Origin of the sequence: Kitasatospora sp. NPDC091335 (assembly GCF_044757205.1) — a bacterium.
Lineage (GTDB): Bacteria > Actinomycetota > Actinomycetes > Streptomycetales > Streptomycetaceae > Kitasatospora.
In genome coordinates, this window is the sequence record NZ_JBIVUM010000022.1 from 57,672 (window position 1) to 115,342 (window position 57,671).

The following is a 57,671-nucleotide window of genomic DNA, read 5'->3' on the forward strand; positions in this document are numbered from 1 at the left end:
GGTGAGCCGGTCGATCGGCACCGTGCTGGGGGTGGCCGTGACCGCGGGGCTGCTCCTGGCCACCACCGACGAGTGGGCGCTGACGGCGATGGCCGCGGTCTGCGTGGCCCTGCTCCCGTACGCCACGGCGGCGCACTACGGGCTGAACACCGTGGTGATGACGCCGATGGCGCTGATCCTGCTCCAGCTCGGCGGGCAGAGCAGCGCCGCCGAGTTCTGGCCCCGGGTCCTGGACACCGTGCTGGCCAGCGTGATCGTCCTGCTCTTCGGATACCTGCTGTGGCCGGAACGCCCGCGCCACCGCATCGAGCCCAGGCTGGTCGACGCGACGACGGCCCTGCGGGCCTACCTCGACGCCGTCGTCGAGGACGCCACCACCGGGGCCGGCAGCGCCGGGACCGCCATCACCGCCGAGGACGCAATTGCCGAGGACGCCGCCACCGGGGCCCCCGCTACCGAAAGGAGCACGGCCGCCCGGACCGGCAGCGCCCAGGTGTGGCTGCGCCGCACGGCCTACCGGTCGCTGGCGGACGCCCGCCAGGAGGTGCAGCAGGGGCTGGCCGAACCGCCCCCGACCGGCCGGCTCGCCGAGCGGTGGCTGCCGGCGACAGCGGCGCTGGAGCGGTTGGGCGGCGCGGTGGCGGCCTTCGCGGCGCAGATCCGGTACGGCGGCCGGGTGCCGGACCCGGCCGAGGTCGACCGGGTGCGGCACGCTCTGGACGAGCTGACCGCCGCCGCCCACGCGCACCGCCCGCCGACGAACCAGGCGGCCCGTCCGACGGCCCCGCACGACCCGACCCGCAGCGCGCTGGGCCCCGCGGCGGAGGAACTCGAAACACTCCTCCGCCACGACTGAACGACTGAGCGACTGAGCGACTGAGCGACTGAGCGACCAACGACCGAACGACTGGACCGCCGAACGACTGAACGACCGAACTGCCGAACGCCCGGTCTCAGACCTGCTCGGCCAGCTCCAGCCAGCTCATCTCCAGCTCCTCCTTCTCGTCCCGGACGGCACGCAGCTGCCCGTCCAGCTCCGCGACCTTGGAGAAGTCGGCGGCGTGCTCGGCGAGTTGGGTGTGCAGCTTGGACTCCTTCTCGTCCAGCTTGGCGATCTGCCGCTCCAGCTTCTGCATCTCCTTCTTCGCCGCCCGCAGGTCCCCGCCGGACAGCGCGGGAGCAGCGCCCCCGTCGTCGGAGGCGCCCGCGGCCGTCGAGGAGGCGGAGGCCGCGGAGGCGGCCGAAGCCGCCGAAGCAGCGGCGGCGGCCATCCGGGCGCGGCGCTCCAGGTACTCGTCCACGCCGTTCGGCAGCATCCGCATCTTCCGGTCGCCGAGCAGCGCGTGGACGGTGTCCGTGGTGCGCTCGATGAAGAAGCGGTCGTGGCTGATGACGATCATCGAGCCGGGCCAGCCGTCGAGCAGGTCCTCCAGCTGGTTGAGCGTCTCGATGTCCAGGTCGTTGGTGGGCTCGTCCAGGAACAGCACGTTGGGCTCGTCCATCAGCAGCCGCAGCAGCTGGAGCCGGCGCCGCTCGCCACCGGACAGGTCACCGACCGGCGTCCACTGCTTGTCCTTGCCGAAGCCGAACTGCTCGCACAGCTGGCCGGCGCTCATCTCCCGGCCCTTGCCGAGGTCGACCCGCGAGCGGACCTGCTCGACGGCCTGGAGCACCCGGATGGCCGGGTCCAGCTCGACGACCTCCTGCGACAGGTAGGCCAGTCGCACGGTCTTGCCGACCTTGATGACGCCCGAGGCCGGCTGGACGTCGCCCTCCGAGGCGTACGCGTCCCGCAGGGCGCGCAGCAGCGAGGTCTTGCCGGCGCCGTTGACGCCGAGCAGGCCGATCCGCTCGCCGGGGCCGAACTGCCAGGTGAGGTTGTCCAGCAGCAGCTTCGGGCCGGCCTTGACGGTCACGCCCTCCAGCTCGAAGACCGTCCTGCCGAGCCGCGCGTTGGCGAACTTCATCAGCTCGGACTTGTCGCGCGGCTCCGGCACGTCCGCGATCAGGGCGTTGGCCGCCTCGATCCGGTAGCGCGGCTTCGAGGTACGGGCGGGGGCGCCGCGGCGCAGCCAGGCCAGCTCCTTGCGGGCCATGTTCTGGCGCTTCTGCTCCTCGACGGCCTCGATCCTGGAGCGCTCGGCCCGGGCGAAGACGTAGTCGGAGTAGCCGCCCTCGTACTCGTGCACCTCGCCGTTCTGGACGTCCCACATCCGGGTGCAGACCTGGTCGAGGAACCAGCGGTCGTGGGTGACGCAGACCAGCGCGGAGCGGCGCTTCCTGAGGTGGTCGGCGAGCCAGTTGATGCCCTCGACGTCGAGGTGGTTGGTGGGCTCGTCGAGGACGACCAGGTCGGGCGAGCCGAGCAGCAGCTTGGCGAGGGCGATCCGGCGGCGCTCGCCGCCGGAGAGCGGGCCGATCACGGTGTCCAGGCCGTCGGCGAAGCCGGGCAGGTCGAGGCCGCCGAAGAGGCCCTCGATGATGTCGCGGATCCGGGCGTCGCCGAGCCACTCGTGGTCGGCCCGGTCGGCGATCACCTCGTGCCGGATGGTGGCCTCGGGGTCGAGCGAGTCGTGCTGGGTGAGGACGGCCATCTGGAGCCCGCCCGAGTGGGTGATCCGGCCGCCGTCGGGCTCCTCCAGCTTGGCGAGCATCCGGATCAGGGTGGTCTTGCCGTCGCCGTTGCGGCCGACGACGCCGATCCGGTCGCCCTCGCTGACGCCCAGGCTGACCGCGTCCAGCAGAGCGCGGGTCCCGTAGACCTTCGTGACGGACTCGATGGTGGCGAGGTTGACGGCCACGTGTGCAGCGCTCCTGGGTTCGGCGGTCGCGGGGCGGCCCGCCGCTCGACGGCCGGGCGCCCCTCTCGGGACACCCCGATCTCCCCAGCCTAATGGGCCTGCCGGAACACCATCACCGCGTCAGCCCGCCACGGACGCCCCCGGCACCGGCCCGTGCGTGGCGTGCGCGGTCCGGCAGGTGCCGGAGGCCCGCAGCGCCTCGGCCACCGCGGCGGCCGCCTCGGCGTCCTTGACCAGGAAGGCGCAGGTCGGCCCGGATCCGGAGACCAGCGCCCCGAGCGCGCCCGCCTCGGTGCCGGCCCGCAGGGTGGCCCTGAGCGAGGGGCGCAGCGACAGTGCGGCGGGCTGGAGGTCGTTGGTGAGCGCGGTGGCCAGGGCGACGGCGTCGCCCTCGGCGAGCGCGGCGAGCAGCGCCGGGTCGGCGTCCGGGGTGGGGACGTCGGTGTCGCCGGAGCCGGTGCCGGCCTCCTCGCGCAACCGGTCGCACTCGCGGAACACGGCGGGGGTGGACAGGCCGCCCTCGGCGACCGCGAAGACCCAGTGGAAGGTGCCCTCGACGGCCAGCGGCTCCAGGATCTCGCCCCGGCCGCGGCCCAGCGCGACACCGCCGACCAGGGCGAACGGCACGTCGGAGCCGAGTTCGGCGGCCAGCTCCAGCAGCGTCTCGACGGGGGTGTCCAGCTGCCAGAGCGCGTCGCAGGCGAGCAGGGCCGCCGCGCCGTCGGCGCTGCCGCCGGCCATGCCGCCGGCCACCGGGATGGCCTTGGCGATGTGCAGGTGCACGCCCGGGTCGGCGATGCCGTGGCGGGCGGCGAGCAGCCGGGCGGCGCGGGCGGCGAGGTTGCTGTCGTCGAGCGGGACGACGGCGGCGTCGGGACCGGTGCAGCTCAGCGTCACGCCCTCCCCCGGGGAGGCGGTGACCTCGTCACCGAGGGCGACGGCGAAGAAGACGTTGGCCAGGTCGTGGAAGCCGTCGGCGCGCAGCCCGCCGACCCCCAGCTGGACGTTGACCTTGGCCGGTACCCGTACGGTGATCACGCGTCCCCGGCCTTCGGCTTGTGCTCGGCGATCGCGGCGAACTGCTCCACCGTCAGCATCTCGCCGCGCAGCTTGTGGTCGATGCCGGCGGCCGCGAGCGCCTGCTCGGCCCCGGCGGCGGAGCCCGCCCAGCCGGCCAGCGCGGCGCGCAGGGTCTTGCGCCGCTGGGCGAACGCGGCGTCCACGACGGCGAACACCTCCGCGCGGCTTGCGGTGGTCTGCGGCGGCTCGCGGCGGATCAGCGAGACCAGCCCGGAGTCGACGTTGGGGGCGGGCCAGAACACGTTCCGCCCGATGGCGCCGGCCCGCTTCACCTCGGCGTACCAGTTGGCCTTGACCGACGGGATGCCGTACACCTTGCTGCCCGGCTTGGCGGCGAGCCGGTCGGCGACCTCGCTCTGCACCATCACCAGGGTCCGCTCGATGCTGGGGAAGGTCGCCAGCATGTGCAGCAGGACGGGCACGGCGACGTTGTACGGGAGGTTGGCGACCAGCGCGGTGGGCGCCGGGCCGGGCAGCTCGGTGACCTCCATGGCGTCGCTGAACACCAGGTCGAAGGAGTCCGCCTTGCCGGGCATCCGGGCCGCGACGGTGTCCGGCAGGTGCTGCGCCAGGACCGGGTCGATCTCGACCGCCGTCACGTGCCGCGCCACTTCCAGCAGCGCGAGCGTCAGTGAGCCGAGCCCGGGCCCGACCTCCACCACCGCGTCCTGCTCCGTCACGTCGGCGGCCCGGACGATCCGCCGCACGGTGTTGCCGTCGATGACGAAGTTCTGCCCGCGCTGCTTGGTCGGCTTCACGCCGAACGCTGCCGCCAGCTCCCGGATGTCGGCGCTGCCCAGCAAGGGGGTCCCCCCGGCCGGAGGCTGGGGGCTGCTGTCAGGGGTGGGGTCGGTGGTGCTCACGCGCCAAGGATACGGGCGCACGGGGTGCCGCCCGGACCCGCCGATCCGGAACGGCCCCCTCGGAGCGGTGCTCAGTACCCGAAGGCCCGCGCCGTGTTCGCCGCGATGGCCGCGGACAGCTCGTCCTCGGCCAGCCCCAGGGTGGCGGCCATCGCGCGCACCGTGACCGGGATCAGGTACGGGGCGTTGGGGCGCCCGCGGTAGGGGTGCGGGGTGAGGAACGGGGCGTCGGTCTCGACCAGGATCCGGTCCTGCGGGGTGGCGAGCAGGGCGTCGCGCAGCGGCTGGTTGGCCTTGAAGGTGACCGGGCCGGCGAAGGAGAGGTACCAGCCGTGCTCGGCGCAGGTCCTGGCCATCTGCGCGTCGCCGGAGTAGCAGTGGAAGACCGTCCGCTCCGGGGCGCCCTCCTCCAGGAGGACGGCGATGACGTCCTCGTGGGCGTCCCGGTCGTGGATGACCAGGGCCTTGCCGTGCCGCTTGGCCATCTCGATGTGCCGGCGGAACGACTCCTTCTGGATCTCCACGCCCTCGGGGCCGGTGCGGAAGTAGTCCAGGCCGGTCTCGCCGACCGCCACCACCTGGGGCAGCGCGGCGAGCCGGTCGATCTCGGCGAGCGCCTCGTCCAGCGCGGCGGCGCCGCCGGCCTTCCGCCGCTGCCCGGACCAGTCGTCCGGGTCGCCGAGGAAGATCCGCGGCGCCTCGTTGGGGTGCAGCGCGACGGCCGCGTGCACCTGTTCGTACTGCGCCGCCAGGTCGGCGGCCCAGCGCGAGCCGGGCACGTCGCAGCCCACCTGGACCACCGTGGTGACCCCGACCGAGGCGGCCTTCGCCAGGCCCTCGGCCGGGGTGCCGGACTGCATGTCCAGGTGGGTGTGGGAGTCGGCCACCGCCACCGCCAGGGGTTCCGGCAGCGGCGGCGGGGTCGACCGGTCGTCCTTGGCCGCCATGTCAGGCGGTCGGCTTCTCTTCGAGGCGCGGGAAGAGGATCTCGCCCTTGGTGACGGTGGCACCGACGGGCAGCCGGCCCCAGTCCGCCACGGTGGCGACGGTCTGCGCGGAGAGCGCGCCCAGCCCGGCGGCCTCGGCGCCCAGCGAGTCCCACAGCTTCTCGGCGGTGGTCGGCATCACCGGGTTGAGCAGCACGGCGGTGGCGCGCAGCGCCTCGGCGGCGGTGTAGAGGATGGTCGCGAGGCGCGCCCGGCCCTCCGCCGAGTCGTCCTTGGCGACCTTCCAGGGCTCCTGCTCGGTGAGGTAGCCGTTGACCTGCTTGACGAACTCGAAGATCGCCGCGAGGCCGCCGGCGAAGTCCAGCTCCTCGCCGATCTTCCGGTCGGCCGTCCCGACGGCCCTGGTCAGCCCGTCGGCCACGGCCTGCTCGGCGTCACCGGCGGCGGTGGCGGCGGGCAGCACCCCGTCGAAGTACTTGCCGACCATCGCGGCGACCCGGGAGGCCAGGTTGCCGAAGTCGTTGGCCAGCTCGGAGGTGTACCGGGCGGTGAAGTCCTCCCAGGAGAACGAGCCGTCGGTGCCGAACGGGATGGCGCGCAGGAAGTAGTAGCGGTACGCGTCCACGCCGAAGTGCGAGGTCAGGTCGGTGGGCGCGATGCCGGTCAGGTTGGACTTGGACATCTTCTCGCCGCCGACCATCAGCCAGCCGTTGGCCACGACCCGCTTGGGCAGCGGCAGCCCCGCGGCCATCAGCATGGCGGGCCAGATCACCGCGTGGAACCGCAGGATGTCCTTGCCTACCAGGTGGACCGAGGCCGGCCACAGCTCGGCGAAGCGCTCCGGGTCGCTGCCGTAGCCGGCCGCGGTGATGTAGTTCTGGAGGGCGTCCACCCACACGTACAGGACGTGCTTCTCGTCCCAGGGCAGCGGCACGCCCCAGTCGAAGGTGGAGCGGGAGATCGACAGGTCCTTGAGGTCCTGCTCGACGAAGCGCAGCACCTCGTTGCGGGCCGAGGCGGGCTGGATGAAGTCCGGGTTGGCCGCGTAGAACTCCAGCAGCCGCGGGCCGTAGGCGGAGAGGCGGAAGAAGTAGTTCTCCTCCTCCAGCCACTCGACCGGCCGCTTGTGCACGGCGCAGAGCTTCTCGTCCGCGGTCGCGCCGTCGAGCAGCTCGGCCGGGAGCTTGAACTCCTCGCAGCCGACGCAGTACGGGCCGGAGTAGCCGCCCTTGTAGATCTCGCCCTTGTCGAACAGGTCCTGGACGAACTCCTGCACCCGGGCGGTGTGCCGCTCCTCGGTGGTGCGGATGAAGTCGTCGTTGGCGATCTCCAGGTGCCGCCAGAGCGGCTTCCAGGCCTCCTCGACCAGCTTGTCGCACCACTCCTGCGGGCTGACGCCGTTGGCCTCGGCGGTCCGCATGATCTTCTGACCGTGCTCGTCGGTGCCGGTCAGGTACCACACCTTCTCGCCGCGCTGGCGGTGCCAGCGGGTGAGGACGTCGCCCGCCACGGTGGTGTACGCGTGGCCCAGGTGCGGGCGATCGTTGACGTAGTAGATCGGGGTGGAAACGTAGTACGCCGGGGCGCTCGCCCCGGTGGTGCTGTGGTCTGCAGTGGCCGCCATGGTCGGAAAGTTTAGTCGGGCGCGCGGACCGCCCTCGACCGAGTTGTTTCCCGGCCGGGGGCGGTCCTCCTCGTCGCCCCGGTGTCAGCCCAGCAGCCGCGACCAGAACCGGGCCCAGCGTCCGCGCGGCCGGACGGGTTCGGGCACCGGGGGCGTCCCGGCCGGCTCGGCGTGCGCCGGGTAGCCGGGGGCGTGCTGCCAGGCCTGGTCGGCGGAGGCCACCCGGCCCTCGCGCATGATCCGCACGGTGTGGCCGCCGCACCCGGGGCAGGTGGGCTTGAGCAGCGGGGACGGCACCCGGACGCCGTTGGCGTGGTACTCGAACACGACGTGCCCGTCCTTGGCCACGTGGTGCTCGATGTCGTACGCCTGCTCCCAGCCGTACCCGCAGCGCAGGCACGCGAAGGAGTAGGCCTCCCGTACGGTCTCGACGGGAGCGTGCGGCCTGCCGGCCAGGCCGGCGGTGCTCAGTGCGCTGCCGCTTCGGGGGCTACCGACAACTTCGCTCATAGCCGTCTCCCAGCGCCCGCCGGACGCTCGTCCGGCTGGGTCTTTCCCTACCAGGAAATGCCCGGACCGCCTCGGCCGATGCCCCACTTGTGAAGACTTGGATGCGGGTTGGGAAGCCCTATACGCAGGGCCTCTCCAGGACCGCCAACCGCGACCGAAACTTCAGCTCGGTGGGTGTTTACCGGGGCCTTCTCTCCACGGTACGACTCCCCGTGAGCAACGCAACCCCCGGAATTCACTCCTTTCCCGGGCCTCCCCCCAGGCCTTCCCTCTTCGCCGCCACGACCGCGTCGAAGACCTCCCGCTTGGGCAGCGAGAGCTCCGCCGCGACGGCCGCGATGGCCTCCTTGCGCCGCTCCCCGGCCTCCTCCCTGACGGCCACCAGCCGGGCCAGCTCGGCCGGGGTCAGCTCCTCGGGCGCGGCCGGCGGGGCGCCCGCGACGACGACGGTGATCTCTCCCCTGACGCCCTCGGCCGCCCAGGCCGCCAGCTCGCCGACGGGCCCGCGCTTGACCTCCTCGTAGGTCTTGGTGAGCTCGCGGCAGACGGCGGCCGGCCGCTCCGGCCCGAACGCCTCGGCCATCGCGGCCAGCGCCTCGGCGATCCGGTGCGGCGCCTCGAAGAAGACCATGGTGCGCGGCTCGGCGGCGACCGAGGCGAGCTGCCTGGCCCGGTCCCCGGTCTTGCGCGGCAGGAAGCCCTCGAAGGTGAAGCGGTCCACCGGCAGTCCGGACAGCGCGAGCGCGGTGAGCACCGCCGAGGGGCCAGGCACCGCGGTGACCTTGACGTCGGCGGCCACGGCGGCGGCGACCAGCCGGTAGCCGGGGTCGGACACCGAGGGCATGCCGGCGTCGGTGACCAGCAGCACCCGGGCGCCGCCGAGCAGCGCCTCGACCAGTTCGGGGGTGCGGCCGACCTCGTTGCCCTCGAAGTACGAGACCACCCGCCCGGTCGGGGTCACGCCGAGTGCCTGGGTGAGCCGGCGCAGCCGCCGGGTGTCCTCGGCCGCGATGACGTCCGCCGTGGACAGTTCGTCGACGAGCCGGGGCGGGGCGTCCGAGACGTCGCCGATGGGGGTGCCTGCGAGAACGAGTACTCCTGTCACGGGCCCCATCCTTGCAGCTCCCCGCCGGCGGGGGCTTTTGGTGACGATTCGGTCAGCTTCCGAGGGAGCGGACACACGTGCGAGGAGCGCCCCTACGATGTGGCGGATGAACGGCGACACGGCGGCGCAGACGCCCACTGGTACAGACCACTCCGCGCACGGCGGCGTCGGCCTGCCGTCCCCGCGCCCGCCACAGGCCGGGCCCGCCGGCTGGCGCGAACGCCTGGCCCGGTACGGCTACGCGGCCCGCCCCGTCGCGACGCTCACCGAACGCCTGGTGCCGCCGATGCCGGACGGCCCCCGGACGACGCCCCCGGACGTGCCGCAGTCGCCGCTGCTGCTACGGCTGGGCGTCTCGCTGCCGCAGGGCCTGTGGTACTTCCTCTGCCGCTGGGCCGGCTGGCTGGGCCCGGTCGCGGTGGCGGTGTTCGCCGGCCTCTTGCGGTTCACCGACCTCGGGCAGCCGCACGCGATCATCTTCGACGAGACGTACTACGCCAAGGACGCCTACGCGCTCTGGCACGGCGGCTACGAGATCAGCTGGCCGGAGGACGCCAACGCCACGATCATGACGCCGGGCGCGGCCGTCCCGTACCGGGCGACGCCCTCGTACGTGGTGCACCCGCCGGTGGGCAAGTGGATCATCGGCGCGGGCGAGCAGCTGTTCGGCATGAACCCCTTCGGCTGGCGGTTCGCGGTGGCCCTGCTCGGCACCCTGTCGGTGCTGATGGTGGCCAGGATCGCCCGCCGGATGTTCCGCTCCACCCTGCTGGGCTGCGTGGCGGGCCTGCTGCTCGCGGTGGACGGCCTGCACCTGGTGCTCAGCCGGGCCGCCCTGCTCGACCTGGTGGTGATGTTCTGGACCCTCGCCGCCTTCGGCTTCCTGCTGCTGGACCGCGACCGCACCCGCGGGGTGCTGGCCGCCCGGCTCGGCGGGATCGCGGACCCGGGGCCGGCCCAGCGGCTGAACCTGGGCTGGCGCCCGTACCGGATCGCGGCCGGCGTCTGCATCGGGCTGACCTGCGCCACCAAGTGGAGCGGCCTGTACGTCATGGCGGCCTTCGGCCTGCTGACCGTGCTCTGGGACGTCGGCGCCCGCCGCCTGGCCGGCGCCCCGCGCCCGTTCCTGGCGGTGCTCGCCCGGGACGTGGTGCCGGCCTTCGTGTCGGTCGTCGTGGTCTCGATCGCGGTCTACGTCGGGTCCTGGTGGGGCTGGTTCGCCAGCAGCACCGCCCCCGGCCAGGGCGGCTGGGGCCGGGACTGGGCGGTCGGCCGCTCCACCGACTTCCCGTGGATACCCGAGGGCCTGCGCGCCCTGTGGCACTACCACTCGACGGTCTACGACTTCCACGTCGGCCTGAGCGACCCGCACACCTACCAGTCCAACCCGTGGTCCTGGCTGGTGCTGGGCCGCCCGGTGTCCTTCTCCTACGAGTCCCCCAAGTTCGGCCAGTCCGGCTGCACGGCCGCCGACTGCGCCCGCGAGGTGCTGGGCATCGGCACCCCGCTGCTGTGGTGGACGGGCATCGCGGCGCTGGCCTACTGCCTGTGGCGCTGGGCGGCCCGGCGGGACTGGCGGGCCGGGGCGCTGCTCTGCGGCCTGGCGGCCGGCTACCTGCCCTGGTTCGCCTACCAGCAGCGGACGATCTTCCTCTTCTACGCGGTGGTCTTCGTCCCGTTCCTGGTGCTCGCGGTGACGATGCTGATCGGCGCCCTGATCGGACCGGCCGGCGCCTCCCGGGACCGCCGGATCATCGGCTCCACGGCGGCCGGTCTGCTGATCCTGCTGATCGTCTGGAACTTCCTGTTCTTCTACCCGCTCTTCACCGGGCAGACCATTCCGCTGGAGGACTGGCGCCGCCGGATGTGGTTCAACACCTGGATCTGATCCGGGGCCGGTGAACACCGGATTCCCGCGAATCGTCCGTATGCGGTGCACGACACGTACCAGATCCGTCACAAGTCCCCGGCGATTCGCCGACGCACCGATCCGCGCTGCCTAGGGTGGGGGGTACCGCGTTTCCGGCACCGGCCGGTTGCGCCCCGCCGCGAGACCCCTGGGGGAGCTGCACCATGCGCAGTGGCGCGAAGATCGGCATCATCACCGGCGTGTCCATCGCCGTCCTCGCGGGCGGCGGCTACGGCGCGTACAGCCTGATGAGCGACTCGGGCGGGTCCGGCGGCAAGAAGCCCCGGACGGTGGTCGCCGATCCCCCGTCGGCCGATCAGGCGACAGCCGGTCTGAAGGACTTCCTGACCGCCTGGGCCGCCGGAGACATCGCCAAGGCCGCCTCGCTGACCGACGACCCGGCCGCGGCCACCGCCGGTCTCACCGCGTTCAGGGACCAGGTCAAGCCGAGCGCGCTGACCCTCACCCCGTTCGGTCCGACCACCCAGCAGGTCTTCTCCGCCGCCACCGGCACCCCGGCCCCGGCCGCCAAGCCGTCCGCCGGGGCCTCCGCGACGCCGGGCGCGAGCGGCACGCCGGGCGCCGGTGACTCGCCGTCCGCCACCGCCACGCCCGGGCCCACCGGCACGCTGATGTCGTACAAGGCGCGCGCCGAGTTCGCGGGCACCAGCCGGGCCTGGGACTACCAGGGCTTCCTGGGCATCGTGAAGATGAGCGACGACACCCCGGCCGTGCACTGGGCCCCGTCGGTGGTCCACCCCCACCTGTCCGGCAACGAGACCATCGCCGTCCAGCCGGTCTTCGCCCCGCCGTCCACCGTGGTCGACCGCAACGGCAAGGCGGTCCAGGGCGCCTCGATCACCCCCGCGCTGATGAGCACCCTCCAGGACAACGCCAACAAGCTGCTGCCGCCGGACCCGAACAAGGACCAGGACGCGGGCAGCGCCGTGGTGATCTCCGACCCGGCCGGCAAGGGCGCCCAGGACAAGCTGTTCACCATCGTCGAGCCGAAGCCCGGCAAGCCGTTCAAGCTGACCATCGACAACACCCTCCAGGCCGCCGCCGAGAAGGCGATGACCGACCTGGGCGGCAAGCCCGGCTCCGTCGTCGCGATCGAGCCGAGCACCGGGCAGGTGCTGGCCTTCGCCAACTCGCCGGCCAACGGCCAGAACCGGGCCTTCACCGGGCTGCTCGCGCCGGGCTCGACGATGAAGATCGTCACCTCGGCGGCACTGCTGGAGGCCGGGGTCAACCCGGACACCGTGGTGGCCTGTCCGGAGAAGAGCAGCAACGCGCACCCGATCCCGAACTCGTTCCCGGGTGCCTTCCCGAACAACACGCTCCAGCAGGACTTCATGATGTCCTGCAACACGGCCTTCATCAACCAGGGTCTGACCAGCCTCAAGCCCGAGTCGCTGTCCGGCATCGCCAAGGACGTGTTCGGCATCGGCCTGGAGTGGAAGACCGGCCTGCCGAACGCCGACGGCAAGGTGCCGGCGACGCCGGGCAGCAAGGACGAGCAGGCGATGAACTACATCGGCCAGGGCAAGGTCCAGATGAACCCGCTGGCCATCGCCTCGGTCACCGCCACCGTGCAGAACGGCGAGTTCAAGCAGCCGATCCTGGTCGCCGACCTGCCGCAGCAGAAGGCCGCCCGCCCGCTCTCCCCGGACGTGGCCGGCAAGCTGAAGGCGATGATGGCGGCCACCGCCACCGGCGGCACCGCCCAGGGCGTGATGGCCGGGATCACCGACAACGCGGGCGCCAAGACCGGCTCCGCCGAGGTCGCCGGGGTCGACGTCACCAACAGCTGGTTCACCGCCTACCGCGGCAACCTCGCGGTGGCCTCCGAGGTGCAGGGCGGTGGCCACGGCGTGGACGCGGCCGGCCCGGCCGTCGCCTCCATCCTGAAGGCCGCCGGCGGCCGCTGAGCCCCGGAGCCACGGCTCCTCCCGGCCCGCCCGGCCCCTCGGCCGGGCGGGCCCCGGCCTTTCCCGCTCGGCCCTCGGACCCTCGGGCCCTCAGGCCCTCGGCACGGCGGGCTGCGGTCTCCCCCGCACCCGGTCCGGCGGGGCGGGGCGCCGACTGCTCCAGCGTCCGGCCGCCAGCCGGGGCCAGATCACCAGCACCACCGGCAGGGCCAGGTACCCGAACCGCCCGGCCGGGGCGAGCATGAAGGCGATCGCGAGTCCGGCGGCCAGCAGGTCGGCCGCGCCGATCGCGGAGACCGGCGGCCGGGCCAGCAGCCAGATCGCCACCCCGACCAGGGCCACGGTCATCAGCGCGAGCGAGATCGCGTGCCCGGTCGGCCCGACGCCGGCCAGCACCTTGCCGGGCAGCGGGCTGCCCGCCGGGGTGCGGATCGCGGTCATCCCGAGCGGGAAGCGCACCACCTGCTCGCGCAGCGCGCCCGCATGGGCCAGCGCGGAGGGCAGGATCACGACGGTGCTCACACCGGCGCCGATCAGCGCGGTCCTGGCGGCGGGCCGGCGGCCGTACAGCCGCCAGAGCAGCAGGACGGCCACCGGCAGCGCGGGCCAGGCCGTCCACTTCAGGGTGCAGGCGAGGGCGAGCACCAGTCCGGCGCCGACCGTACGGTCCCGCTCGGCGAGCGCCATGGCCAGGCAGCAGACCCCGATCAGCGGCAGGTCCACCCCGCCGACCGCCAGGGCCAGCGCGATCAGCGGCGAGGCGGTGAGGACGGCCAGCGGCAGCAGCGGCGCGCGCGGGTCGCCGCTGCCGGGTCGGGCGGGCCGCAGCAGCCGCCAGGCGGCCAGCAGGCAGGCGAAGAAGGTCAGCGCGAACCAGATCCTGGCGTCCCCGGCGACCCGCGCGAAGGCGGTGGAGTCGCCGAGCAGCTGGCGCGGCATCCCGAACAAGGACATCGCCGGCAGGTACGGGTTGTAGTCGGTGACCACCACCGGGTGCGGCAGGTACGGGGTGCCGGTGGTGAGCAGCAGGTGGGCCGAGCGCTCGACCACCATGACCTCGGACTGGTGGCGGCCGGTCAGGGCGAGCAGTCCGAGCGGGGCCAGCACGGCGCCGGCCAGGGCGACCCCGGCGGCGGCACGGGCCGCGAAGCGCCGCGGCAGGGTCACGCAGAGCAGTCCGGCCAGGGCGTAGGCGGGGGCCGCGATCAGGCCCCACTGCCGCTGGTTGGGCAGGTCGGAGACGAGCGGGAAGGCGGCGGCCCAGCCGGCCGCGACCAGGCAGCCGAGCAGGTGGACGGTCCGCATCGAGGCGAGCCGGGCGAGTCCGGCGGCACTCAGCCGGTCGGGCGTGGGCGGAAACGTGCTCTCGCCGCGCTGCCGGGGGAAGGGCTGCACGGAGAAGCCGCGCGGCCGCCGCCCGGGTCCGGAGGACGCCTCGGTCGCGGGGGTCTGGGCCGGTGTTCTGCCCCGGCCGGTGAAGCGGCCGCGCGGGCGGAGGTAGCCGGGCGTGCGGGTGCTCACCATGGTGGAAGGTTATGGGCGGGGGCGGGGCGCTGTCGCCATGGTCTCGGACACCGGTCCGGCGATGGCGCGAAAAGGGCCGCCGGGTGTCGTGGCGGTCGGCGGCCCTTCACGTGGGATTCGTCTGCCGGTCAGTCGGCGGTGCGGTCGGAGCCGTCCGCGGGCACCGCCTGCCGCTCGGTCTGCCCCAGCCGGGAGTGCTTCATGCTGTACCCGAAGTAGACCACCACGGCGACGACGAGGGCGATCGCGCCGGCCCGGAAGGTGTCGGCGTGCAGGCCGGTGATCAGGTAGACGCAGAAGCCGATGCTGAGCAGCGGGACGACCGGGTAGCCGGGCACCCTGAAGCCGCGCGGCAGGTCGGGCTGGGTGCGGCGCAGCACGATCACGCCGACGGAGACCACCGAGAAGGCGATGAGCGTTCCGAGGCTGGTGATGTCGGCCAGGACCCGCAGCGGGATGAACGCGGCCAGCGCGCCCACGCCGAGGCCGACCACGATGGTGTTCCAGACCGGGGTGCCGGTGCGCGGGGAGAGCTCGGCGAAGCGCTTGGGCAGCATGCCGTCGCGGCCCATCGAGTACAGGATGCGGGTCTGGCCGTAGATCACCACGAGGGTGACGCTGAAGATCGAGAGGACCGCGCCGATCGCGAAGAGCATCGCGGGCCAGCTCTGGCCGGTGATGTTCTGGAGGATCTGGGCGAGGCCGGCCTCCTGGCCGTCGAACTTCTGCCAGGGCTGGGCGCCGACCCCGGCGAGCGCGACCAGGATGTAGAGCAGGGTCACCACGACCAGCGAGATGATGATCGCCAGCGGCAGCGTGCGGCGCGGGTTCTTGACCTCCTCGCCGGCGGTGGACACCGCGTCCAGGCCGATGAACGAGAAGAAGATGCTGGACGCGGCGACCTGCACGCCGCCGATGCCGAGCGGCATGAACGGGGTCAGGTTGCCGGACTGGAAGCCGGTGAGCGCGATGCCGATGAACAGCAGCAGGATCACGATCTTGGTCGCGACCATGGCCGCGTTGACCTTCACCGACTCGCTCACGCCGCGGACCAGCAGGACGCAGACCATGAGGACCAGCAGCAGGGCCGGCAGGTTGAACCAGTGGGTGGCGTCCGGCGCGCCGGACAGCTGCTCGGGGATGCTGACCCCGAAGGCCAGGTCGAGGAACTTGTTCAGGTACTCGGCCCAGCTGACCGCGATCGCGGAGGCGGAGACGCCGTACTCCATCAGCAGGCAGATGCCGACGCCGAAGGCGACGCCCTCGCCGAGGGTGGCGTAGGCGTAGGAGTACGAGGAGCCGGAGACCGGGATCGCGGAGGCCATCTCGGCGTAGCAGAGCGCGGTGAGGCCCGCGGTGACCGCGGCGATCACGAAGGACAGGATGACGGCCGGGCCGGCCGAGGGCACCGCGGTGTTCAGCACGAAGAAGATGCCGGTGCCGATGGTGGCGCCGATGCCGATCGAGGAGAGCTGCCACAGGCCGATCGAGCGGCGCAGGTGGATGCCGGAGCGCCCGCCCTCCTCGGGCGCACCGGCCGGGAGGGCGTCCCTGCCTTCGGATTCCGCGATCAGTGTCGAGACGGGCTTGCGTCGCAGCAGACGCGCACCGATGGTGTTGCTGGCCAAAACTGCGGTCCTTCTGGGCGGGGAGGGTGTCCTGGCATTCGGTCACCCGACGTGCCAGGGGGTGTCATCGGGGACCAACCGAACAAACATGGGACAGTACCCCGCGAAAACACCAGTGTCGCAAACGAACAGTCCCAACCGGCGCATTGTCCGAATTGGCGCATATCGATGTACATACCGGACACTTCGTAGACGGCATATTCACCTCCAGGACGTTAAAGCAGCAGCTCAGCCCGCCGGTGGAGGTCATCCGCCGAGCACCGCCCGCATCACCGACCGGGCGATCGGCGCGGCCAGCGCGCCACCCGTGACGTCCGTGGCGTCACTGTCCGCGACCACCACGGCCACCGCGACGGGCGGCACCGCGGCCGAGCCGGCCGGCGCCGCCCAGGAGATGAACCAGGCGTACGGCGTCCCGCTGTTGTCCACCCCGTGCTGGGCCGTCCCGGTCTTGCCGCCGACCACGGCCCCGGCGATCCTGGCGTTGCCGCCGGTGCCGTTCTCCACCACGTCGGTCATCAGCTTCCGCACCTGTCCGGCCACCGCCGGGGTCGTCGCCCGCCGGTACACGGACGGCTTCATCAGCTGCACGGTGGTGCCGTCGCTCCTGGTCAGCCGGTCCACGAGCTGGGGACGCATGACCGTCCCGTCGTTGGCGATCCCGGCCGCGACCATCGCCATCACCAGCGGGGTGGCCGCCGTGTCGAACTGCCCGATCGAGGAGAGCGCCAGCTGCGAGTCGTCCGTCCGGGTGTCGAAGTTCGACCGGGCCGCGCGCACCGGGACGTCCAGCTTCGCGTCGTTGAAGCCGAAGTTCCCGGCCGTCTCCGCCATCCGGTCCGACCCGGTCCGCACCCCCAGGTAGCCCAGCACGCTGTTGCAGCTGGCGGTCATCGCGGCGGCCAGCGACAGGCCCGCCCGGTCGCAGGACGAGGTGTCGTTGACCAGCGGCGTGGTCGTCCCCGGCAGCACGTACGGGAAGGGCGCCCCGGTCGGCGCGTCGAGGTCGGTGACCACCCCGCCGGCCAGCGCCGCCGCGGCGGTGACCACCTTGAAGGTCGAGCCCGGCGGGTAGGTCTGGCGCAGCGCCCGGTTGAGCATCGGCTCGTCGGCGTCGGCCTGGAGGCGGTTCCAGGCCTCCTGGTCGGCGGCGCCGTGCCCGGCGAAGGCGCCCGGGTCGTAGGAGGGCGTACTGGCCAGCGCCAGGATCCGCCCGGTGGCCGGCTCGATCGCGGCGACCGCGCCCTTCTGGCTGCCGAGCCCGCTCATCGCGGCCTCCTGGGCGGCCCGGTCCAGCGTGGTGTACACGTCCCCGCCGGGGTTCTGCCGGCGGGCGACCGCGTCCCAGACCGACCAGCCCGCCAGCCGGCCGTCGGTGCCGGTCAGCAGCTCGTCCTCGGTCCCCTCCAGCTGGGTGGTGCCGTACGCCTGCGAGGCGAAGCCGGTGACCGCCGCGTACGTCGGGCCGTCGGAGTAGCGGCGCTTGTACGCGTACCGGCCGCCGGTCGGCTCGGAGCCGGTGACCGGTTCCGTACCGACCACGATGTCGCCGCGCGGCTGGGCGTACCGCTCGATGGTCAGCCGCTGGTTGGCGCTGTTGCGGCCGAGGTCCCTCGCCTGGAACACCTGCACCCTGGTGGCCTGCGCGCACAGCGCCGCGACCAGCAGCAGGCAGAAGGTGCCCGCCCGGCGCCCGGTGACCGAGATGCCGGGCAGCCCCTGCGGGCCGTTGCCCCCGGGCCTGGTGCGCGCCATCAGGCCTCCCCCGGCACGGGCCTGCGCGCGATGTCGCTCATCCTCACCAGCAGCGCGACGATGATCCAGTTGGTGACCACCGAGGAGCCGCCCTGGGCGATGAACGGCATGGTCATCCCGGTCAGCGGGATCAGCGCGAGCACCCCGCCCGCCACCACGAACACCTGGAGGCCGACGATCGCGGCCAGCCCGATCGCCAGCAGCCGGCCGAACGGGTCACGCAGCGCGATGCCCGTCCTGAAGCCCCGCGAGACCAGCGCCGCGTACAACAGGAACACCGCGATCAGCCCGGCCAGCCCGAGCTCCTCGCCGATGGTGGCCAGGATGAAGTCCGACTTGGCGGCGAAGCCGATCAGCACCGAGTGCCCGTTGCCGAGCCCGGTGCCCAGCTCGCCGCCCCAGGCGAACGCGAACAGCGACTGGGCGATCTGGTTGGCGCCCTTCCCCGCCGCGATCGAGCCCAGCGGGTCCAGCCAGTCCGCGACCCGGCTGTGCACGTGCGGCGAGAGCCACCCCACCGTCACCGCCCCGACCGCGGCCAGGCCCAGCCCGATCGCGATCCAGCCGGTGCGCGCGGTGGCCACGTAGAGCATCACCACGAACAGGCCGAAGAAGAGCAGCGAGGTGCCGAGGTCCGTCTCCAGCACCAGGACGCCGACGAACGCCGCCCAGATCAGCAGCACGGGCCCCAGCACCCGCCCGCGCGGCAACTGCCAGCGCCAGACCCGGCGGCCGGTCAGCGCCAGCGCGTCCCGGTGCACCGCCAGGTAGGCCGCGAAGAAGACGGCCAGCAGGATCTTGGCGAACTCCCCCGGCTGGAAGGAGAACGGCCCGGCCACGATCCAGATCCGGGAGCCGTACACCGGCGGGAAGAAGATCGGCAGCACCAGCAGCACCAGCGCCACCAGCGCCCCGCTGTAGGCGTAGCGCCGCAACCGCCGGTGGTCCCGCACCAGCAGCACCACCGCGATGAACAGCGCGACCCCCAGGGCCGACCAGAGCAGCTGGGTGGAGGCGGCGCCCCGCCCCGGGGTGGCCCGGTCGAGCCGGTAGATCACCACCAGCCCGATCCCGTTCAGCAGCACCGCGATCGGCAGCAGCAGCGGGTCCGCGAACCCGGCCCGCCACCGGACGACGGCGTGCGCCGCCAGGGCGAGCACCCCGAGCGCCGCGCCGTACTCGGCCGCGTCGGCCGGGACGCGGCCGTCCAGGTTGACGCCGACCTCGACGTAGCCGAACACGGCGGTCAGGACGGCGGCGACCACCAGCACCAGCTCGGTGGTGTGCCTGGTCGGCACCGGCCGGCGCGGCCCGGCGGCGGATCTCGGCGCGGTGGAGGGTGTCGCCACGGACCGTCCTGGGGGAGCGAAGGGCCCGGCGCCGCCGGCCGGGGGATGCCGGTCGGGGCGGACCGGGCGACGGGGGCCGGTCCGCCCCGACGGGAGCGGCGGTCAGGCGGAGCGGGTCAGACGGCGGTCTGGGCGCGGGAGGCGTCGACGGTCGCCTTCAGTTCGGCCTCGGCCTCGGCCGAGAGCGAGGTCTGGATGATCCGGCCCCCGTGGCGGGCCAGCGCCGGGACGACCTTGTCGGCGGTCGCCTTGCGCACCAGCAGGAAGACGGCGGCGGTACCCGGCTGGAGGTGCTCGCCCACCTGGCGCATGAAGTCGTCGTCCACCCCGATGTCGGTGGAGGCGCCGATCGCCGCCCCGGTGGCGCCGCCGACCGCCGCGCCCACCAGGGGCATGAAGAAGAGCAGGCCGATGACCCCGCCCCAGAGCGCCCCGCTCGCGGCGCCCGCACCGGTGGTGCTGACCTGCTGGTGCAGCTTGATCCTGCCGTCCGGGCGACGCTCGACGACGACCGCGTCCTCCAGCTCGATCAGCTTCTGCTTCTGCAGCCCGACCGCTTCGTCGCGCACCGCCTGGGCGGTGGCGAGGTCCGGGTAGGCGATCGCGAAGAGGTTGCTCACTGCGGGGTCCTTCCAGGGTGTCGGACAGGCCGGCCGGGTCCGGCCGCCGAGGCGGTGGCACCGGTGGCCTGATTCGTCACCCTAACGAGTGCTATGCATATGTATCGACTCTTCGCTGCGGTGTGTCCGCCATTGCCGGAATCGGCCGCTCCCGCCGACTCCTGCCGGACCGTCACTCCGGCCGCCGCCCGGCCAGCACCGCCACCCCGGCACCGGCCGCGGCCAGCAGGACGACGGCGAGCAGCAGGCTCGTCCACGGCACGGCGATCCGGCCCGTCCTGGCCGCCGACACCAGGCCGCTCACCGCCGCGTTGGCCGGCGAGGCCGGCACCACCACCAGCAGCGTGGCCAGCGCCAGCGTCGCGGGGATGCCGTACTGCGGACGGACCGGCACCGGACGGTTCGCCAGCGCCCCGGCCAGCACCCCCAGCAGCGCGCAGACCACCGAGGCCGTCAGCCCGGCGAGCACCGCCGACCAGGCCTCCGGGTGCCGCGGCGCCCCCGGGTCGGCCACCGCCCCGCTGGTCCACCACACCACCGCCACCTGACCGACCGCCGGCACCAGCGACGCCGTCAGCGCCGCCAGCAGCGCGCCCAGGTGCACCCGGACCGGGCCCGCCGCCGCCACCAGACAGGCCCGCGAGGCCGGCGGCTCCGCACCCAGCACACCGCGCACGTACCAGGCACTCACCGGCAGCAGCGCCCCCGCACCGAGGCCGAGGCTGCCCAGCAGCGGGTCGCCCGCCGCCACCCCGACCACCATCAGCAGCGCGTACGCCAGGAACGGCGGCAGCCAGGCGTGCGAGCGCAGCAGGAGCTCCAGGTGGTACCGGGTCAGCGCGCCGATCCGCGCCGTCACCGCTCCCCCTCCCCGAGCCGGCGCACCGCCAGCACCCGGACGGCCGGGCGGCCCAGCAGCAGCCGGCGCAGCAACGCGTCCGAGTGCGCGGCCGGCACCACCAGCCGCACCGCCGTCCCGGCCAGCGCGGTGACCTCCGGCGCCCCCGGCAGCGGCGCGGACAGCGGGGCACCGTCGGGGACGTCCACCTCGACCGCCATCACCGGTCCGCCGTCCCGCACCGGCTCCGCCGCCCGCGCCTCGACGGCCCGCACCGCGCCGTCCGTGCCGACCAGGTAGGCGGCGCTGGTCAGCCCGGCCAGCCGGGCCGGGTCGTGATCGACGAACAGCACCGTGCCGCCCGCCGCCGCCCGCTCGGCGGCCGCCTCGTCCAGCACCGCCCTGGCCTCCGGGTCCAGCCCGGTCCAGGCCTCGTCCAGCAGCAGCACCCGCGCCTCGGGAAGCAGCGCCTGGGCGACCGCGACCTTCTGGCAGGTGCCCTTCGACAGCCGGCTCAGCGGCGTGCCCGCCCGGTCCGCGATGCCGAACCGGTCCAGCCACTCCCCCGCCCGCTGCCGGGCCCGCTCCGCCGACAGCCCGTGCACCCGGCCCACCCGCAGCAGGTAGGAGGCGGCGTCGAACGGCAGCGCCGGAGGGAAGCGCTCGGGCACGTACGCCGTCGCTCCCGGCCGCACCACCCGGCCCGTGCTCGGCCGCTCGATCCCGGCGGCCAGCCGCAGCAGCGTCGACTTGCCGCTCCCGTTCCGCCCGGCGATCCGCACCAACTCACCCGGCCCGACGGCCAGGTCGACCCCGCGCAGGATCCAGGGCCCGCCCCGCCCGTACCGTTTCCCGACCGCTGTCAGCTCCATCACGCCCCCGCTCCGGCCCGTTGCCCACAGCAGGCTATCCAGCCCGGGTAGGACCGGCGTGAGCATCGACTCCCCCTTCACGCGCCGGAGTTCACGCCCGAGCGGGTCGAGGCACGATCCGGGCTCGTTTCGCCACGGCGAACTGATGATCCCTAGGATCGGCGGGTGACTACCGGACGACGACCACAGACCAGGCTCGGCAGCCTGCTGGCGGCACTGGCGATAACGGGAGCCTCGCTGCTCCTCGGCCTGCCCGCCCACGCCGACGAACCATCAGCCGGCGCCGCCACCGCGCCCAGGGAGGCCCCCCGGGTCGATCTCGTCCTGGACGTCAGCGGCTCCATGCGCGAGGCCGACATCCAGGGCAAGAGCCGCATCTCGGTGGCCCAGCAGTCGCTGAACGAGGTGATCGACGCGCTGCCCGCGGAGACCGAGTTCGGCATCCGCACCCTCGGCGCGACCTACCCCGGCAACGACAAGGCCCAGGGCTGCCTGGACACCAGGCAGCTCTACCCGGTCGGCAAGACCGACAAGGTCGAGGCCAAGACCGCCGTCGCCACCCTGCGGCCCACCGGCTTCACCCCGATCGGCCTGGCCCTGCGCGGCGCCGCCCAGGACCTCGGCAAGGGCGAGACCACCCGCCGGGTGGTGCTGATCACCGACGGCGAGGACACCTGCACCCCGCCCGACCCCTGTGACGTCGCCCGCGAGCTCGCCTCCCAGGGCATCCACCTGGTGGTCGACACCCTGGGCCTGGCCCACGACGACAAGACCCGCCAGCAGCTGCTCTGCATCGCCAACGCGACCGGCGGCACCTACACCGACGTGCGCACCCAGGAGCAGCTCACCGACAAGGTGAAGCAGCTGGTCGACCGCTCCAACGACACCTACACGGTGGCCCCGGTCAAGACCGCCGGCACCGACAAGTGCGAGAACGCCCCCGTGCTCGCCCCCGGCGTCTACACCGACCGCGAGAAGTTCTCCGAGCACCGCGTCTACAAGGTCCCGGTCAAGTCCGGCCAGGAGCTGCGCGCCTCCGTCAGCGTCGCCCTCGACCGGCCGGTGGCCAGGGACTACGGAGTGCTGCTCCAGGCCACCAGCGCGACCGGGCAGGAACTGGTCCGCGGCACCGACGCCGGCAGCGGCCGCACCGACGTGGCCTCCACCGGCCTGCGCTGGTCCACCGACGACTCCAAGGGCTACGTCACCGCGAGCCCCACCGCCTCGAAGGACTCCAAGGAGAAGCCGGAGACCACCGTCTGCCTGGTCGTCAGCAACTCGCTGGCCCCGCAGGCCGGCGTCCAGGCCGACCCCGGCCTGCCGCTGGAGCTGACCGTCGACCTGGCCTCCGCCTCGCCCGCGCCCGAGGGCGCCGCGATGGGCCTGGGCCGCGGCTGGATCCTGCTGCTCACCCTCACCCTGGCCGGTCTGGCCTTCGGCCTGCTCTTCGGCTGGATCGCACGCTGGCGGATCAGCGTCTGGCGGGAGAACTGACCATGCGTACGACGCTTCGCGGCGCCCTCGCCGCCCTCGCCCTGCTGCCCGCGCTCGCCCTGGGCACGCCGGCCGCCTCGGCCGCCTCGCCGTCCCCCACGGCCGGCACGAGCGGCACCCCGGCCCCGGCGACCAAGGCCGGCACCTCCTTCCTGACCGCGGTCAACCTGTCCCCCGGCCAGGACGCCAACGTCTCCGTCTCCACCGGTGACTACCTGTACTGGGCGTTCGGCGCCTCCGAGGGCCAGACCCCGACGGTCGGCCTGACCGTCAACCTGGCCCCGGCCGCCGACCGGCACGGCCCGCAGACCTGGTCCGTCGAGGTCTTCGACGGGCTGCGCCGCCGCCAGTCGTGCACGGCGGGCACCCAGAACGCCACCGCCGACCAGAGCGCCGGCACCCTGGCGCTGAACTGCACCCTGCGCGAGGTCCGCACCTGGGCCGAGCCGTGGTCCGGCGACCCGCTGCCCGGCACCTACTACGTGCGGCTGTCGGTCAACGACGTCCCGCAGCCCGACCTCGGTCTGGCCTCCTCGGTCCGGCTGCACGTCACGGCCAAGGGCGACGCCGACAACGCCCAGCCCGAGGGCGGGGAGCTGAAGGCCCCGCTGGTCCCGCCGGCCGGCGGCGGGGCGAGCACCGCCAAGGCGGCCGCCCCGGTGGCGCCGGAGGAGCACTGGTACACCGGCTGGTTCTCCGGCTGGAACAGCCGCTGGTACTGGACGATCGGCGGCGGCTTCCTGGCCGCGCTGGCCGGCGTCCTCGGCTACAACCTGACCCGCCACCCGCGCGGGCAGCGGCCGGGCCGCTACGGCGCCGTCCCGGCCCAGGGCGCCCACCAGAGCGGCAGCTACACGGGCTCGGACCGCCCCTGAGGCACCCGGGAGGGCCGGCCGGACGTCGTTCCGGCCGGCCCTCCCGCATGTCCGGACCCACCCGGCTCCGGCCCGGCGGCCACCGGCGCCCCGGCCCCGCCGCCGGTGCCGGTGCCGTCCACGGCCTGCCGCCGGGCCCGGTACAGCCGCACGCCCAGGACGGCCAGGACGGCGATCGCGATCGACGGGTAGACCGCGCCGGGCAGCTGCCAGTACCAGGCGACCCCGCGGCCCCACCGCATGGAGAACGGCACCCTCCACATGGCGTGGGAGAGGAACACCAGCACGGTCAGGCCGAACAGCACCTGGCGGACCCTGCTCCCGGCCTCCGACGCCAGCAGGGCGATGAGCGGGACGCACCAGACCCAGTGGTGGGTCCAGCTGATCGGCGAGACCAGCAGCGCGGTGAGCGCGGCGCAGACCGCCCCCCAGGCGTCGGCCCTGCACAGCACCCGCGCCGAACGCCCGGCCGTCACCGCCACCCCGAGCCCGAGCGTCCCGGCCAGCGCCGGGGCGACGAGCCCGACCAGCCCGGGGTCACCGGCGTCGAGCAGCCGGCAGACGGCTCCGCGCAGCGACTGGTTGTCCACCAGGACGGGCGAGCCGACCCGGCCCGGGTCCCAGAGGTAGCCGGTCCAGAACCCGTACGAGGCGTCCGGCAGCACGGCCCAGCCGGTCAGGCCGGCCGCCAGGAAGGCGCCGGCCGAGACCAGGGCGGCCCGGACCCGGCCGGTCAGGAGCAGGTAGACGGCGAACAGGCCGGGGGTGATCTTGACGGCGGCGGCCAGGCCGATGCCCAGGCCCTTGCGGCGGTCGCGGTCCGGGCGGGTCAGGTCCCACAGGACCAGGCAGAGGATGCCGAGGTTGACCTGGCCGTACCGGAAGGTGGTGAAGACCGGCTCCAGCCAGATGCCGAGGCCGGTCGCCAGGACCACCACGGCCGCGCGGTGCCGCCCCGGCCGGCCGGCCAGTTCGAGCGACAGGTGGACGGCCGTCGCGAGCAGCGCGTAGTTCAGGAGCATCACCAGGACGCGCAGGGTGCTCACGTCGAACCAGGTGCTCGGCACGAAGAGCAGCGCGGCGAACGGCGGGTAGGTGGCCGGCAGGTCCCAGCCGGGCAGCCGCATCGCGTACAGGTCCTCGCCGCGGACGACGGCCCCGCCCTCGGCCCGGTAGACCAGCATGTCGACCATGGTGGCCCCGAGGGTGTGCCGGAACCAGGCGAACACCGCCAGTGACACGGCCGCCACGCAGACGGCGGGGAGGATCCGGGAACCCGGCCCGCCGGCTCCCGCGGCGCCGCCGGACCCCTCCGGGCCCGACCGCCGGGCCCACCGCTTCAGACCGAACTCGCGCACCGCGCTGGCACCCCGTCGAGATGGACCGGATCGTCTCCTCGCCAGCCTCCGGGCCCGCCCGCCGCGACCGGCGCCCCTGGAGCCCAAACGGCGTCAGAATCGAACCCGGAAGGGTGGTGTGATCTCCCCCACAGCCGGCCGCGGCCACCCGCGACCACCCCGGAATCGCCCCAGCCGCCCGGCCCGGATCCCAAAACGCGAAATCCCCCCGGGAGTTGCCTCCCGGGGGGATTTCGTCGACCGGCTGAGCCGGCCTGTTGGGTGGAGCTGAGGGGATTCGAACCCCTGACCCCCTCGATGCGAACGAGGTGCGCTACCGGACTGCGCCACAGCCCCAACGAGAAGAAACTCTAGCACCTTTCGAAGGTGGTCCGTGACCACCCCCCGACCGCACTGCTGGTCGGGGGGTGGCCGGCCCTCATTCGTTGGCCGCGCGCGGGCGCGACTCGGGAGCCTGCGGCTCGGCGTACTGGTCGAACAGCGGGGTCTTGCGGGACTCGGCGGGGCGGCCCGCGGTCCAGGTGCCGGGAGCCGACAGGTCGAGGCCGCGGGAGACCCGGGGGGCGACCGGAGCGGTCACGTAGGTCGGCAGCGGGACGGGCACCGGCTCCCAGGAGTCCGGGCCGGCCGCACCGCGTTCACGCATGCCGTCGACCCACTCCTCGTGCTCGGTCGCCTCGGCCACCGCGGACGCCGAGGACACCGAGGACACCGAGGACACCGAGACGGTGACCTGCTCGGGGTCGGCGGCCAGCCGCAGGTGCGGACGGCGCGCGGACCGCTTCCCGGCGGGCGCGGCCCGGACGGGCTCCGCGGCGGCGGCAGGGGCCTCGGCGGGGGCGCCGTCGGGCGCCGGAGCTTCGGCCCGCTGCTGCTCGCGCTTGCGCAGCCGCTCGGCCGCCTGCGCCGCCCGGACCCGGTCGAGCTTCACCTCGTACCGCTGGCGCTCCAGCTTGCGCAGGTGGCCGATGTAGAAGGTGAGGAGGACCGCGGGGACCGCCGGGACCCAGAGGAAGGTCAGCCCGGCCACCGCGGCGACCACCGCGCCGAGCGCGAAGGAGAAGAAGAGGGCGGTGACCATCCGGCGCCGCCGGGCCAGCAGTCTCGCCCGGCGGTCGATGCCGGCCCTCGGGGCGGGGGCCGGCCGCTCGGCCGGGCGCTGTGCCGGGGGTTCGGGCTCCCGCGCGGGGTCGCCTGAGGCGGCCCCGTCCCGTTCGGGAGGACCGTCGTCGTTCTGCTCGTCGTCACGCGGTTCGTCGCCCAGGGCCCGGGCTGCCCGCCGCTCCAGCCCCGAACGCCCGGCCAGCAGGCGGATGGCGGTGCTGAAGCGTTCCGTCGGGCGCGCCTCGTTGAGTTCGTCCTGCCTGCGGAGCCACATCGGCACCAGATAGGCGGCCCAGGCCCCTACGATGACGGCGTAGATAAGGCCGCTACTGCTCACGATTCACACCGTACGGGCGCACGGGAAGGCCTGGCAGCAATTTGGTGCGGCGTGTCGTGTGATCAAGCTGATTCTCCGACTATTTTGCCGCTATTTGTGGGGGTCCGGTGCCCTGCCGATGCCATATCGATATTTCTTTCGAACATATATTCAATTACGTGGCTCGCACCCGGAACTGAGCGCCCGCCAGCGCTCCAGCATCCCCTCCGGGACCTCCTCGTCGGTCAACGCGTAGACGAGGTGGTCGCGCCAGTCGCCGTCGATGTGCAGATAGCGCGGACGGATTCCCTCCGAACGGAAGCCGAGCTTTTCCACCACCCGCCGGCTCGGGCGGTTCTCCGGACGGATGCAGACCTCGATCCGGTGCAGTCCGAGCGTACGGAAGCAGTGGTTCACCGAGAGCGCCACGGCGGTCGGGATGATGCCCCGGCCGGCCACCCCCTCGTCCACCCAGTACCCGATGTTCGCCGAGCACATCGATCCCCAGGTGATCCCGCCGACGGTCAGCTGGCCGACCAGCTGCCCCTTGTGGAGCACGACGAAGGGCAGCATCCGGCCCGCCGAGGCCTCGCCGCGCAGGAAGCGGACCATCTGCCGGTACGTCGGCCTCGGGCCCGCCGCCCGGCCGGCCGGGCCGGGCGGCACGGTGGCCTCCCAGCGGCGCAGCCAGTCCCGGTTGCGGCGGCTCACCTCCTGCCACTCGCGCTGGTCGCGGGCCCTGATGGGGCGCAGCACGACCTCCCCCTCGCGGAGTTCTACCGGCCAGCCGGCGTTCAGTGCGCGCTCCCGGTTGCTGGGTCGTCGGGCCGGGGGTGGTCCCCGCCGCCGAGCTGGTCGACGGCGTGGGCGAGCAGCGGCTCCAGGACGGCCAGGCCGTCCTTGACGCCGCCGGTCGAGCCCGGCAGGTTGACGATCAGGGTACGTCCGGCGAGCCCGGCGAGCCCGCGGGAGAGCGCCGAGGTCGGCACCTTCTCGCGACCGTACGCACGGATGGCCTCGGCGATCCCGGGGACCTCGCGGTCGATCACCCGGGCGGTCATCTCGGGGGTGAGGTCCATCGGCGAGATGCCGGTACCGCCGGTGGTCAGCACCACGTCGTAGCCGGCCGCGACGGCCTCGCGCAGCACGGCCTCCACCGGCTCGCCGTCCGGGACGACCCGGGGGCCGTCGGCGGTGAAGCCCATCGCGGTCAGGCCGGCCACCAGCAGCGGGCCGCCCCTGTCCTGGTAGACCCCGGCCGAGGCCCGGTTGGAGACGGTGACGGCGAGCGCTCTCATGCGCCCACCTCGGGGGCGAACCAGTCGCCGCTCTTGCCGCCGGTCTTGCTCAGCACCCGGACGGACTCGATCGTGGCACCCTTGTCCACCGCCTTGACCATGTCGACCACGGTCAGCGCGGCCACCGCGACGGCGGTCAGCGCCTCCATCTCGACGCCGGTGCGGTCGGCGGTCTTCACGGTGGCGGTGATCTCGACCGCGTCGTCCGCGACCGCGAGGTCGACCTTGACCCCGGAGACGGCGATCGGGTGGCAGAGCGGGATCAGGTCCGGGGTCTTCTTGGCGCCCATGATCCCGGCGATCCGGGCCACCGCGAGGGCGTCGCCCTTGGGCACGCCCTCGCCGCGCAGCAGCTCGACCACCTGCGGGGAGACCCGCACCCGGCCGGCCGCCACGGCGGTGCGCGCGGTGGTGGCCTTCTCGGAGACGTCGACCATGCGGGCCGCGCCCTGGTCGTCGACGTGGGTGAGGCGGTCGCCGGGGGGAGGTGTCGTCACGGGTAACTCCAGAGGCGCGCAGGTCGAATACCGCGCTACCGTACCGTTCCCCGGTCCTGAGACCCGATCAGGAGTCCAGCAACACCACGTCGACCTCGCTGCCCGCGGGCAGCGCGGTGACGTCCTCGGGGACGGTGATCAGGCAGTCCGCCCGGGCCAGCGCGCCGACCAGGTGCGATCCGGCGCCGCCCACGGGCTCGACCGTGCCGTCCGCCGCCGAGTACCGGCCGCGCAGGAACTGCCGGCGCCCCGCCGGGGAGCGCAGTGCCGCCGGGCAGAGCGCGCGGACCACCGGGCGGTGCACCTCGGCGGCGCCGAGCATGGTGCGGATGACCGGGCGGACGAAGAGCTCGAAGGAGATGTAGGCGCTCACCGGGTTGCCGGGCAGGGCGAGCAGCGGCACCCCGGCCGCGCCGCCGATCCGGCCGAAGCCCTGCGGCTTGCCGGGCTGCATCCGCAGCCTGCGGAAGTCCACGCCCCCGTAGGACTCGAAGACCTCCTTGACCACGTCGTACGCGCCGACGCTGACCCCGCCGCTGGTGACGATCAGGTCGGCCCGGCCGAGCTGGTCCTCCAGGACGGCGCGCAGCCGGTCGGCCTCGTCCGGGACGGCGCCGACCCGGTAGGCGATGGCGCCGGCCTCCTGGGCGGCCGCGGTGAGGGTGAAGCTGTTGGAGTCGGTGATCCGTCCCGGGCCGACCGGCTCGCCGGGCTGGACCAGCTCGCTGCCGGTGGAGAGCACCACGACCCGGGGGCGCGGGCGGACCTTCACGGTGGCCCGGCCGATCGCGGCGAGCAGGCCGAGCTGGGCGGGGCCGAGCCGGGTGCCGGCGTCCAGCACCCGGTCGCCGGCCGTGACGTCGCTGCCGCGGCGGCGGATGTGCGCGCCCTCGGCGACCGGGCGCAGGACCCGGACCTCCTCGTCGGGGACCGGTGCGGTCATCGCGGCGGCGGCGACCCCGGTGCCGGTGCCGCCGTCGGTCCACTCGACCGGGGCGACGGCTCTGGCGCCGGGCGGCAGCGGGGCGCCGGTCATGATCCGGGCGGCCTGGCCGGGACCGACCCTGGGCAGCTCCTCGGCGCCGGCGGCGATGTCGCCGACCACCGAGAGCACCGACGGGTAGGTGTCGGTGGCGCCCTCGGTGTCCGCGGTGCGGACCGCGTAGCCGTCCATCGAGCTGTTGTCGAAGGGCGGCAGGTCGCCGTCGGCGACCACGTCCTCGTCGAGCCGGCAGCCCTGGGCGTCGAGCAGTTGGAGCTCGATCGCGGGCAGCGGGCCGACCGAGGCCAGCACGTCGGCGAGGTGCTCGTCCACCGTCCAGAGGCGAGCCGCCGGGGCCGGGTCCGCTCCGGCGTCGCAGCAGGCGCTGGGCGTGGTGCTGTGCTCGGTGGACCCGGTCATCGGCGGCTCGCTCTCTGTCGTGGTCGGTGCTGCGTCAGTCCTGCATCTCGGTACCGACGTACTCCCGCAGCCAGGTGCGGAACTCCGGGCCCAGGTCGTCGCGTTCGGCGGCGAGGCGGACGATGGCGCGCAGGTAGTCGGCGCGGTCGCCGGTGTCGTAGCGGCGGCCCTTGAAGAGCACGCCGTGCACCTGGCCGCCGTCCGCCGGCTCGCGGGTGGCCAGCTCGCGCAGGGCGTCGGTGAGCTGGATCTCGCCGCCGCGGCCGGGCGGGGTCTCCCGCAGCACGTCGAAGACCAGCGGGTCGAGGACGTAGCGGCCGATCACCGCGTAGTTCGACGGGGCCTCGCCGGGCTCGGGCTTCTCGACCAGGTCGGTCACCTGGAAGACGTCCTCGCCGAAGCCGTTCGCCTTGACGGCGGCGCAGCCGTAGAGGTGGATCTGGGCGGGGTCGACCTCCATCAGGGCGACGACCGAGCCGCCGAGCTCCTGCTGCACCTCGATCATCCGGGCGAGCAGCGGGTCACGCGGGTCGATCAGGTCGTCGCCGAGCAGGACGGCGAAGGGCTGGCCGGCGACGTGCTGCTCGGCGACCGAGACGGCGTGGCCCAGGCCCTTCGGGTCGCCCTGGCGGACGTAGTGCATGTTGGCGAGCTCGACGGACTCGCGGACCCTGGCCAGGCGCTGCTCGTCGCCCTTGCGGACCAGCAGCTCCTCCAGCTCGTAGGCGCGGTCGAAGTGGTCCTCCAGGGCGCGCTTGTTGCGGCCGGTGACCATCAGTATGTCGGACAGGCCCGCGGCGGAGGCCTCCTCGACGACGTACTGGATCGCCGGCTTGTCAACGACCGGGAGCATCTCCTTCGGGGTGGCCTTGGTCGCCGGGAGGAAGCGGGTGCCCAGTCCGGCCGCGGGTACCACGGCCTTGGTAACCGGAACTCGGGAGTTCGTCGTCGTCATGCGTACACCTTACTCAGGCACGTTTTCGCCCGGCCGGGCGCAGTCGGACGGACGGACCGCTAGGAGAGCACGTCGCGGGGCCCGGCCACGGTGGCGGGCGATGCGCCCGGACGGTCGGGTTCGGTGTCCGGCCCGTGATCGGGGGTGCGGTCGGCCGGTTCGGGGCGGTCGGCGCGACGCGGCTCGGCGTCCGTGGCGGGTGCCGAGAGCCGCCAGCAGTCGCCGCCGGCGTCCCGGGCGGCGGCCAGCGCCCGGTCGGCGGCGCGCAGCAGGACGGCCGCGTGGGTGCCGTCCTCGGGCAGGACGGCGATGCCCGCGGCGGCGGTCAGGCCGTTGCCGTCGGCGGGGCGGGACTCGCGCGGACCGGAGGACCAGTCCAGCAGCAGGTGCCGGCGGACCGACCAGACCAGCCGTTCGGCGACCTGCGCGGCGCCCTCGGCGCCGGTGTCCGGCAGCACCACCAGGAACTCCTCGCCGCCGTACCGGCCGAGGGTGTCGGCCCGGCGGATCTCCATCGCGAGCCGCTGGGCGAGGTCGCGCAGCACCGCGCCCGACCTGGCCCTGCCGTGCTCGGCGACGACCGCGTCGAAGCCGGTGATGGCCAGCATCAGCACGGCGAGCGGGCGCGGCCCCTCGGCCTGCTCGGTGTGCTCGGCGCGGCGGGCCCGTTCGATCTCCCGGTCGAGGGTGAGCTGGAGGTGGCGGTAGTTCCACACGCCGGTGAGCGGGTCGCAGGAGGCGGTGCGCTCCAGTTCGGCGCAGCGGTCCTCCAGCTCGGCGATCCGGCCGCGCAGCCGCTCCGCCCCGGCGGCGGCCCCGGCCCGCTCCCGCCGGCCGCGCACTCCGAGGACGGCGGCACCGGCCAGTGCGGGGGCGCTCAGCCCGGCCAGGGCCTGGACCAGCAGCGGGGTGGTCAATGGGGGCGCCCTTTCGCGTGTCAGGCTCTGCGCGTCGACGGTGCGGAGACCAGGAGGATCGGATGCACAACGAGAAGAGCGGCCTGAGGACACGGCTGTTGACGCGACGGCGCGAGCTGGCCGCCGGGGAGCGCGCCGCGGCGGCCGACGCGCTGGCCGGGCACGCCGGGGAGCTGGCCGGTCCCGGTGCCACGGTGGCCGCGTACGTCTCGGTGGGCTCCGAGCCGGGGACGCGGCCGCTGCTGGACGCCCTGCGGGAGCGCGGGGTGCGGGTGCTGCTGCCGGTGCTGCTGCCGGACAACGACCTGGACTGGGCCGAGTACGCGGGGCCGGAAGCACTGGCCCCGGCCGGGCGCGGGCTGCTGGAGCCGGTCGGCCCGCGGCTCGGGCCGCAGGCGGTGACGGAGGCCGCGGTGGTGCTGCTGCCCGGCCTGGCGGTGGACCGCGCGGGGCTCCGGCTGGGCCGGGGCGGCGGCAGCTACGACCGGGTGCTGGCCCGGCTGGCGCGGGCGGGCGTGCGGCCGGTGCTGGCGGTGCTGCTGTACGAGCACGAGCTGCTGGAGCGGGTGCCGGCCGAGCCGCACGACCGGCCGGTGGACCTGGTGGTGCTGCCCTCCGGGGTCCGCGCGCTCGGCTGAGGGGTGGGAACGGCGGCGGCCCCGCTCCCTCGGGGGAACGGGGCCGCCGTACGGGCCGGACGGGCGTCAGCCGGTGGTGAGCACCAGCTTGTGCTTGGTGGCCTTCTCGACCGCGTCCGGCGTGTAGGCCCAGGTCAGCAGCTTGCCCTTGAGCCAGAGGTCGGTCTGGTCGTTGTAGTTGTCGTGGAAGGCGTGGCCGGAGGCGCCGCCGACGTTGACCCAGCGCGAGGAGTCGAGGTCGTTCAGGTCGACCACCATGCGCATCGACGGGATCCAGTCCACCTCGTACCCGGCCGCCGCGTTCCAGCCGGCCGCGTCGACCGCCGCCGAGCCGCCGGAGAGCCGGTACGGGCCGCGGTTGAGCAGCTTGTGGACCGCGCCGGAGGCGATCGAGGAGTCGTCGGTGCCGAGGGTCTGCTCGCGCAGCTCCAGCTTGTGCAGGCGGCCCCAGCTCCAGGTGGAGACGTCCTTGCTGAGCAGCGAGGTCAGCTCCTGGCGGGCGTTCTTCATCGCCTCCTGGAGCAGGTTGTCCAGGCCCTTCTGCTCCTTGTGCTGGTCGTCGATGTACGTCCACCACGAGCTGTCGGGCTTCTCCAGCTGCTGGCGCACCACCTCGGTCCAGCGGTCGCCGCCGTCCGGCTGGGCCTTGCCCGGGTCCCGGGTGCCGCACTCGGTGACGATCTTGGTGGCACTGTCCGGCTTGGTCGGGTCGTCCTGCTGGCGGACCAGCAGGCAGTTGTCCTTGGCCCGCAGGTCGGCCGGGAACTTCTGGCCGAAGGCCAGGATCAGCAGCTGGCGCCAGACGCCGTTGTAGTAGGCGGCGGCGGCCGAGTCGGCGTCCTGGTGGAAGTTCCAGTCCTTCAGCAGGTCCTGGGCCTCGCGCACGTACGGGTCGCTGACCGGCTGCTTGAGCAGCAGCGGGACCAGCGTCTTGGCCATCACGCTGGTGTTGTCCAGCTGGAGGGTCTGCATGTCGTCCGGCGAGATCTTGCCGTTGTTCTTGAGCAGGCCCTCGATCTGGTCGGTGATCTCCTTGGCGCGGGTGCCGTACTCCCAGTCCTTGGTCAGGTTGTACTTGTAGCTCGGGTCCACCACGGCCTGGTTGGCCGTGACGATGTAGCCGGCCGAGGGGTTGAGGCTCCAGGGCAGCGCGGAGAAGGGGATCGGGTCCTTCCACTGGTAGGCCGGGTCCCAGCCCAGCGCCGGGTAGGTGCCGTCGCCCTTGCCGCGGACCGGGATGTTGCCCGGGGCCTGGTAGCCGATGTTCTTGGCGTCGGCGTAGATCAGGTTCTGCGCGGGGACGGTGAAGTCCTTGGCCGCGGCGCGGAACTCCTCCCAGTTCTTCGCCTTGTCCAGCTCGAAGACGGCGTCCATGGTCTTGCCCGGGCTGAGCGCCGTCCACTGGAGGGCGACGCCGTAGCCGCTGGTGCCGCGGTCGGGGGCGGAGGTGCCGTTGGGGGCGTACTTGCCGACGTTCTGCTGCTCGCTGCGCTGGTCGGAGATCAGCGGGGCGCCGGTCTGGGTGGTGCGGACGGTGATGGTGCGGTCCTCGCCGCCGGCCACCTTGATGGTCTCCTTGCGGAGGTCGAACTTCACGTCCTTGCCGTCGTACTGGTAGGTCTCCGGTCCGGTGACCTTCTCCAGCACGAGGTCGGTGACGTCCGCGCCGAGGTTGGTGAAGCCCCAGGCGATGTCCTTGTTGTGGCCGATGACCACGCCGGGCATGCCCGCGAAGGTGAAGCCGGAGACGTCGAACTGGCAGGCCGGGGAGCTGGTCCGGCAGTGCAGGCCCATCTGGTACCAGACCGAGGGCAGGCCCGGGCCCAGGTGCGGGTCGTTGGCCAGCAGCGGCTTGCCGGTGGTGGTGTGCGTGCCGGCGACCACCCAGGAGTTGGAACCGATGCCCTGGCCGGGGCGGCCCAGCAGCTGCGGCATCGCGTCGATCCGGTCGGTCAGGCCCTGCAGCAGCGCCTTGGTGGTGGCCGCGCCCTGGGCGGTGGCGGCGACGGCGGCCGCGCCGGACTGCGGGGAGCCGTCGGCGGGGCGGTAGTTGTCGCCGGCCACGGTGCCGGTCTTCACGATGGTGCCGTTGCGGGCGTACGGGTAGTCCGGGTACAGCTCGGCGATCTTGTCCGGGCCGAAGTCCTGGGCCAGCAGCGAGCGGTCGATCTCCTCCTGGAGGTTCCCGGAGAGGTTCCAGGCCATCGCCTTGAGCCAGGCCACCGAGTCGACCGGGGTCCACTGCTCGGGCTGGTAGCCGCCGTTGACGACGCCGAGCAGCGAGTACTCCAGCGAGGCCTTCGAACCGCCGGGGTGCTCGGCGAGCCAGGCGTTCACGCCGTCCGAGTAGGCCTGGAGGTACTTCTTGGTCTCCGGCGACAGCTTGGTGTCGAACTCCTTCTGCGCCACCTGCCGCCAGCCCATGGTGCGGATGAAGGCGTCGGTGTCGACCTGGCCGTCGCCGAACATCTCGGAGAGCCGGCCGGCGGTGACGTGCCGGCGGACGTCCATCTCCCAGAAACGGTCCTGCGCCTGGACGTAGCCCTGGGCGCGGAACAGATCATCGGCGGTGTCGGCGTACAGCTGCGGGATGCCGTTGGCGTCCCGCTTGACGTCGACGGGCGCGCTCAGGCCCGCCACCTTGACGCTGCCGTCGACCTCGGGGAAGGAGGCACGGACCGCGGAGACCCCGCGGTAGCCGCCGTAGCCGGCGCCGGCCACCAGCAGCACGACCAGCACGATCACGATCAGACGGGCGCGCCGGAACTTCTTCGAGCGGGGCATCTGGGTCCTTGCGGTCCTGACTTCGGGGCGGGCGGGGCGTGTCCGGGGCCTGCGGCCGGGACAGGGCACCACATTAGGCCGAGTCGGCCGAGCACCGTGAACGGGGGACCAAGCTAAAGATATGGCAAAATGTTAGACTGCGTAACGATCCGCAAGAGGAGCATTGACGACTTCTTAACGGGTCACCCCCACAGCACCACCAGACACCCCGTCCGCCCTTGCCTGCCCGAGGTGCCCCTGCGTGAACATCTCCCATCTGAACCAGCTCCTGCTTGAGTCCTCCGTGATCCTGCTGTTCGCGGTGGGCGCCGTACGCCTCTCCACCCGATCAGGGCTGCCCAGCCTGCTGATCTATCTGGGGATCGGTGTGGCACTGGGCCAGAACGGGATCGGTGTCACCTTCAACAACGCCGAGCTCACCCAGGTGCTCGGCTACGCGGCGCTCGTCGTGATCCTGGCCGAGGGCGGCCTCAAGACCAGCTGGCGCGAGATCAAGCCGGTGATGCCGTCGGCGACCGTGCTCGCCACCGTCGGCGTCGGCGTCAGCGTGTTCGCCACCGCGGCCGGCGCGCACTGGCTGGTCGGCCTGGACTGGCGGACCTCGCTGCTGCTCGGCGCCATCGTCTCCTCGACCGACGCGGCCGCCGTCTTCTCGGTGCTGCGGATGGTCCCGCTGCCGCACCGGCTCACCGGCCTGCTGGAGGCCGAGTCCGGCTTCAACGACGCGCCCGTGGTCATCCTGGTCGTCGCCTTCGCCACCACCGGGGAGCTGGACTCCTGGTACGTCCTGCTCGGCACCATCGCCGCCGAGCTGGCGATCGGCGCGGTGATAGGCCTGGCCGTCGGCAAGATAGGCGCCTACGGGCTCAAGCACGTCGCGCTGCCCTCCTCGGGCCTCTACCCGATCGCCGTGATGGCGCTCACCGTGCTCGCGTACGCCGGCGGCGCGCTGCTGCACGGCTCCGGCTTCCTCGCCGTCTACATCAGCGCGGTGATTCTCGGGAACTCCAAGCTGCCGCACGGCCCGGCCGTCCGGGGCTTCGCCGACGGGCTGGCGTGGATCGGGCAGATCGGCATGTTCGTGCTGCTCGGACTGCTCGTCACGCCCGAGACCATGGGCGACGCCGTGGTGCCCGCGCTGGTGATCGGCGGGGTGCTGGTGTTCCTGGCCAGGCCGCTGTCGGTGATGGTCTCGCTGACGCCGTTCAAGGTGCCGGCCCGCGAACAGGCGCTGCTGAGCTGGGCCGGGCTGCGCGGGGCGGTGCCCATCGTGCTGGCCACCATCCCGGTGGTGTCGGGCGCGCACCGGGCCGAGGACGTCTTCAACATCGTCTTCATCCTGGTCGTCGTCTTCACCCTGCTCCAGGGGCCGACCCTGCCCTGGGTGGCCAAGCGGCTGCGGATCGACGAGGGCGACATGGGCCAGGACCTGGGCATCGAGTCCGCCCCGCTGGAGAAGCTGCACGGGCACCTGCTGTCGGTCGCGCTCTCCCCCGCCTCGAAGATGTCCGGGGTGGAGGTCAGCGAGCTGCGGCTGCCCAAGGGGGCGGCGGTCACCCTGGTCGTGCGGGAGGGGAACTCCTTCGTGCCGGACAAGGCGACGGTGCTGCGCGGCGGGGACGAGCTGCTGGTGGTCACCACGGACGAGGTCGGCGAGGCGGCGGAGCGGCGGCTGCGGGCCGTGGACAAGGGCGGCAAGCTCGCGGGGTGGCTGAACGGGCGGTGAAACCGGCACGGCCCGGCACAGCCCTGCCGGGCGGTGCCGGGCCAGGTTGCGCCTGGCGCCGTCTACGCGCGTAACTGTATGCTGGTTCGAACACGCCGTATGACTACCGCTAGACCACACCCAGCATCTGCCTGACGCAGAGTTGGCGCGACCGCTCGGCGGCCGCGGTCCGGCCCCCGGCCACCACGCCGGGCCGACCCGGCATCTACCCCGGTCGACGCGCGAGAGGACGACTCTCGGCGCCGTCGGGGCCACACCATGCCCTGCCGCGCTACCAGGCAGCAGGAAGGACCGACCGTGACGGCGCGCCGAACGGTCGACACCGCCGCGGATCCCGCGGCCACCACCGCAGCTCCCGCCCCCGCCCGTGTCGGGTACGGCGAGCTGCTGCGCACCCCCGGGGCCTGGACGTTCCTGTCCCCCGCCCTCGTCGCGCGACTGCCTTACGCGATGCTCAGCATGGGCATCCTGCTGCTCGTCACCCAGACCCACGGTTCGTACGGCACCGCCGGTACGGTCACCGCGGTCGCCGCCGTCGCCCAGGCCCTGGTCGGGCCGCAGACCGGGCGGCTGGCCGACCGGTACGGCCAGGCCTCGGTGCTCGTCCCGACCGTCCTGGTGCACGCGGTCTCGGTCGGCGCGCTGATCGCGCTCGCGCTCGGCCACGCGCCGGCCTGGAGCCTGTTCCTGGCCGCCGTCCCGGCCGGTGCGAGCGTGCCGCAGATCGGCGCGATGGTCCGGGCCCGCTGGGTCGCCGGGTTCGCCGCGGACGGCGCCTCCGACGCCTCGGCGGCCCGGGTGAGCACCGCCTTCGCCTTCGAGTCCGTGACGGACGAGTTCACCTTCGTGATCGGCCCGATCCTGGCCTCCGGCATCGCCGCCGTCGCCAACCCGGCCACCGCCCTGGTCACCGAGGCCTCGCTGACCCTGGTGGGCGGCCTGGCCTTCGCCGCCCAGCGGCGCACCGCCCCGGCCCGGATCGTGCCGCGGCCCGGCGTCAGGCGCGCCTCGGCGCTCGCCTCCCCCGGCGTCCGGCTGCTGGCCGGGGCCTTCCTCGGCGTCGGCGCGGTGTTCGGCGGCATGCAGGTCTCGGTGAACGCCTTCGCCGACTCGGTCGGCCGGCACGACGCTGGCGGCACGGTGTACGGGATCTTCGCCGGCGGCTCGATGCTGGCCGGCGTGCTGTACGGCGTGATCGCCTGGCGGCGGCCGGTGCAGCAACGGATGCTGATCAGCTACGCGCTGCTGGTGCTGGGCTGCTCGGCGCTGTGGGCGATGCCCGACCTGGTCTCGCTGACCGTCGCCGGGCTGGTCTGCGGGCTGGCCATCGCACCGACCCTGATCAGCGGCTACACCCTGGTCGAGACGCTGGTCGCGGACGGGGCCAAGACCGAGGCCTTCACCTGGCTGACCGGCGCCATCGGGCTGGGGCTCGCGGTCGGCTCGATGGCTGCGGGGCAGCTGATCGACGGGCACGGGCCCTCGACCGGGTTCCTGGTGCCGGTGACCGGGGCCGGGCTGGGGCTGATCGCGCTGGCCTCGCTACGGCACCTGCTGGTGGCGCCGGGGACCGGGGCCTCCGGGACCGGGGCCTCCGGGACCGGGGCCTCCGGGACCGGAGCCTCCGGGACCGGCACCGCTGCCGGTACTGCCGTCGGCGCCGCTGCCGACCGGGTCGCCGCCACGGCGGAGCACGGCGGTGCCGCACGGCTGGTGGGCGCGGCCGAGCGCTGAGCCGGCGGCGGTCCCGTGGCCGGTCCCGGCCCATCTCACACCGGAGTCGCTGGACTGATCCCGCGGAATGCCGCATCATTGACCATCGTTAGCACTCATCAGGCGAGAGTGCCAGGAGGAAGACAAGTGCCCACGTACCAGTACCAGTGCACCGAGTGCGGCAACGGCCTGGAGGCGGTGCAGAAGTTCACCGACGAGGCACTGACCACGTGCCCCGACTGCCAGGGACGGCTCCGCAAGGTCTTCTCGGCCGTGGGCGTCGTGTTCAAGGGTTCGGGTTTCTACCGGACCGACAGCCGCTCCTCCTCCAGCAGCACGGTGGGTGCCGGGTCGTCGTCGACCCCCTCGGCGTCGTCCACCCCGTCCACTCCCTCGTCGTCGTCGTCGGGCTCCGGCTCCTCGGCCTCGTCCAGCCCGGCTCCGGCCGCGGGCTGACACCGGCACCGGGCCTCCTCGGCCCGGACGCCCCGCAGCACCCCGGAAGGCCCGTCGACCCCGCTCCCACGCGGGGACGGCGGGCCTTTCCGCATGCCCGTGGGTGGCTCGTCAACTCGGACAGGCCCGACCCACTCGTGCGGGTGTACGAAGTTATCCACAGGGGCGGGGTTTTCCACAGGCCTGGGGAAAGAGCTCACGGAGTTCGCCGGGAACGCCCATCGTGTGGATCGTCCGGTCCGCGAGGGGCCGGTTCGCCGACACTCCGGAGGTGCGTCGATGACGACCGTGAGCTTCTCCCTCCCCCTGCCCGCGCCGACGGTGCCACCCCGGCAGGAGCTGCCGAGCTTCCCGCCGATCCGGCGCGGGTGCGGCGGGTGGCACCGCTGGCGCAGCGCGGCGCGCCGACGGGCCGGGGTGCCCGTGCTGGTGCTGCTCGCGGTGGCGGCGGCGCTGGCGCTGGGGCCGGCGCGGGCCGGGCTGCCGCCGCCGGGCGGCGCGCTGGGCCGGACGGGTTGTCAGTCCGGCCCTGCGGAAGATCACCCGTGACCAGGAATCGACTTCGTCGTTCGAGGCGGCATGAAGGGCTTCAAGGAATTCCTGCTGCGTGGAAACGTCGTCGAACTCGCCGTGGCCGTGGTCATCGGCGCGGCCTTCACCACCATCGTCAACGCCTTCGTCAAGGGCGTGATCAATCCGATCGTCGGCGTGTTCGGGTCCAAGGACCTCGCGTCCTACAGTTCCTGCCTCAAGGGGCCCTGCGAGGTGAGCACGACCGGTGAGGTCACGTCCGGAATCCTCATCCTGTGGGGCTCGGTGCTCAGCGCCGCGCTCCAGTTCCTGATCGTCGCGGCCGTCGTCTACTTCGTCCTGATCGTGCCCATGAACAGGCTGGCGGCCCACCGCAAGTCCGATGCCGAGAAGGCGTTGGAGGCCGAGGCCAAGGAGGTCCAACTGCTGACCGAGATCCGCGACGCGCTGGCGTCACCGCTGCGCTGACCGGCAGGCTCCGCTCGCCCCCGTCACCGGTTCCCCCGGCACCGATCCCCCTGTCCCCGATCCCTCACCCGCCGTGGTGCGGCGGGCGCTGGCTCAGGTACCAGTCCAGCCCCCGCCCACCGCTCTCCCCGGCCCCGGGGCGGTCGCCCCAGCCGGCGTCGGTGTCGTCCGCGGACTGCTGGTCCAACGGGTCCCGGAAGACCAGCCGGGCCTTGGCGGCGGCGGTCTCCCGCGGCTCCCGGCCGTGCTCCCGCACCTGGTCCTCGTCCCGGTCCTGGCCCTGGCCCTGGCCCCGGTGCTCTTCCTGCCCCTGCTCGCTCACGCTGTCCACTCCGTTTGTCCGTCCCTCCCCTCCAGCCTAAGAGCCCCGCGGCACGCCTCGGGCCCCGGTGCGGAACTCCGCGCCAGGGCCCGGTGAGGGCTCGGCCGTCAGGCCGGCAGGTCTGTCGGGCGGCCGACAGGTCCGTCAGGCGGCTTCGAAGCCCGCGTGGTCGGCGATCTTCTTCAGCTCGGCCAGGGCGTGCTTCTCGATCTGGCGGATCCGCTCACGGGTGAGGCCGTGCTGCTTGCCCACCTCGGTGAGGGTGCGCTCGCGGCCGTCCTCCATCCCGTAGCGGGAGCGGATGATCGAGGCCGTGCGGTCGTCCAGCCGGCCGATCAGGTCGTCCAGTTCCTCGCGGCGGAGCATGACCATCACGGCGTCCTCGGGGGACGTGGCCCCGGTGTCCTCGACGAGGTCGCCGAACTGGGTCTCGCCCTCGTCGTCCACCGACATGTTGAGGCTGACCGGGTCGCGCGCCCAGTCCAGCACGTCCTTGATCCGGGCCTCGGTGGTGTCCAGCTCGGCCGCGATCTCGGCCGGCTCGGCCTCGCGGCCCAGCTCCTTGGACTTCTCCCGCTGCACCCGCCGGATCCGCCCCAGCTCCTCCACCAGGTGAACGGGCAGCCGGATGGTGCGGGACTGGTCGGCGATGGACCGGGTGATCGCCTGCCGGATCCACCACGTCGCGTACGTGGAGAACTTGAAGCCCTTGGCGTAGTCGAACTTCTCGACCGCGCGCACCAGGCCCGCGTTGCCCTCCTGGATGAGGTCCAGCAGGGGGAGGCCGCTGCGCGGGTAGCGCCGGGCGACGGCGACCACGAGCCGGAGGTTGGAACGGATGAAGACGTCCTTGGCGCGCTCCGCGTCGGCGGCTATCGCCTCCAGCTCCTCGCGCCTGATCCCGGCGGGGAGTTCGTCCTCCTCCAGCAGGTGCTGGGCGTACACCCCGGCCTCGATCCGCAGCGAGAGCTCGACCTCCTCGGCGGCATCGAGCAGGGGCGTCCTGGCGATCTCGTCGAGGTACATGCCGACCAGGTCGCGGTCGGCCTCAAGGTTGGTCGGGCGGGCCGCGCGACTCCGGTCGGCCCTGTCGCGAACGACGGCACGGGTGGCCATGCTTGCTCCCTTTGCTGGTATTGCCGAGGTCTGCCTGCCTGCCTCGTGAGGGCAAGATGTGCGGGCCCCTGGGGCCTCACACGTAACGATCCAACGAACAGATTCCGGACAACATTCCCAAGTCGCTCAGATTCTTCCCGGCGATGCAGTATGCTGCCGATTTTCTCCCCGCCTTTGGACACTGGGTGACCGATCGGACACGCTCGGTATCGCCGGGGGCCGTTCCGGGAGTGATTTCTCCACTCGACCCACACGCGCCCGCCGCCCATCCGTTGAACCCGCGAACGGTCGCACACGTTCCCCGGGCGCGCCCCCTTCCGTTCACGCTCACGCCCCGCCTCCGTCCACGCCCACACCCCGACGCACGCAGGTCCTCCGCACAAACGATGCCGAATCGCTATCACTCCGGCTCTTGCTCGGCACGGGACACTGGGAAGGTGTCAGCCATGCACCTGACCAACAGCACGACCTCCGTCACTGCGCGTCATCGCAGTCTCCTTCGGGACGCCGCGCTCGCGCTGGGCTGTGCCGCGCTGTTCGGCCTCCTGGCGGCTCTGGTCACGGGCCAGTGGCGCCCGCTGGAGCGCTTCGACCAGGAGTGGATCGGCGAACTGCACATCTACGCCCGGGACCACCGGATCTGGACCGCCTCGGTGCAGACGCTCTCGGACATCGGCGGAACCGTCACGATGCGTGCGCTCCTCGGGATCGCGGCCGGGTGGCTCTGGCTGATCGGCGCACGGGTGCTGGCCGGCTGGGTGGCCGCCCAGACCCTGGTCGGCTGGGGCGCCCTGTGGGCCCTGAAGCTGTCCTTCGACCGCGGCCGCCCCTCCTTCTCCGATCCGGTCTCGCACGCCGGCGGCCCGGCCTTCCCCTCCGGGCACGCCATGGCCTCCGCGATCACCTGCGCCGTCCTGGTCGGCCTGCTCTGGTACCGGGTCCACCGGCGCGGCCGGACCGCCGCCTGCGTGGTGGCGGCGGCCACGGTGCTGACCATCGGCTGGACCCGGGTCGCGCTCGGGGTGCACTGGCCCAGCGACGTGCTGGCCGGCTGGCTGGCCGCCGGGATCGTGCTGGGTGCCGTGACCGCCGTGATCCAGCTGTGGCGCCCCGGCGCCCTGGCCCGGGACGTACGGCGGGTCAACTGGCGCACCAGGCCCCGGGTACAGCGGGTCCTCGTGTCGGGCGGCCGGTCCGCGCGCACCGCCGCACCGCTCGCGGAGGACGCACCGGGCGGCGCCGGGGCCGAGGACCTGCTGGGCGGTCCCGCCGACCGGCCGGACGAGCCCGTCCGCTGACGCCGAGTCACCACGCCGACCCCGGCAGGCCCCCGCGCCGGCGTGACCGCCATGCCCGAGACCTCCACCTCCTCCACCGTGCCCACCGGCTACCCCGAGCGTCCGCTGCGACCTGCGCATCTCCGCCCTGGTCCTGGGCCCGGACGGCGGCTTCGTCACCCGCTACGACAAGCAGCACCTGTTCAGGTCCGAGCGCGACCGCTTCGGCCCCGGGTCGGCCGGCTGCACCCTGGAGCCGGACGGCTGGCGGCTCGGTCTCGGCGTCTGCTACGACTCCGGCTTTCCCGAGCACGCCAGGGCCGCCGCACTCGACGGCTGCCACGCCTACCTGGTCGGTGCCCTGTTCAGCGTGGGGCACGGCCACCACGAGTCCCGCACCTGGTTCCCGGCCCGCGCTCTCGACAGCACCCTCCCCACGGTGCTCGCCAACCACATCGGCCGCACCGGCGGTCGGCACACCTGCGGCGGCAGCGCGGTCTGGGGCCCGGACGGCCGGCTGATCGCCGAGACGGGCGAGGACCGGCGCGAGCTCGTCGTCGTCGGCCTCGACCCGGTCTTCCTGCGCGGCACCCGCGAGCGCGAGACCCTCCTCGCCGACCTCGCCCTCGTGGGCGGCCGGCCGCGCCCCGGGCGCGGTTCACCGTGGCCTGAGCGCCCGGCACCCGGCACCCCGCCGCCGGCTCCCGACTCCCGGATGCCCGCCGGTGGGCATCCGGGTCAGGAGGCCCGCATCGCGGCCACCGCGGTCATCCTCCCGACCCGGCGGGCCGGGAGGACCGCGGCGGCGAGGCCGACCAGGACGGTCAGGACCAGGGCACCCAGCACCGGCAGCACCGGCGGGCCGCCGACCGTCCCCACCACCGAGGTGACCGAACGGGCGGCCGCCCAGCCGTAGCCGATGCCCAGTCCGGTGCCGACCAGGCCACCGGCCAGCGAGAGCAGCAGCGCCTCCAGGGTGAGCATCCGGCGCAGCTGCTCGCGCGACATCCCGATCGCCCGCAGCATGCCGATCTCGCGGGAGCGCTCGCTGATGCTGAGCATCAGGGTGGCCGCGACGCCGAGGCCGGCGATGGCGACGGAGAAGGACAGCAGGGCCATGCTGACGGTCTTCAGCCGGTCCAGCAGGGACCCCAGGGTGTCCGCCTGGGCGGCCGTGTCGGTGACGGTCACCTGCGGGTGGTCGGCGAGGGCGCGGTCCAGGGCGCGGCGGGCGGTCGGCCGGTCCCCGCCCGCGGCCGGGCTGATCCAGGCCGTGGTGACGGGCGCGCCGGGGGCGAGCCGGTCCAGGGTCGCGGGCGTGACCAGCAGGGTGGCCCCGCCCTGGAGGGTGAACGGCAGGCTGCTGCGGCCGGGTTGGAGTCGCAACTCGACACCGCCGGCCCGGCGCGTCCCGGTCTCGCCGAGCCCGCTGAGTGCGGCGCCGTCGGCCAGCGAGCGGGCCCGGTCCACGTCGTCCACCGAGGAGTTGAGCAGGGCGGGGTCGGCGGCGGCGACCACGGTGGACCGGCCGTCGAGGTCGACGGTGGCCGAGCGGACCGGGGTGACGGTCAGCCCGTGCTCGGCGGCGAGCGCGCCGAAAGCCCCGGCGGGCAGGGCGGTGCCGCCGGTGGTGGTTGCCGAGAAGACCCCGGGCTGGCGCCCGGACATCGCGGGGACCAGCGACTGCGAGGTGACGTCCAGCGCGGTGACGGCGCCGACCATCACGGTCACGCCGAGCAGCAGCGCCGAGCCGGTGGCCCCGGTGCGACCGGGGTTGAGCCGCAGCTGCTGGGTGGCGAGCCGTCCTGCCGTGCCGCCGAGCCGCCGGGCGGGCCGGCCGAGCACGGCGACGACCGCGGGCAGCACCCGGTGGGAGAGCCGCAGCACCCCGAAGAAGCTCGCGATGGCACCGACGGTGACGCCGAGCAGCGACAGCGGCGGCGGGGCCAGCGCCCCGGCCACCAGCAGTGCCGTCCCCCCGACCAGCAGCACGGAGGTCCACACGGCGGCCCGTACCCTGGCCGCCCCGTCGGCCGGTGCGGGCGCACCGCCGAGCGCGGCGACCGGCGGCACGGCCGCGGCGGCCTTCGCCGGGCCGCGGACGGCCAGCAGGGTGAGCAGCACGCCGAACAGCCCGGACAGCAGACAGGTCAGCGGGGCGGGCAGCAGCGACAGGTGCACGGGACCGAGGTCGAGCGCGCCGACCACGGCGGTGCCGAGCGCGCAGAGCGCGACCCCGAGCAGCACACCGGCCGTGGAGGCGCCCAGGCCGAGCAGCAGGCCCTGGCGGCGGATCAGCCGGCGCAGCTGCTGCCGGTCGGCGCCGACGCAGCGCAGCAGGGCGAGCTGACGGGTCCGCTGGGCCAGCACCACCGTGAAGGTGTTGCCGACCACCATCCGCGCCACCGCGAGCGCGATCAGCACGAAGGAGAGGGCGGCGATCAGCACCACGCCGTACATGGTGCCGCTCTGCCGGGTCGCCTCGCGGACGGAGGCCTCGCGGGTGTGCACCTCGACGCCGGTGCCGAGGGCGTCCCGCAGGGCGTCGACGGTCCGTGCTCCGGAGGCGCCCGGGGCGGCCCTGACGTCGAGCCGGTCGACGGTCACACCGGTCGCGTACCCGGCGACCGCGTTCGCCGGGACGCCGACGATCGGGACTCCGGCGAGGCTCGGGGCGCCCCGTTCGTCCAGGGTGCCGACCAGCCGGGCGGTGGCGGCGGTGCCGTCGGCCCTGGTCAGGTGCACCTCGGCGCCCACGGCGGCGTCGAGCCGCTGCGCGGTTCCGGTGTCGAGCAGCACCTCGCCGGGGCCGGCGGGCCAGCGGCCGTCCTTGAGCAGCTGCCAGCGCAGCGCCGGGTCCTCGGCGACGGCGCTGACCGCGGCGGTCCGGTCGAGCGGCCGCCCGTCGGCGGTCAGCACGCCGCCCTTGCCGGTCAGCCTGGGGGCCACCGCGGCCACCCCGGCGGTCCGCCGCACCCGCTCCGCGGTGGCCGCGTCCAGCCCGCCCGCCCCGGCGGACCCGGTCACCTGGATGTCGCCGGGGCCGACCTCGGCGGCCGCGGTCTGGCTGTAGGAGTCCACCAGCGCCCCGCTGCCGCTGACGGAGGCGATCAGGAAGGCCACTCCCAGCGCGATCGCGGCGCCGCTCAGGAGCAGCTGGCGCAGCTGGCCGCGCAGCTCGGCCACGGTGTATCGGTACGTCGTCATGGTTCCCCGGCTCGTCCACCCTGACCAGGCACGATGCTCCGGCGGGGTCTCGTCGAGCCTAGAAGCCGGGGTGGCCACGGGACATCAGCTCACGGTCTGCTTCATGATCATTCCGCAGGCGGAGGGCCGCTCACCGCCGTCTCCTCCCGGAGAGGTAGGCCGGCCCCGACGCCGGTCGCGGGGGAGGCGGCGGACGTGCCCGGGAACGGCGCCGGCCGCCCGCCCCCGGAGGGACGGACGGCCGGCGCGCGGTGCCGACGCGGCGTCAGTACCTGTCGTACACGCCGACCAGGTCGACGATCAGGTCGGTCGGCTCCCAGCCCCGGTTCCAGATGTCGACGGCCTCCACGTTCTTGATGTCGGCCTGGACCAGGTTGGAGACGGTGGCGCCCTTCGTCCAGTTCAGGACGGAGGAGTCAGGCGGGGTCGGCTTGGCGCCGCTCAGGTTGACCGGCTCCGGAGCGACCGCGAGGTGGCCGCTGCCCTGCGGGTTGGTCACCGTCGTGTTCAGGACGAGGGCTTCGAGCGCCCGGCCGGACGTCCACACCGTCGCGCGGTGGTAGTTCTGGCCGGAGAGCGGCGACCAGGGCCGGGAGTCGTACATCCGCCGGGGCTCCTCCGGCAGGTAGGCGGCCTTGCCGTCGGCGCCGTAGTAGCCGGTGACGTCCACGATCACGTCGGTTCCGGCCCAGGCGCCGTTGCGGAGGGTGATCCGGCCGTCGGGGCCGACCGGCACGATCACCGCGTTGGCGACCGTCTGCCCCGTGGCGAAGTTCAGGTTGGACGTGGCCGACGGCAGCTCGCCGCTCGGGAACACGGTCAGGTGGCCGGGGCCCTTCGGGTCGGTGACCGTGACGTTGAGCGCCACGGCCGTGACGCCCTGGGCCGGCAGCCCGCCCCGGCCGGCGACCTGCACGCCGAAGGTGGTCTGGCCGGCGGCCTGCCCCTTCGGCGCGCCCAGGCCGTCACGGGTGTCGGCGATCCGGGACGGCTTCACCGAGGTGTACCCGCTCGCCGCGGACTTGGTGAAGTAGCCCGTCACGTCGGCGATCAGGTCCACCGGGCCGCCGCTGCGGTTGGCCAGCTCGACGTACCCGTCCTCGCCGACCGGCACGATCGCCAGGGTCGGCACGGTCTGCCCGGCCACGAAGTTCACGTTCGAGGTGGTCGGCTGCTTCGTGCCGGAGGCGAACGCGATGACGTGCCCGTCCACCGTGGTGTTGGTGGCGGTGATGTTCAGGGCCACCGCCGTCACCCCCGCCGGGATGTCGCCGTTGCCCGCGATCCTCACCCGGGTCGTGGCGTACGGGGCGACGGCCCCGGCGGCCGCGGCCCCGGTGCCGTCCCGGGTGTCCAGCAGCCGGGTGGGCGAGTGCGGGGTGAACTCGGAGCCGTCCACGACCACGTCGCGGACGGTGTTGGCGGTCAGCTTGTTGAGCAGCTCCGTCGCGGTGACCGTGATCTTGTGGGAGCCGACCTCGGCGTACGTGTGGTCGAAGAACACGACCTCCTTGAGGAGGCCGATCTCCGTGGAGGTGGTGCCGTCGCCCCAGTCGACGTCGTAGCTGATGACGCCCTGGGTCACGTCGGTGCTGACGCCGGCCGCCATCCCGACGCCGTGCGCGTTCGAGTTGGACATGCCGGTCGAGACCTCGAAGTACGGCTGCGCGGCCGCCGGTGCGCCGGACCCGGCCGTCGCACCCGGCGCCGCCGCCGCGGCCTTCGCTCCGACCCTGGCCCTGGCGGCCTCGGCGTTCTTCGCGTCCTTGGCCGCGATGTCCTTCGCCGCGGCGTCCTTCGCGGCCTTCTCGGCAGCGGCCTTCGCAGCGGCGTCCTGCTCGGCGGCGGCCTTCCCTGCGGCGGCTCCGGCAGCCCCGGCGGCCGGCGCGGTGGCGCTCGCGGCCCGGCCGGGACCGGCCGACGGGCCCGCCGCCTGCGCCGTGGCGGGTACGAAGCCGACGACTGCCGCGACGACGGCGGCGGAGATCATGACACGGTGACGGTACACCGGCCCCCCAATTCCTGAACTCGTTCAAAAACCCTTGCCCGGAGCCTACCCCCCGGACGGTTCGCACCCCACGGAATATCCGGCCACCTCCCGGCATCGGCCCGCGAACGCCGGAGAGAACACCCGGGGCCGGCCGGACGGGCGGGGCCGGGAAGCGCCTCAGGCCTCCCGCCGGTATCGGCAGGAGGCCTGTGACCTGTGTCTTCGTTGTGCCCCAGGCAGGATTCGAACCTGCGACACCGGCTTTAGGAGAGCCGTGCTCTATCCCCTGAGCTACTGAGGCGCGGCCCGGGGTGCACCAGGCCGCTCACAGCGTACCGGATCGGGGGTGGGGCTCGGGGGACGGATGGGAAGCGGGTGGCCGACGAGGTGTCAGGGCGGGTCAAGTAGCCTGCCGGGCAGGGTGGGATCCGCCCCCGGCACACCGCGTTCAAGGAGACGAAGGACCCGATGAGACCTGCTGTGCGCCCGGTGGGCCGGCTGTTGGGGCAGGTGTGGGTGTGGCCCGCGGTCGTCATGACGGTGGTGGGCGGGTACCGGCTGGGGACGCCGGACCTGTGGCGGGACGAGATCGCGACCTGGACGGTGGCCACCCGCTCGCTGGGTGACCTGCTGCGGCTGCTCCAGCACATCGACGCCAGCAACGGCGTGTACTACCTGCTGATGCACGCCTGGACGACGGTGTTCGGCGACTCGACGGTCGCCCTGCGAATACCCTCCGTGCTGGCGATGGCGGGGGCCGCGGCGTTCGTGGCGCTCACCGCCCAGCGGCTGTTCGGCAGCCGGGTGGCGGCGGTCGGGGCCGGGCTGCTGCTCGCGGTGCCCCCGGAGATCTCCAGGTACGCCCAGGAGGCGCGCTCCTACGCGCTGGTGACGTGCGCGATCGCGGCGGCCTCGTACTTCCTGCTGCGGGCGCTGGAGCGGCCGACCTGGCGGCGCTGGGCGCCGTACTGCGTGGCGATGGCACTGGCCGGGGCGGGGCACCTGGTCTCCTTCAGCACGGTCGCCGGGCAGGCGGCGCTGCTGGGACTGCACCTGTGGCGCACCCGTCCCGAGGCCGACCGGCGGCTGCTGTGGCGGTTCCCGGTGGCGGTCGCGGTGTCGGCGCTGCCGGTGCTGCCCGTGGTGCTGCTGGGCAGCCGGCAGTCGGACCGGCAGCTGGGCTGGATACCGACCCCCTCCCTGCGCGGCCTCGGCTACTTCGGCGAGCGCCTGTTCGGCTCGGGTCCGGTCTTCTACGCGTTCGCCCTGCTGGCGCTGCTGGCGCTGGCGCTGCCCGGCCGGCGGCTCCAGGCCTGGCAGCTGCTGCTGCTCGCGGAGCTGCCGGTGGTGGGCGTCTGGCTGGTGTCGCGGCTGGGCGACACCTCGTACTTCCTCGGACGGTACCTGCTGTTCACGGTGCCCGCCTGGGCGGTGCTGGCGGGCGGCGGGGCCGGGGCGCTGTACGGCGCGGTGAAGGCCCTGGCCCGACCGGACCGGGCACCCCGGCGGAGCGTCGCGGTGGCCGGGCTGCTGACCGTCGCCCTGCTCGCCCTGCCGGCCGTGGAGGCCCTGCCGAAGCAGCCCGCGGTGCGGTACACGGGCTCGCACAACGGCTCGGAGGAGCCGTTCAGGGCGGCGGCCCTGGAGATCTCCGCCGACTACCGCTCCGGGGACGGGATGGCGGCCCCGCTGGGCGACCAGTCCTGGGCGATGGCCTGGCCGGGCGTCAGCTACTACCTGCCGCCGGACGTCCGGCCGTACCCGGTCTTCGTCGCGCGGAGCGCCGACGACGCCGAGGACCTCTCGCCGGAGCCCTGCCCGCAGCCGGCGGACTGCCTGGGCGAGGTGTCCCGGATCTGGCTGCTGGTCCTCGGCGACACCACGGACCCGCTGGGCGAGATGCCGACGGACCAGGCGCAGGTGCTCCGCACCCGGTACGGCGCCCCGGACCGGGTGACGCCGCTCGGCGGGCTCACCCTCGCCCTGCTCGACCGGGACACGTAGGCCCCGGGGGCACGGAGAACCCGGGGAACGCGGGGAACGCGGGGAACGCGGGGAACGCGGGGAACGCGGGGAACGCGGGGAACGCGGGGAACGCGGGGGCACAGCGGCCCGGGGACACGGCAACCCGGTAACACAGCTACCCGGGGACACAGCGCCTCGGGGGCACGGAGAAGGGGAGCCGGTACGGGACCGGCTCCCCTTCTCCTTTCCGCTCTGTACGTCGCCTCGGCGCCCCGGCTCAGCGCCTCACAGCGTGCGCAGCAGCCGGGACTGGATGGACGGCGGGGTCAGGCCGGACTGGAGTGCCACCGGCACCTCCACCCGGTCCTCGCCCGCGCCCACCCGCAGCACGCCGACCTCCTTGCCGGCCTGCTCGGTGTGGCCGATCTTCGAGGCGTCCAGGGTGACGGTGCCGGAGATGCCGGGGAAGCCCGCCACCACCAGGTCCTTGGTCGCGACGAGCGCGACCTTGCCGCCGAGCCCGTCCTCCACCGAGCCGACGACGTCGCCCTTCTTCACCACGGTCTGGCCGGTCAGGCCGTTCTGCGCGGCCTGGATCTGCTTGCCGCTGACCTTCAGCACGGTCGGCAGGATGCCGTCGCCCGGGTTGGGCGAGGTGGCCTGCTGGCCCAGGGTGACGCCGAGGATCAGCCGCCGCACGCCGCCGATCTCCTTGTACGCGGCCCACATCAGGCAGCCGCCGGCCGGAGTGCTGGAGCCGGTCTTGACGCCGATGACGCCGGTCTTCGGGTTGATCAGGTTGTTGGTGTTGGGGATCTTCGCGTTGTTGAAGTTGGTCTCCGGGGTGGAGACGATCTGCCGGAAGATCTCGTCCTGCATGACCTGCTCGGCCAGCTTCAGCTGGTCCTTGGCGGTGGACTTGGTGTCCGCGTTGAAGCCCGCCGGGTCGGCGTAGATGGTGTTGCTCATGCCGAACTTGGTCGCGGTGTCGTTCATCGCCTTGACGAACTCGGCCTCGGAGCCGGAGTGGAAGCGGGCGAGCAGCCGGGCCACGTTGTTGGCCGAGGGCAGCATCAGCAGTTCCAGTGCCTGGTACTCGGTGAGCACCTGGCCCTCGGTGAGCGTCACCTTGGACTCGTCGACGTTGCCGGACTCCTGCGCGGCCTGCTTGTCGACGGTGATCTTCGGGCCGCTCTCCCCCTTCTTCAGGGGGTACTTCTGGAGGATCAGGTAGGCGTTCATCACCTTGGTGACGCTGGCGATCGAGGCCGGCGTCTCCGGGCCCGAGCTGCCGAGGCTGCCGACGCCGACCACCTCGGCGGCGGACTGGCCCTTGGCCGGCCAGGCGAGGTCGAGCTGGTCGCCGGAGAAGCTGTAGCTGCCCGCGGTGGTCGTCTTCAGCTTGGGATCCGGCAGCGGGCGCAGCAGCTGGGCCACCGCGAGCGCGCCGAGCACCACGGCGAGGAAGACCGTCCAGATGGTCACCCGCTTGAGGGCGCGCCGCAGCGGCGAAACCGGGCGGGCATTGAGGGAGGCCAGGACCTCCATCGCCTCGGCGGTGTTCTCCGGCGACGGCATCGGCTCGGGCGCCGGCAGCGGCGGGACCGGCGGCACCGGGCGCGGATCGGGCTCCGGCAGCGGCTTCGGGGCCGGCACGGGAGCGGGCTCGGGGGTCGGCCTCGGCAGCGGCGCCGGGCCCGGGGTGGGCTCGGGCTCGGGGACGGGCCTGGGATCCGGACGTGGCTCGGGCTTCGGCTCGGGCACGGTGCCGGCCGGGGGGACGGTGCCGGCCGCGGGGGCGGCGGAGGCGCGCGGCGGCGCGGGCTTCTCCAGCTTCTCGGCCTGACCCGACGGCTGACCAGGCTGCCCGGTCTTGGTCAGCGCGAGGGTCAAGGCGCCGGTCGCGGGAGCGTCCTCGGATTCCTCGGAGTCCTCGGAGCGCTCGGCGTCCTCGGCCTTCCCGGTCTCACCGGTCTCGTCGGCCGCCTTCTCGGCCGGCTCGGCTCCGGGCCCGGAGGTGCCCTCGGCGTCGGTCTCCTCGGACGGCTCGGCCGCGTTCTCCGCGACCTTCTCCACCACCTGGTCCGCCGCCTTGTCCGCCACCGCGACGGCCGTCCGGATGGCGAGACGCGGGTCGGCGCCGACCGGACGCCCGGCGGGCTCCTTCACCTCCTCGGCTTCCGCCGCGGCCCCCGCCTGCTCGTCCCCGCCTTCGGAACTCCCCTTGCCGGCAGCCTTCACCAGCTCCTCGGGCAGCCGCAGCGCGGTGGTCCTGTTGTCCACCGGCAGCCGCAGCATCGTCGTCCTGCTGTCCACATCCCGGACGCGGAGCTGTACGGTCGAGCCGCCCTTGGCCCCCGCCGCGGGGGTGTCGGCGGACGCCTCCGCGGGCGTCTCGCCGGAGGCCTCCGCAGGGCTGTCCGAAGCGGTGTCCGAGGAGGTCCCGGCGCTCGCCCCGGCGTCGGCCGCGACTGACGCACCGTCAGCATCCGGGCCGGAACCGCCCTCGGCGGGACCGGCGGCACCGGCCGCCGCACCGCTCCGTTCGCGCTCGCGGTCCCGCTGCCGCTCGTCGCCGTCCCTCAGCACCCTGTCGGGGGACTCGCCCACGTATCCCAGCCTCCTCAACGCCCCGCGGGGCACCGGCGAACCCGATTTCGGGAAGCCGACGCCCCGCCCGTGTACCTGTACAGTCTCCGCCACCGGCGGCCGATCCGGCCGCGCACACCCCGCCCGACCGGCGCGTATTGTCGTCGCCCGGCCGCTCCACGGTCTGTCCACCGGTCAGACGCAGGGCCCCGCGCCGCCGGTTCCGCGCCTTCACCGCAAGGTCACGATTCGGAGGCGTACTCGACAAGCCCGTGTGAGAGGCGTCACCCTGTCTCTCATCCACGCGGGGAGGCTTGGATGGGCAAGAGCCGCAGAACTGTTCCCGAGGAACTCTTGCTGCTCGCTTTGGACCCGACCACGGGTACCACGGCGCAGCCGCAGACCCTCGACCTCGGACTCGCCGGGGCCCAGCTCGTCGAGCTGTCCCTGGCCGGACGGATCGTACCGGAGGGAGACCGGATCGCCGTCGTGCTCGCACGGCCGACCGGCGACCCGACCCTCGACCACGCACTGGAACTGCTGCGCCGACGCGGCAGTCCGGTCCGCGCGGCGCACTGGATCGGCGGGCCCCGGCTGGGGCTGCGGCAGACCTATCTGGCGCACCTGGAGCGCTGCGGCATGGTCACGGCCGTGCCGGGCCAGGTGTGCGGGGTGCTGCCGACGATCCGGTACCAGGCGTCCGACGACTGCACCAACGCCGCGATCAAGCAGCGTCTGGACACCGCGATCCGCACCGGTGTCCCGCCGGACCCGCGGACGGCGGCGCTGGCGGCGCTCGCCCACTCGGTCGGACTGGGCAAGCACCTGTACCCGGGCAACGAGGGCCGGTCCTCGCGGTCGCGGCTGCGCGACCTGATCCGGTACGACCCGCTGGGCGGGATGGTCGCGCACGCCGTGATGGACGTGCAGAACGGCCTGCCCGCGCAGCAGAACCGTTCTTCCCAAGGTTCCGGGGCCGCCGCCGGCCGTCCCGGCGCCCGTACGGCGGGCCGGGGTTCGGGCGGGCGGGTCTCCGCCTCCCGGGTCGGCGCCCGCTGACCGGAGCGGTCCGCGGGGCCCGGCGGGCAGCCGCCACGGCGCCCGACGCCACCGGCCGCGCACCCGACGGCGCCCGCCGCCCCGTTCACGCCGTCCGACGGCGCTGAGCGGCCCGGCGTACGACCGGTGCCACCGGCGCCAGGAGCACGACGGGCACCGGACGCACCGGACGCACTACCGGCACCACCCGCGGCACCGGAAGCAACCGGCGCCACCAGCAGCACCGAGGGGCGGTCGCCCCGCGACGCGAGTCGCCCGGCGACCGCCCCTCAGCCGTCCCCGGACGCTGACGGCGGACCCCCGGCAGCGACCCTCCCCCGTACGTGCCGGGGGCGCGTACGAGCCGGTCCGGGGGCACCCACCGCAGCACCTGTCCGAGTCGCCGAGCCGCATTACCACCTGGGGGCTTTCGCTGTCTCGCGGAAGTGCTATTCCGATGATCTGTCCTATCGCGCTGCCGTGATTCCCCGACGCCGACCTGGCCCAAGGTGACATGCTGCTCCAAGTCAGGGGGGTTGGTCCCTATGTCCGAAGTGTTCCGAGGGTCGCCGTTCCAACGAGCACCAGAGGTCCGGCCGGAGGTCGAAGTGTCCGCCAACGTCAATCCCACCGTTCGCCGCCGGCGCCTCGGTTCGGAGCTGCGCAAGCTCCGCGAGGGCCTGGGCATGACGGCGGAGGAGGTCGCCGGCCGCCTGATGGTCTCCCAGTCGAAGATCAGCCGGCTGGAGAACGGCCGCCGCAGCATCAGCCAGCGCGACGTGCGGGACCTCTGCGACGTGTACAACGTGCCCGACGACCAGTTGCGCGCCAGCCTGATGGAGATGGCCAAGGAGTCACGCCAGCGCGGCTGGTGGCACGACTTCAACGACATGCCGACCCCGTACAGCGTCTACATCGGACTGGAGGCCGAGGCCTCCTCGATCCGCGCGTACGAGTCCTCCTTCGTCCCCGGTCTGCTGCAGACCGAGCACTACGCCGAGGCCGTGGTCGAGGGCACCCAGCCGGACACCGACGCGGTCGCCGTGCAGCGCCGGGTGCAGGTCCGGATGAAGCGCCAGGAGCGCATCCACGGCGAGAACCAGCTGGGCAGCCTGTGGACCGTCATAGACGAGGCGGTGCTGCGCCGTGAGGTCGGCAGCAAGGCGGTGATGGCGGCGCAGCTGCGGCAGATGCTGGACCTCAGCCAGCGTTCGAACATCACCATCCAGGTGATCCCGTTCTCGCACGGCGCCCACCCCGGCATGACCGGGACATTCTCGCTGCTGGAGTTCCCCGAGTCAGCCGATTCCACGGTTGTCTACTTCGAAGGTGTGACGAGCGATCTCTACCTGGAGAAGGAGACGGACGTGCGCCGCTATACCGGTCTGTACGACTACCTGAGAGCGGCCGCCCTCGGCGTCGCGGAGAGCCGGTCGCTGATAGCCGACATCGAGAAGGAATTCCACGAATGATCACCCCGTCCGAGTACGGAACCCCCTGGCGCAAGAGCAGTCACAGCGGAGGCCAGGGCGCCTGCGTGGAGATCGCCGTCCCCGGCTCGGGGGAGGTGGCGGTCCGGGACTCCAAGGACCCCCGGGGCCCGCAGCTGCGCTTCTCCGCCGAGGCCTGGAACGCCTTCGCCTCGTCGGCGGCGGGCGGCGCCTTCGGCGGCCTCCCGGGCTGACCGGCCCACGCGGTTCCGTACTCGGACCAGTTGCCCGTAGCGGTGTCCGTCGCCTTCAGGCGGCGGGCGGTGCTCCGGGCAACTTCCGTGTCGGGGGCGGGTCTCAGCCCGCCACCGGGTAGCGGGCGGTCCAGTTGACGCCCTCCGGGGTCTGCCGGTCGTGCAGTTCGGCCCCGTGCACCAGCTCCATCACGAAGTCGTCGGCGAGTTCGAGGATCGCCCCGCGCCCTTCGAGCCCGGCCAGCAGACCGGGCGGCAGGGCGGTGTCCCCGTGCAGCACCCCGAGCAGGTTGCCGCAGATCGCGCCGGTGGCGTCGCTGTCCCCCGAGTGGTTGACCGCGAGCAGCAGGCCCGAGCGCACGTCGTGCGCGACCAGGGCGCAGTAGACCGCGATCGCCAGCGCCTCCTCGGCCACCCAGCCCTCCCCCAGCGCCTCGACCCGCTCCGCGGAGGGCTCGCCGGCCCGCACCGCGTCCAGGGCGGCCCGCAGCGCGGCGGTGGTCTCCTCGTGCGCGGGGCGCTCGGAGAGCAGGGCGAGCGCGAGGTGGACGCCCTCCTCCAGGGTGCCGCCGCGGGCCACGGACTGGACGATCACCGCGAACGCGCCCGCCGCCAGGTAGCCGGTGGGGTGGCCGTGGGTGAGCACCGAGCACTCCACCGCGAGCTGGAACACCAGGCTCGGCTCCCAGGTGGTGAGCAGCCCGAAGGGCGCCGCCCGCACCACCGTGCCGCAGCCCTTGGAGTGCGGGTTCTTCGGCAGCTCCAGGGTGCCGAGCCGCTCGGCGTCGGCCCCGGTGAGGCCGGACAGGCAGCCCTGGCCGGGGGCGCGCTGGGCGTACAGCCACTCCTCACGGCCGAGCCAGCCGAGGTCGGGGCGGCGCTCGTCCGGGCCCCAGTCGCGCTGGGTGGCGGCCCAGCGGAGGTAGGCCAGGTGCAGGTCGGTGGGCGGGTGCCAGCTGCCGGTGTCGCGCCGGATGTGGGCGCGGATCAGTCCGTCGACGGTGAAGAGGCTGAGCTGGGTGTCGTCGGTGACGGCGCCGGCGCGCCCGTACGCGGGGACGTAGCCGGTGACGCCCTGCGGGCCGTGCCGGTCCCGGATCTTCTCCAGCGACTCGAACTCGACGCCCGCACCGAGCGCGTCGCCGATGGCACCGCCGAGCAGACAGCCCCGCACCCGGCTGCGGTAGTCCTGCTGCTGGGCGCGTGACCACAGTGGCATCACGACGGGGCGCCTTTCGTCGGGTGTGGGGGCCGCGCGACGCTCGGCCGGCCGCGCGCCCTCGCACTGTACTTCGACGCCCCTTGCGGATCGACGGCATCCCTCGAACTCCGGTGCCCCCGGCCCGGCCGCCGCGCGGGCGGCGGCCAGGCCCGGCCCGGCCGGTCCGGCACAGCCGGTCCGCACGGTCGGTCCGGCGCGGTCAGTCCAGCACCGGCAGCAGCTCCGGCAGGTGCCCGTCCGAGGCCAGTGCCGCGGCCCGCCGCTCGGCCGGCACCTCGCCGTAGGTGGTGGTGCGCTGACGGTGCGGACGGCCCGCCGCCTCGGCGATGGCCTGGAGGTCGCGCACCGACTTGTAACTCCCGTACGCCGAGCCGGCCATCCGGGAGATGGTCTCCTCCATCAGCGTGCCGCCCAGGTCGTTGGCGCCGGAGCGGAGCATCTCGGCCGCGCCCTCGGCGCCCAGCTTGACCCAGCTGGTCTGGATGTTGGGGATGTGCGGGTGCAGCAGCAGCCGGGCCATCGCGATCACGGCGCGGTTGTCCCTGGCGCTCGGTCCGGGACGGGCGATGCCGGCCAGGTAGACCGGCGCGTTGGTGTGGATGAACGGCAGGGTCACGAACTCGGTGAAGCCGCCCGTCCGTTGCTGGATCCCGGCGAGCAGCCGCAGGTGGCCCAGCCAGTGCTTCGGGGTGTCCACGTGCCCGTACATCATCGTGGACGAGGAACGGATGCCCAGCTCGTGCGCGGTGGTGACCACCTCGACCCAGGTGGCGGCCGGCAGCTTGCCCTTGGTGAGCACCCAGCGGACCTCGTCGTCCAGGATCTCGGCGGCGGTGCCGGGGATGGTGTCCAGGCCTGACTCCTTGGCCCGCTGGAGCCAGTCCCTGATCGAGAGCCCGGTGCGGGTCGCGCCGTTGACCACCTCCATCGGCGAGAAGGCGTGCACGTGGATGCCGGGCACCCGCTCCTTCACCGCGCGGGCGATGTCGAAGTAGGCGGCGCCGGGCAGGTCCGGGTGGATGCCGCCCTGCATGCAGACCTCGGTGGCGCCCACCTCCCAGGCCTGGGCGGCCCGGTCGGCGACCTGGTCCAGGGAGAGGGTGTAGGCGTCCGCGTCGGTGCGGCGCTGGGCGAAGGCGCAGAAGCGGCAGCCGGTGTAGCAGACGTTGGTGAAGTTGATGTTCCTGGTGACGCAGTAGGTGACGTCGTCGCCGACGGCGTCCCTGCGCACGTCGTCGGCGATCCGGCAGAGGGCGTCCAGGGCCGGGCCGTCGGCGTGGAACAGGGCCAGCGCCTGGTCGTCGGTCAGCTTCACCGGGTCGTCCGCGGCCACCGCGAGGGCCTCCCTGAGGTCCCCGGTGAGGCGCTCGGGG

At 73.6% G+C, this 57,671-nt stretch carries 46 protein-coding genes, 2 tRNA genes and 1 pseudogene (2 of these 49 cut by a window edge); 17 read left to right on the forward strand and 32 right to left on the reverse strand.

The window, feature by feature from the left end; all coding sequences use genetic code 11:
- A protein-coding gene (locus ACIQOW_RS34065) for an FUSC family protein (protein ID WP_401091546.1) crosses the window boundary here: on the forward strand, positions 1–856 show its 3' portion. The gene continues 1,142 nt to the left of window position 1, outside the view; 856 of the gene's 1,998 nt are visible here — the last part of the coding sequence; the start codon falls outside the window, past its left edge; the stop codon is at positions 854–856.
- Between the two features lie 97 nt (positions 857–953).
- On the opposite strand, the gene ACIQOW_RS34070 is transcribed toward ACIQOW_RS34065, so the two are convergent.
- The 7 genes from ACIQOW_RS34070 to rsmI all read right to left on the reverse strand — a co-directional run bounded on the left by ACIQOW_RS34070 (position 954) and on the right by rsmI (position 8,930).
- Entirely contained in the window at positions 954–2,801 is a 1,848-nt protein-coding gene (locus tag ACIQOW_RS34070; RefSeq protein WP_401091548.1) for an ABC-F family ATP-binding cassette domain-containing protein, read from the reverse strand.
- Positions 2,802–2,921: 120 nt separating this feature from the next.
- Positions 2,922–3,839: a 4-(cytidine 5'-diphospho)-2-C-methyl-D-erythritol kinase gene (locus tag ACIQOW_RS34075; protein ID WP_401091550.1), complete on the reverse strand. Its 918-nt coding sequence runs from the start codon at positions 3,837–3,839 to the stop codon at positions 2,922–2,924.
- Complete coding sequence (gene rsmA, locus ACIQOW_RS34080; protein ID WP_401091552.1) at positions 3,836–4,744, reverse strand: 16S rRNA (adenine(1518)-N(6)/adenine(1519)-N(6))-dimethyltransferase RsmA; 909 nt, start codon at positions 4,742–4,744, stop codon at positions 3,836–3,838. Before rsmA ends, ACIQOW_RS34075 begins: the two co-directional genes overlap by 4 nt.
- Before the next feature lie 71 nt (positions 4,745–4,815).
- Positions 4,816–5,691, reverse strand: a complete 876-nt coding sequence (locus ACIQOW_RS34085; protein WP_401091554.1) for a TatD family hydrolase — start codon at positions 5,689–5,691, stop codon at positions 4,816–4,818.
- A 1-nt stretch (position 5,692) separates the two neighbouring features.
- Complete coding sequence (gene metG / locus ACIQOW_RS34090; protein WP_401091556.1) at positions 5,693–7,315, reverse strand: methionine--tRNA ligase; 1,623 nt, start codon at positions 7,313–7,315, stop codon at positions 5,693–5,695.
- 84 nt (positions 7,316–7,399) lie between these two features.
- Positions 7,400–7,825 (reverse strand): hypothetical protein, encoded by a 426-nt coding sequence (locus tag ACIQOW_RS34095; RefSeq protein WP_401091558.1) that lies wholly within the window; start codon positions 7,823–7,825, stop codon positions 7,400–7,402.
- 235 nt (positions 7,826–8,060) lie between these two features.
- Complete coding sequence (rsmI, locus tag ACIQOW_RS34100) at positions 8,061–8,930, reverse strand: 16S rRNA (cytidine(1402)-2'-O)-methyltransferase (protein WP_401091559.1); 870 nt, start codon at positions 8,928–8,930, stop codon at positions 8,061–8,063.
- A 97-nt stretch (positions 8,931–9,027) separates the two neighbouring features.
- Here rsmI and ACIQOW_RS34105 point away from each other — a divergent pair, with 97 nt between their 5' ends.
- Together ACIQOW_RS34105 and ACIQOW_RS34110 are read left to right on the forward strand one after the other, a co-directional pair.
- On the forward strand, positions 9,028–10,818 hold the full coding sequence (locus ACIQOW_RS34105) for a dolichyl-phosphate-mannose--protein mannosyltransferase (protein ID WP_401091561.1): 1,791 nt from the start codon (positions 9,028–9,030) through the stop codon (positions 10,816–10,818).
- Between the two features lie 185 nt (positions 10,819–11,003).
- Positions 11,004–12,770: a penicillin-binding transpeptidase domain-containing protein gene (locus ACIQOW_RS34110; protein ID WP_401091563.1), complete on the forward strand. Its 1,767-nt coding sequence runs from the start codon at positions 11,004–11,006 to the stop codon at positions 12,768–12,770.
- Positions 12,771–12,860: 90 nt separating this feature from the next.
- On the opposite strand, the gene ACIQOW_RS34115 is transcribed toward ACIQOW_RS34110, so the two are convergent.
- The 7 genes from ACIQOW_RS34115 to ACIQOW_RS34145 all read right to left on the reverse strand — a co-directional run bounded on the left by ACIQOW_RS34115 (position 12,861) and on the right by ACIQOW_RS34145 (position 21,356).
- Positions 12,861–14,294, reverse strand: coding sequence for a glycosyltransferase 87 family protein (locus tag ACIQOW_RS34115; protein WP_401091565.1), 1,434 nt, complete (start codon positions 14,292–14,294; stop codon positions 12,861–12,863).
- Between the two features lie 128 nt (positions 14,295–14,422).
- Entirely contained in the window at positions 14,423–15,922 is a 1,500-nt protein-coding gene (locus ACIQOW_RS34120; RefSeq protein WP_401091567.1) for an amino acid permease, read from the reverse strand.
- Between the two features lie 246 nt (positions 15,923–16,168).
- On the reverse strand, positions 16,169–17,677 hold the full coding sequence (locus ACIQOW_RS34125; protein WP_401091569.1) for a penicillin-binding transpeptidase domain-containing protein: 1,509 nt from the start codon (positions 17,675–17,677) through the stop codon (positions 16,169–16,171).
- Positions 17,677–19,026: an FtsW/RodA/SpoVE family cell cycle protein gene (locus ACIQOW_RS34130; RefSeq protein ID WP_401091571.1), complete on the reverse strand. Its 1,350-nt coding sequence runs from the start codon at positions 19,024–19,026 to the stop codon at positions 17,677–17,679. Before ACIQOW_RS34130 ends, ACIQOW_RS34125 begins: the two co-directional genes overlap by 1 nt.
- 116 nt (positions 19,027–19,142) lie before the next feature.
- Complete coding sequence (locus ACIQOW_RS34135) at positions 19,143–19,646, reverse strand: DUF1269 domain-containing protein (RefSeq protein ID WP_401091573.1); 504 nt, start codon at positions 19,644–19,646, stop codon at positions 19,143–19,145.
- A 172-nt stretch (positions 19,647–19,818) separates the two neighbouring features.
- Complete coding sequence (locus ACIQOW_RS34140) at positions 19,819–20,505, reverse strand: ABC transporter (RefSeq protein ID WP_401091574.1); 687 nt, start codon at positions 20,503–20,505, stop codon at positions 19,819–19,821.
- Positions 20,502–21,356 carry an ATP-binding cassette domain-containing protein gene (locus ACIQOW_RS34145; RefSeq protein WP_401091673.1) on the reverse strand — a complete coding sequence of 285 codons (855 nt, stop codon included), beginning with the start codon at positions 21,354–21,356 and terminating at the stop codon, positions 20,502–20,504. The genes ACIQOW_RS34140 and ACIQOW_RS34145 overlap by 4 nt, the downstream gene beginning before the upstream one ends.
- 165 nt (positions 21,357–21,521) lie before the next feature.
- On the opposite strand from ACIQOW_RS34145, the gene ACIQOW_RS34150 reads away from it, so the two are divergent.
- Together ACIQOW_RS34150 and ACIQOW_RS34155 are read left to right on the forward strand one after the other, a co-directional pair.
- Complete coding sequence (locus tag ACIQOW_RS34150; protein WP_401091576.1) at positions 21,522–22,850, forward strand: VWA domain-containing protein; 1,329 nt, start codon at positions 21,522–21,524, stop codon at positions 22,848–22,850.
- A gap of 2 nt (positions 22,851–22,852) precedes the next feature.
- Positions 22,853–23,725, forward strand: a complete 873-nt coding sequence (locus ACIQOW_RS34155; protein WP_401091578.1) for a peptidase — start codon at positions 22,853–22,855, stop codon at positions 23,723–23,725.
- Here ACIQOW_RS34155 and ACIQOW_RS34160 read toward each other — a convergent pair.
- The 9 genes from ACIQOW_RS34160 to ACIQOW_RS34200 form a co-directional block, all read right to left on the reverse strand.
- Complete coding sequence (locus ACIQOW_RS34160; protein ID WP_401091580.1) at positions 23,701–24,975, reverse strand: glycosyltransferase 87 family protein; 1,275 nt, start codon at positions 24,973–24,975, stop codon at positions 23,701–23,703. The two genes, ACIQOW_RS34155 and ACIQOW_RS34160, sit on opposite strands and share 25 nt — an antisense overlap.
- Positions 24,976–25,345: 370 nt before the next feature.
- Positions 25,346–25,419: transfer RNA gene (locus tag ACIQOW_RS34165), tRNA-Ala, on the reverse strand.
- 82 nt (positions 25,420–25,501) lie between these two features.
- Positions 25,502–26,524, reverse strand: a complete 1,023-nt coding sequence (locus ACIQOW_RS34170; RefSeq protein ID WP_401091582.1) for a hypothetical protein — start codon at positions 26,522–26,524, stop codon at positions 25,502–25,504.
- 150 nt (positions 26,525–26,674) lie between these two features.
- Positions 26,675–27,259 (reverse strand): GNAT family N-acetyltransferase, encoded by a 585-nt coding sequence (locus ACIQOW_RS34175; RefSeq protein WP_401091584.1) that lies wholly within the window; start codon positions 27,257–27,259, stop codon positions 26,675–26,677.
- Positions 27,260–27,297: 38 nt separating this feature from the next.
- On the reverse strand, positions 27,298–27,801 hold the full coding sequence (locus tag ACIQOW_RS34180; RefSeq protein ID WP_401091586.1) for a molybdenum cofactor biosynthesis protein B: 504 nt from the start codon (positions 27,799–27,801) through the stop codon (positions 27,298–27,300).
- Positions 27,798–28,238 carry a cyclic pyranopterin monophosphate synthase MoaC gene (gene moaC / locus ACIQOW_RS34185; protein ID WP_223244583.1) on the reverse strand — a complete coding sequence of 147 codons (441 nt, stop codon included), beginning with the start codon at positions 28,236–28,238 and terminating at the stop codon, positions 27,798–27,800. The genes ACIQOW_RS34180 and moaC overlap by 4 nt, the downstream gene beginning before the upstream one ends.
- 127 nt (positions 28,239–28,365) lie before the next feature.
- The gene (gene glp, locus ACIQOW_RS34190; RefSeq protein ID WP_401091588.1) at positions 28,366–29,700 is read right to left on the reverse strand and encodes a gephyrin-like molybdotransferase Glp; all 1,335 of its coding nucleotides are present in this window, start codon (positions 29,698–29,700) and stop codon (positions 28,366–28,368) included.
- 34 nt (positions 29,701–29,734) lie between these two features.
- Positions 29,735–30,655 (reverse strand): UTP--glucose-1-phosphate uridylyltransferase GalU, encoded by a 921-nt coding sequence (gene galU / locus ACIQOW_RS34195; protein ID WP_188297928.1) that lies wholly within the window; start codon positions 30,653–30,655, stop codon positions 29,735–29,737.
- Between the two features lie 59 nt (positions 30,656–30,714).
- Positions 30,715–31,572, reverse strand: a complete 858-nt coding sequence (locus ACIQOW_RS34200; protein WP_401091590.1) for a GGDEF domain-containing protein — start codon at positions 31,570–31,572, stop codon at positions 30,715–30,717.
- Between the two features lie 62 nt (positions 31,573–31,634).
- On the opposite strand from ACIQOW_RS34200, the gene ACIQOW_RS34205 reads away from it, so the two are divergent.
- Positions 31,635–32,210, forward strand: coding sequence for a 5-formyltetrahydrofolate cyclo-ligase (locus ACIQOW_RS34205; RefSeq protein WP_401091592.1), 576 nt, complete (start codon positions 31,635–31,637; stop codon positions 32,208–32,210).
- A 66-nt stretch (positions 32,211–32,276) separates the two neighbouring features.
- On the opposite strand, the gene ACIQOW_RS34210 is transcribed toward ACIQOW_RS34205, so the two are convergent.
- Positions 32,277–34,994, reverse strand: a complete 2,718-nt coding sequence (locus tag ACIQOW_RS34210; RefSeq protein WP_401091594.1) for a penicillin acylase family protein — start codon at positions 34,992–34,994, stop codon at positions 32,277–32,279.
- 241 nt (positions 34,995–35,235) lie between these two features.
- Between ACIQOW_RS34210 and ACIQOW_RS34215 the strand changes: the two genes are divergently transcribed.
- From ACIQOW_RS34215 to mscL, 5 genes are all read left to right on the forward strand, one after another.
- Positions 35,236–36,720, forward strand: coding sequence for a potassium/proton antiporter (locus tag ACIQOW_RS34215; protein WP_188296410.1), 1,485 nt, complete (start codon positions 35,236–35,238; stop codon positions 36,718–36,720).
- Positions 36,721–37,017: 297 nt separating this feature from the next.
- A complete protein-coding gene (locus tag ACIQOW_RS34220; RefSeq protein ID WP_401091596.1) occupies positions 37,018–38,454 on the forward strand; it encodes an MFS transporter in 1,437 nt (478 codons plus the stop codon).
- 126 nt (positions 38,455–38,580) lie between these two features.
- A complete protein-coding gene (locus ACIQOW_RS34225) occupies positions 38,581–38,889 on the forward strand; it encodes an FmdB family zinc ribbon protein (protein ID WP_188296412.1) in 309 nt (102 codons plus the stop codon).
- A gap of 279 nt (positions 38,890–39,168) precedes the next feature.
- On the forward strand, positions 39,169–39,438 hold the full coding sequence (locus tag ACIQOW_RS34230) for a hypothetical protein (RefSeq protein ID WP_401091598.1): 270 nt from the start codon (positions 39,169–39,171) through the stop codon (positions 39,436–39,438).
- A 30-nt stretch (positions 39,439–39,468) separates the two neighbouring features.
- The gene (mscL, locus tag ACIQOW_RS34235) at positions 39,469–39,888 is read left to right on the forward strand and encodes a large conductance mechanosensitive channel protein MscL (RefSeq protein WP_401091600.1); all 420 of its coding nucleotides are present in this window, start codon (positions 39,469–39,471) and stop codon (positions 39,886–39,888) included.
- Positions 39,889–39,952: 64 nt separating this feature from the next.
- On the opposite strand, the gene ACIQOW_RS34240 is transcribed toward mscL, so the two are convergent.
- Complete coding sequence (locus tag ACIQOW_RS34240; protein ID WP_401091602.1) at positions 39,953–40,210, reverse strand: hypothetical protein; 258 nt, start codon at positions 40,208–40,210, stop codon at positions 39,953–39,955.
- 144 nt (positions 40,211–40,354) lie between these two features.
- Positions 40,355–41,326, reverse strand: coding sequence for a sigma-70 family RNA polymerase sigma factor (locus ACIQOW_RS34245; RefSeq protein WP_401091604.1), 972 nt, complete (start codon positions 41,324–41,326; stop codon positions 40,355–40,357).
- Between the two features lie 446 nt (positions 41,327–41,772).
- On the opposite strand from ACIQOW_RS34245, the gene ACIQOW_RS34250 reads away from it, so the two are divergent.
- Complete coding sequence (locus tag ACIQOW_RS34250) at positions 41,773–42,624, forward strand: phosphatase PAP2 family protein (RefSeq protein WP_401091606.1); 852 nt, start codon at positions 41,773–41,775, stop codon at positions 42,622–42,624.
- Between the two features lie 118 nt (positions 42,625–42,742).
- Positions 42,743–43,186 (forward strand): annotated as a pseudogene (locus ACIQOW_RS34255) (carbon-nitrogen hydrolase family protein); the annotation flags it as partial.
- A 155-nt stretch (positions 43,187–43,341) separates the two neighbouring features.
- On the opposite strand, the gene ACIQOW_RS34260 reads toward ACIQOW_RS34255, so the two are convergent.
- The 3 genes from ACIQOW_RS34260 to ACIQOW_RS34270 form a co-directional block, all read right to left on the reverse strand.
- Entirely contained in the window at positions 43,342–45,810 is a 2,469-nt protein-coding gene (locus ACIQOW_RS34260) for an FtsX-like permease family protein (RefSeq protein ID WP_401091608.1), read from the reverse strand.
- Positions 45,811–46,075: 265 nt separating this feature from the next.
- Positions 46,076–47,800, reverse strand: coding sequence for a hypothetical protein (locus tag ACIQOW_RS34265; protein ID WP_401091610.1), 1,725 nt, complete (start codon positions 47,798–47,800; stop codon positions 46,076–46,078).
- 228 nt (positions 47,801–48,028) lie between these two features.
- Positions 48,029–48,101: transfer RNA gene (locus ACIQOW_RS34270), tRNA-Arg, on the reverse strand.
- A 167-nt stretch (positions 48,102–48,268) separates the two neighbouring features.
- On the opposite strand from ACIQOW_RS34270, the gene ACIQOW_RS34275 reads away from it, so the two are divergent.
- Positions 48,269–49,804 (forward strand): glycosyltransferase family 39 protein, encoded by a 1,536-nt coding sequence (locus ACIQOW_RS34275; protein ID WP_401091612.1) that lies wholly within the window; start codon positions 48,269–48,271, stop codon positions 49,802–49,804.
- Between the two features lie 246 nt (positions 49,805–50,050).
- Here ACIQOW_RS34275 and ACIQOW_RS34280 read toward each other — a convergent pair whose 3' ends face one another.
- Complete coding sequence (locus tag ACIQOW_RS34280; protein WP_401091614.1) at positions 50,051–52,375, reverse strand: hypothetical protein; 2,325 nt, start codon at positions 52,373–52,375, stop codon at positions 50,051–50,053.
- 297 nt (positions 52,376–52,672) lie between these two features.
- Here ACIQOW_RS34280 and ACIQOW_RS34285 point away from each other — a divergent pair, with 297 nt between their 5' ends.
- From ACIQOW_RS34285 to ACIQOW_RS34295, 3 genes are all read left to right on the forward strand, one after another.
- A complete protein-coding gene (locus ACIQOW_RS34285; RefSeq protein WP_401091616.1) occupies positions 52,673–53,413 on the forward strand; it encodes a GPP34 family phosphoprotein in 741 nt (246 codons plus the stop codon).
- A 587-nt stretch (positions 53,414–54,000) separates the two neighbouring features.
- Entirely contained in the window at positions 54,001–54,864 is an 864-nt protein-coding gene (locus ACIQOW_RS34290) for a helix-turn-helix domain-containing protein (RefSeq protein ID WP_401091618.1), read from the forward strand.
- Positions 54,861–55,076: a DUF397 domain-containing protein gene (locus ACIQOW_RS34295; RefSeq protein WP_188300396.1), complete on the forward strand. Its 216-nt coding sequence runs from the start codon at positions 54,861–54,863 to the stop codon at positions 55,074–55,076. Before ACIQOW_RS34290 ends, ACIQOW_RS34295 begins: the two co-directional genes overlap by 4 nt.
- 103 nt (positions 55,077–55,179) lie before the next feature.
- Here ACIQOW_RS34295 and ACIQOW_RS34300 read toward each other — a convergent pair whose 3' ends face one another.
- Positions 55,180–56,295, reverse strand: a complete 1,116-nt coding sequence (locus tag ACIQOW_RS34300) for an ADP-ribosylglycohydrolase family protein (RefSeq protein ID WP_401091620.1) — start codon at positions 56,293–56,295, stop codon at positions 55,180–55,182.
- Positions 56,296–56,497: 202 nt separating this feature from the next.
- Positions 56,498–57,671 carry the end of a bifunctional FO biosynthesis protein CofGH gene (locus ACIQOW_RS34305; protein ID WP_401091622.1) on the reverse strand. The gene runs 1,415 nt beyond the window's last position, so 1,174 of the gene's 2,589 nt are visible here — the last part of the coding sequence; its start codon lies beyond the right edge, outside the window — the gene reads right to left on this strand; it ends in the stop codon at positions 56,498–56,500.

Excerpts from the sequence above, each read along its gene's own strand:
- ACIQOW_RS34230 (WP_401091598.1), top strand. The coding sequence starts at position 39,169 with ATGACGACCGTGAGCTTCTCCCTCCCCCTGCCCGCGCCGACGGTGCCA.
- mscL (WP_401091600.1), top strand. The coding sequence starts at position 39,469 with ATGAAGGGCTTCAAGGAATTCCTGCTGCGTGGAAACGTCGTCGAACTC.
- ACIQOW_RS34265 (WP_401091610.1), bottom strand. The coding sequence starts at position 47,800 with ATGATCTCCGCCGCCGTCGTCGCGGCAGTCGTCGGCTTCGTACCCGCC.
- ACIQOW_RS34210 (WP_401091594.1), bottom strand. The coding sequence starts at position 34,994 with ATGCCCCGCTCGAAGAAGTTCCGGCGCGCCCGTCTGATCGTGATCGTG.
- ACIQOW_RS34205 (WP_401091592.1), top strand. The coding sequence starts at position 31,635 with ATGCACAACGAGAAGAGCGGCCTGAGGACACGGCTGTTGACGCGACGG.
- ACIQOW_RS34245 (WP_401091604.1), bottom strand. The coding sequence starts at position 41,326 with ATGGCCACCCGTGCCGTCGTTCGCGACAGGGCCGACCGGAGTCGCGCG.
- ACIQOW_RS34285 (WP_401091616.1), top strand. The coding sequence starts at position 52,673 with ATGGGCAAGAGCCGCAGAACTGTTCCCGAGGAACTCTTGCTGCTCGCT.
- ACIQOW_RS34105 (WP_401091561.1), top strand. The coding sequence starts at position 9,028 with ATGTGGCGGATGAACGGCGACACGGCGGCGCAGACGCCCACTGGTACA.
- ACIQOW_RS34300 (WP_401091620.1), bottom strand. The coding sequence starts at position 56,295 with ATGCCACTGTGGTCACGCGCCCAGCAGCAGGACTACCGCAGCCGGGTG.
- ACIQOW_RS34145 (WP_401091673.1), bottom strand. The coding sequence starts at position 21,356 with ATGGAGCTGACAGCGGTCGGGAAACGGTACGGGCGGGGCGGGCCCTGG.
- glp (WP_401091588.1), bottom strand. The coding sequence starts at position 29,700 with ATGACCGGGTCCACCGAGCACAGCACCACGCCCAGCGCCTGCTGCGAC.
- ACIQOW_RS34180 (WP_401091586.1), bottom strand. The coding sequence starts at position 27,801 with ATGAGAGCGCTCGCCGTCACCGTCTCCAACCGGGCCTCGGCCGGGGTC.
- ACIQOW_RS34155 (WP_401091578.1), top strand. The coding sequence starts at position 22,853 with ATGCGTACGACGCTTCGCGGCGCCCTCGCCGCCCTCGCCCTGCTGCCC.
- ACIQOW_RS34295 (WP_188300396.1), top strand. The coding sequence starts at position 54,861 with ATGATCACCCCGTCCGAGTACGGAACCCCCTGGCGCAAGAGCAGTCAC.
- ACIQOW_RS34095 (WP_401091558.1), bottom strand. The coding sequence starts at position 7,825 with ATGAGCGAAGTTGTCGGTAGCCCCCGAAGCGGCAGCGCACTGAGCACC.
- ACIQOW_RS34275 (WP_401091612.1), top strand. The coding sequence starts at position 48,269 with ATGAGACCTGCTGTGCGCCCGGTGGGCCGGCTGTTGGGGCAGGTGTGG.
- ACIQOW_RS34125 (WP_401091569.1), bottom strand. The coding sequence starts at position 17,677 with ATGGCGCGCACCAGGCCCGGGGGCAACGGCCCGCAGGGGCTGCCCGGC.
- galU (WP_188297928.1), bottom strand. The coding sequence starts at position 30,655 with ATGACGACGACGAACTCCCGAGTTCCGGTTACCAAGGCCGTGGTACCC.
- moaC (WP_223244583.1), bottom strand. The coding sequence starts at position 28,238 with ATGGTCGACGTCTCCGAGAAGGCCACCACCGCGCGCACCGCCGTGGCG.
- ACIQOW_RS34115 (WP_401091565.1), bottom strand. The coding sequence starts at position 14,294 with ATGGTGAGCACCCGCACGCCCGGCTACCTCCGCCCGCGCGGCCGCTTC.
- ACIQOW_RS34110 (WP_401091563.1), top strand. The coding sequence starts at position 11,004 with ATGCGCAGTGGCGCGAAGATCGGCATCATCACCGGCGTGTCCATCGCC.
- ACIQOW_RS34250 (WP_401091606.1), top strand. The coding sequence starts at position 41,773 with ATGCACCTGACCAACAGCACGACCTCCGTCACTGCGCGTCATCGCAGT.
- ACIQOW_RS34085 (WP_401091554.1), bottom strand. The coding sequence starts at position 5,691 with ATGGCGGCCAAGGACGACCGGTCGACCCCGCCGCCGCTGCCGGAACCC.
- metG (WP_401091556.1), bottom strand. The coding sequence starts at position 7,315 with ATGGCGGCCACTGCAGACCACAGCACCACCGGGGCGAGCGCCCCGGCG.
- ACIQOW_RS34260 (WP_401091608.1), bottom strand. The coding sequence starts at position 45,810 with ATGACGACGTACCGATACACCGTGGCCGAGCTGCGCGGCCAGCTGCGC.